Genomic DNA, 56153 nt, shown 5'->3' on the forward strand with positions numbered 1-56153 from the left:
AGCCCACGAGGACCGGGCGCGTGATTGAGCGATGGGGGGCTCCCCGGTAGGTGACGACTCGCCGACACGCGCCGGTCGCGTCCGCTCGCTCTGCCCGTGGGAGGCGGGGCGGGGATCCGTCGGCCGCATCCATCGCCCCGCCCGGGAAAGGCGACGCGGCCGCATCCGTCACCGCGTCCGGGGAAGGCGGACGGGATGGGAGAGATCCGGGTGGGAACCTGCTCGTGGACGGACAAGGCGCTGGTGTCCAGCGGCTGGTATCCGAAGGGACAGCGCGACGCGGAAGGCAGACTGCGCCACTACGCGGCGCAGTTCCCCGTGGCGGAAGTGGACTCCACCTATTACGGGCTGCCCAGCACCCGCAACAGCCTTCTGTGGGTCGACCGCACCCCTGAGGGTTTCCGGTTCGACGTGAAGGCGTTCTCACTGCTCACCGGGCATCCCACGCGGCCCGAAGCGCTGCCCGCCGACCTGCGCCCGGCTCTCGCACAGCAGCGTGCAGGCGTCGACCCCGGGCTGCTCGACGAGGTGTGGGACCGGTACAGCGCCGCCCTCGAACCCCTGCGTGCCGCCGGGCGCCTGGGGACACTGCTCTTCCAGTTCCCGCACCGCTTCGTGCCGGGGCGGCCGGCGGTGGAGTTCCTGCGCCGGTGCCGTGAGCGTGCGGCGGGGTGGCCGATGGCGGTGGAGTTCCGGCACCCCGGCTGGTGGCGCAAGGAGCACGCCGATGCGACGACCGGCCTGCTGGCGGAGCTGGACACGGCCGCCGTGGCCGTGGACATGGTGCAGACGCTCCCCACCTCCGTGCCACCGGTCGTGCGGGTCACCACGCCGGAGCTCGCCCTGGTGCGCTTCCACGGGCGCAACGACGCGTGGGGCACTGGCAGCAAAGAGGAGCGGTTCCGCCACGGGTACACACCGGAGGAGCTTGCCGAGTGGGTGCCACGCATTCGCACGATGGCCGACCAGGCCCGGGAAGTGCACGTCCTGTTCAACAACTGCTGTGGTGACGCCGCTGTGCGGGCCGCCCAGTCGATGCGGCACCTGCTGGGCTCTCGTAGGGTCGTCCCATGCGACTGAGCACTGTGATTCTGCCGATCGACCGCTGGCACGACGGGGGACGCGACACCTGGCTGCGTGCCGAGGAGCTGGGCTTCCACACGGCGTACACCTATGACCATCTGTCCTGGCGGACCTTCCGCGACGGCCCGTGGTTCGGCGCGGTCCCCACGCTCACCGCCGCCGCTGCGGTCACCACCCGGATGCGGCTCGGCACGCTCGTCACCTCGCCGAACTTCCGTCACCCGGTGACGCTCGCCAAGGACCTGCTCACCCTCGACGACGTGTCCGGCGGCCGGCTCACCCTCGGGGTCGGCGCGGGCGGCAACGGCTTCGACGCCACCGTCCTGGGACAGGAGGCGTGGACGCCGCGCGAACGGGCCGACCGCTTCGGCGAGTTCGTGCCGCTGCTCGACCGGCTGCTCACCGAGGATTCGGTGACGTACGACGGCACCTTCTACTCGGCGGTCGAGGCGCGCAACATCCCCGGCTGTGTTCAGCGGCCCCGGATCCCCTTCGCGGTGGCCGCGACCGGCCCGCGCGGTCTCAAGCTGGCCGCGCGGCACGGACAGGCGTGGGTGACCACGGGTGACCCGAAGCTGTTCGAGACCGGCACGCCCGAGCAGTCCCTGGAGGCGATCGCCGGTCAGATCAAGAAGCTGGGCGCGGCCTGCGAGGAGATCGGCCGGGACGTGGACGAGCTGGACAAGATCCTGCTCACGGGCTTCACCCCGCAGCCGGGGCGGGAGCTCTCATCCCTCGACGCGTTCGTGGACTTCGCGGGCCGGCACTTCGAGCTCGGCATCACCGAGATCGTCCTGCACACGCCGATCCCGGACTCCGACTTCGCCGCCGACCAGCAGGTCTTCGAGCGGATCGCGACCGAGGGGCTCGCGCAGCTGGGGGGTCGCGGCTAGGGGGTGTCTGGTGGATCAGGGTCGGTCAGGGCGCGGCGTCTGGTGCGGTGCATCGCAAGGCGCCGGAACGGCTTGATAGCGGAGCTATCGGAGCGTTTCGGCAACGCCGCGAGGTGCCGTGCCAGACGCCGCGCCCCCGGCCATGGTCCACCAGACACCCCCTAGCCCTTCCCGTTCCGGACACGCGCGCTCATCCACGGGGTGAGCGCGCCCAGCAGGACCAGTTCCTTGTAGGTCTCGTCGCCGGGCAGGGGCACGACCAGCCACCACCCGGGCGGGAAACGACGGCCCTTGACGTGGGCGAGCCCGCCGTAGAGGGAGCGCAGGAATGCGGGCACGTGGTCCCGTGGAACATCGTCGAACTGCACGCCGTCGACGGTGATTTGGGCGTCGTCCTCCGAATGGACCCGTACGGCCACGGACGGGGATCCGCCGAGTTCGACGTATGCCTCGTGCGGCAGCGATCCGTCCGGGTCGAGCACCGTGCCCACCCCGGCGGAGGTGCGCCGTGAGGTGCGGTCGGCGCCGATGTCGTGGGTGACCTCGACCTCCAGCCGGTGTTCGTCGGCGATCGCGCGGATCGCGCCGACCACGGACTCGGTACTGGGCAGATGCGGATGGATCATGATGCCGATCATGTCAAGCGCGGGCTCACGCCGGTAGGCGCAGGTACCGCGGGGGAACGGCACCGGTGAGCCAGACTCCGTTGGCGCTGACATGGAAGACGTGGCCCGCCCGGTGCATGGCCCCGGCATCCACACTCAGCACGATGGGCCGGCCCCGGCGGGCGCCGACTGTGGTGGCGGTCTCCCGGTCGGGCGAGAGGTGGACGTGGTTCCGGTCCATGGGGCGCAGGCCCTCGGCCCGGATCGCCTCCAGGGCGCGGGCCACCGTGCCGTGATAGAGGTACGCGGGTGGTTCGGCGGGCGGCAGCGCCAGGTCGACGGAGACGGTGTGGCCCTGGCTGGCCCGGATCCGGCCGCCCTCCACGGCGAACCGTTGTTTGTCGCTGGTGGCCACCACTTGGTCGAGCTCGGCGCGGGTGAGCGGGAAGCGGTGGGCGGCCGCGGCCCGCAGCAGGACGTCGATGTCCACCCAGCCGTTCGCGTCGATTGTGAGACCGATCCGCTCGGGCTGATGGCGCAGATGCTTCGAAAGGTACTTGGACACCTTCACGGCGCGTCTGCCGTCCGCGAGGACATCGTCCGAGGAGATTTCCACCGGGTCCGGCAGGACGTCGTCCGGGAGGGGGAGCGCGCCGTCGCGCGGCGGCTCCTGCGGGGTGTGTGTCATGGCGCCAGGGTGCCGGTACGGGCGGGGTCCCGGCACCTCCATTTCCTTGCCTGCGCCGTCCGTCAGGGCGCGAGCTGCTCCGCGGCCCACCGGGCCCACTCCTCGTGCATGGCGCTCAGCCGCTTGCCGTACTCCAGGGCGAGGCGGCCGTGTGTCGAGATCCGGTCGTCCCCCCAGTCGATGGCCGCTTCCGCCTCCTTGAGGCCCGTGAGTTGGCGGGCCGAGCGCTCGGCCTCGGTCAGCAGATAGGTTTGCGCCTCGACGCGCGTGAGCTCGCCGAGGAAGAAGACCCGCAGCAGGGAGTCGCTGCGACGGGTGCGGACCGGCTCGACCTCGATGAGCCAACGGTGCAGCTCGGCCCGGCCCGACTCCGTGATCGCGTATTCCTTGCGGCCGCGCGGGCCTTCGGCGGACACCTCCACCAGCGCGGCATCGGCGAGTTTGCCCAGCTCTCCGTAGACCTGGCTCTGCGTCGCCGACCAGACGTGGACGAGCGAGGTCTCGAACAGCTTCATCAGGTCGTAGCCGCTTGCTGGACGGTCGGAGAGCAGACCCAGGACTGCGTGGCGGAGACTCATGCACCCCAGCCTACATTCCACCCTTGACACGTCAACTCAGGAACCTCTAGATTCGACATGTCGAAGTTGGAATGTGGAGCGGGGCGGAAAGCCCGGACAGAGGGGGACTCCCATGAACTACCTGCGCGGTTTCATCCCATGGATCGTTTTCGCCGCCATCGGCAGTGCGCATTGGCAGTGGGGTGCGCTCGCCGCCCTCGCCGTTGCCGCGTATCTCTTCGCCATGGACCGCAAGCGCGGGGTGTCCGCCGACTCCCTGATCCTGGAGCAGTCCACCATCGTCTTCTTCGCGGTGCTGGGCGTCATAGCGTTCGCCGCCACGGACAGCGGCCTTCGTGCATACGGCGGCGCGCTGGCCACCGGCTGGCTCGCGCTCACCGCCTGGGCCACTCTGGCCCTGCGCAAGCCCTTCACCACCGGGATCGCGAAGCGCCAGGCGCCCCGTGAGGTGTGGACCAACCCGGTGTTCATCCGGATCAACATCGTGCTGACCGCCGTCTGGGCCCTCGGCTTCACGCTGACCGCCATCGCGCTCGCCGTCATCGACGCGGAGTCGTTGGGCAGCACCGCTTCGATCGTCGTCCAGGTCGCCGGCTTCGCCGTCCCGGCCGTCTTCACCGCGCAGTACCCCGAGCGCGCCCGCCGCGCCGCCGTCCAGAAGGGCGCCTGACCCATGGCCGCCGCCTCCCCCGCCATCCCGCCGGCCAAGCATCTCGCGGGCAACTTCGCCCCGGTCACCGAAGAGCTGACCAGCTACGAGCCACCCGTCACCGGCGCCATACCGCCCGAGCTGTCCGGCTGGTACGTACGCAACGGGCCCAACCCGCAGGACGCCTCGTCCCCCCACTGGTTCTTCGGGGACGGGATGGTCCACGGCGTCCGCCTCGAAGGGGGTAAGGCTCGCGCCTACCGCAACCGCTGGGTGCGCACCTCGACCCTCACCGACGGGGCGCGGACCCACGACCGCGAGGGCACCACCGACCTGACCGCCGGGGTGGCCAACACCCATGTGGTGCGGCATGCCGGCCGCACCCTGGCCCTGGTGGAGACGTCCTTCCCCTACGAACTGGACTTCCGGCCGGGCCGCGAGCTGGAGACGGTGGGGCCCTACGACTTCGACGGCCGTCTCACCACCGCGATGACGGCTCATCCCAGGACCTGCCCGGCCACCGGGGAGCTGCACTTCTTCGGGTACGGAATGGTCGACCGGCCCTACCTCACCTACCACCGCGCCGACCCCGAGGGCACGTTGGTGGTGAGCCGGCCGGTCGAGGTGCCGGCGGCCACGATGATGCACGACTTCCACCTCACCGCATCGCACGTGGTCTTCATGGACCTCCCCGCCGTCTTCGACCTGGAGACGGCGATGCGCCCCGGCGGCGGAATGCCCTTCCGCTGGGACGCGGCGTACGAGGCGCGCCTGGGCGTGCTGCGCAGGGACGATCCGTACGGCGAGGTGCGATGGCTGAGGATCGACCCCTGTTACGTCTTCCACGCGCTGAACGCGTACGACGAGCCGGGCGACGGTGCCGGGCGCGGGGACCGGATCGTGCTGCACGTCGTGCGGTACGAGCATCTGGGCGCCAAGGGGCCGACCCTGTGGAAGTGGACGCTGGACCTGGCTTCGGGGACGGTATGCGAAGAGCAGGTCGACGACCAGGCGTGTGAGTTCCCCCGGGTCGACGACCGGCTGGCCGGCCTGGAGGCCCGGTTCGGGCACGTCACGGTGGCGCAGACGCCGTCATCGGGACCCATACCGGGGGCGCTGCTCCGCTACGACCTGCGGACGGGGGCTGTCGTGCGGCACGAGTTCGGGGTGGGGCGCACCCCGGCCGAGGCGGCGTTCGCCCCCGCGGACGACCGGCCGGGCGGGCCGGGCTGGCTGCTCAGCTATGTGTACGACGCGGCCAGGGACGCCAGCGATCTGGTCATCCTGGACGTGGAGAACCTTGCGGCTCCCCCCGTCGCGACGGTCCACCTTCCGCAGCGCGTGCCGTTCGGCTTCCACGGCAACTGGCTCGCCGACGGCCGACCACTCACTGTGTGACGCCAATCACCCTATGGAGAGCGGAAGTTGGGTTTGTTCCACAGTGAACCCGCGTTATCCACAGCCGATTTGGCAGTGCTGTGGACAACTGGCGCCCCAGTTCAGGGCATTTGATCAACATAGGTCGCGTTTAGGCTAATTGTCCATATAGTGCACGGACGCTGTCCCGTGTTGGGTCGCCAGGGCGTCCAACGTACGGGCATGGACCTCGCGTTCGGCGGCGGCCGCGATGAACTCGGCGACGTTGTCCTGGCCCACCAGGTCCCTGACGGCCCGGATCGTGTCTCCGGGGAGCGGCACCGGAGCCGGGTCCGAGGAGGGTGGGGCGGTGGCTGAGGTCCCCAGATGCCGCTGGAGGTGGCGTGTGGCGAACAGCCTCATGGCGCGGGCGAGTTCGGCGTCGACGGTCTGCTGTGCCAGTGGGCGCAGTCTGCGCACCAGATCGGCGGCTTCGGCGGCTTCCGAGTCGGACGGGGGGCGGTGGCCCAGGTAGCGGGCGAAGACGTGTTCCGTGGTGAAGTCGAGGAAGCGGGCCGCGATGTGCTCGACCTGGCCGCGCAGTTCGCGCAGATGTCCGGAGATGGCGTCGAGCGGCACCCCGGCGGCGTGCAACTCGGCGGCCACCGCCAGCTCTTGGGGGCTGGGGACGAGGAATTCGGCGTCGTTGTCCGGCACGCGTTCCAGAATGCCGAGCTCCACCGCGTCGGCGACGGCGTCGTCATCGGGGTTGCCGCCGAAGGTCTCGTCGAGATCGGCGCGCGAAATCCGGGCGGCCTCCTCGTCGGTCCAGGGCCCGTTGACCTCGGCGACCAGGCCGAGCACGCCGCCGAGGCCCCGGCCCGCGTCCCAGGCCTCCAGAAGCTCCTTGATGGAGGCCAGGGTGTAGCCGCGGTCGAGCAGGTCGGCGATCTGGTGCAGCCGGGCCAGGTGGGTGTCGCCGTACACGTTGGACCGGCCGCGCCGTTCGGGCCGGGGCAGCAGGCCCCGGTCCTGGTAGGCGCGGATCGTGCGGACCGTGGCGCCGCTGGCATGCGCCAGGTCCTCGATGCGGTACTCGGCCGATGCCGATGCCGGCGCCGATGGGGGCCTCGGCCCCGGTACCGGTCCCGACGTCGATGCCGGGACCGTCGCCTGCGGCGCCGCCTGCCGATGTGCTGATTGCCCGGACAAGCCCACTCCCTCTACCCCAGGGCGGCGCGGCCCACCGCACCCGCCGCCGCTCGGGCCGCCGGCGAGGTCGCCAGGTATTCGACGGCCTTGCGCAGGGAGCCCTCCTGCGAGGGATGGTACGACCGGCGGAAGTATCGGGGTATCGCCGAGCCCAGCTCCTTCCACGCGGGCAGCAGACCGTGCCGTACCGCCCGGTTGTGCGCACGCAGCGAATAGCCCGTGCCGCCGGGGATTTGAGGGTCATGGCGGATCAGATAGGAGGCGCCCCACGCCCACAGCCACAGCAGCACCGGAGCGACGACGGCCATCCCCTCGACGCGCCGGGCGTACCGGGGCAGGCCCGCGCCGCCGCAGTGCTGGTACATGTCGAAGGCCACCGCCCGGTGTTCGACCTCCTCCGCGCCGTGCCAGCGCAGCAGATCGAGCATGACCGGGTCGGCGCCGGCCCGGTCAAGGCCCTCCGCGTGCAGCACCCAGTCGCCGAGCACGGCGGTGAACTGCTCGATCGCCGCGATCAGCGAGAGCCGGAAGCGCAGCCACTCCTGTGTCGGTATCGGCGCCCCGAACGGAGGATCCTCACCGAGAAGTTTCTCGAAGAGGAAGTCCACGTGGCGGGTGTAGGCGGCGGTGTCGAGGCGTCGGCGCGCCAAGTGGGCCAGGACAGCGGAGTGTTGGACGCTGTGGGTCGCCTCCTGCCCCATGAAGCCCTTGACGTCCTTGAGCAGCACGGGGTCGGTGACCAGGGGCAGCGCCTCCTTGAACACCTTCACGAACCAGCGCTCGCCCGCCGGGAGCAGCAGGTGCAGCACATTGATGACATGGGTGGCGGTGGGCTCGTCCGGTATCCAGTGCAGCGGTGTCCCGTCCCAGTCGAAGGAGACCCGGCGCGGGGTTATCCGGTAGTGCTCCTCGCCCGGTGTGCCGTCTCGGCGCTCCGTACTCACAGCGGCGGCTCCAATCGGGCGATCGCGCGCAGGGCTTTCGGCGCGAAGCGGGACATGAGGTGGGCGCCGCGCGCCTCGGGCGTGACCGGCACCACGGCCTGGTTCTTGACCACGGCGCGCAGGATCGCCGACGCGACCTTCTCCGGCGGAAAGTTGCGCAGTCCGTACAGGCGGGAGGACTTCTTCTGGAGGCGCTTCTCCTCCTTGGCGTCGGCCCCCGCGAAGTGCGTGGTCGAGGTGATGTTGGTGTTGACGAAGCCGGGGCAGATGGCGGAGACGCCGATGCCCTGCCCGGCGAGTTCGGCCCGCAGGCACTCGCTGAGCATCAGGACCGCGGCCTTCGACGTGCTGTAGGCGGGCAGCGCGCGGGAGGGCTGGTAGGCGGCGGCCGATGCGGTGTTGACGATGTGGCCGCCCTGGCCGCGCTCGGCCATCTGCCTGCCGAAGACGCGGCAGCCGTGGATGACGCCCCACAGATTGACGTCGAGGACCTTCTTCCAGTCCTCGGCGGTCGTGTCGAAGAAGGAGCCCGAAAGGCCGATCCCGGCGTTGTTGACCAGGACGTCGACGACGCCGTATGCATGGGCGACCTTCTCGGCCAGCTTCTCCATGGCCTGCTCGTCACTGACGTCGACGCTCTCGCCCCATGCCTCGGGCGCGCCGATCAGCCGGGACATCTCGGCGGTCCTGATCGCCCCGTCGCCGTCCCGGTCCACGGCGACGATCCGGGCGCCCGCCTCGGCGAACGCGAAGGCGGTGGCCCGGCCGATGCCGCTGGCGGCCCCGGTCACCAGGACCAGCTGGCCGCCGAACCGGTCGGCGTGCGGGCCGGTCGCGCGGGTGTCCTGCGCCGGCACGCCGTCCTCGTTGGCCCGGACGAACCCCGTGATCCAGAAAGCGAGTTGATCGGGCCGGGTGCGCGGCACCCAGTGCTTGGCGGGCAGGGTGCGCCGCACCAGGCGGGGCGCCCAGTGTTCGAGCTCGGCGGAGAGCTTCGGCGAGAGGAACGCGTCGTCGAGCGGAGTGATCAGCTGCACGGGCACATGGGCGTAGGCGTCGGGCCGTGGGCGGCGCAGCCTGGCCCGGACGTTGTCGCGGTAGAGCCACGCACCGTGCGCCGCGTCCTGCGGCAGGGAGGCCGTGGGATAGCCGTCGGCGGGCACCTTCTCCACCCGCTGGAGGATCTTCGGCCACTGCTTGCCCAGCGGGCCGCGCCAGGCGAGCTCGGGAAGGACCGGCGTGTGCAGCATGTACACGTACCAGGACTTGGCGCCCTGGCCGAGCAGTTGGGCCGCCGCGCGCGGGGTCGGCCGGCTCATCCGTTTCTTGATCCAGTGCCCGAAGTGGTCGAGTGAGGGACCCGACATCGAGGTGAAGGAGGCGATCCGGCCCTCGGTGCGCTTGACCGTGGCGAACTCCCAGCCCTGCACCGACCCCCAGTCGTGACCGACCAGGTGCACCGGCGAGTCCGGGCTGACCGCGTCGGCGACCGCCAGGAAGTCGTCCGTCAGCTTCGCCAGGGTGAACCCGCCGCGCAGCGGCGCCGGCGCCGTGGAACGGCCGTGCCCGCGGACGTCATAGAGGACCACATGGAAGTGCTCGGCCAGCCGCTGGGCGACCTCGGACCACACCTCCTTGCTGTCGGGGTAGCCGTGCACAAGGACCACGGTCGGCTGGGAGGCTTCGCCCAGTTCGGCGACGCACAGCTCGATGCCGCCGGTGCGCACCCAGCGCTCGCGCGCCCCTTCGATGTTCCCGCTCGTCACGCTCACGCCGCCTTCTCCTCGGCCCAGCGCCGCACATGCGGCAGGTCGTCGTCCAGCCAGAACGCGCTCTGCTCGGGATCCCTTGAGTCGGTGACGACCAGGATCTCCTCGAACTTCGCGCCCGTACCCCGGAATCCGAGGTGCGGCTCGACCGCCCAGAGCCCCGGGTGGGGCGGGTGGTCGGAGAACGAGTACGGGGACCACAGCGGGGACCAGCCGTCCCGGTGGCCGTGCAGCGCGTCGCTCGCCAGACCTCTCAGCGCCTGGGTGCCGAACCCGAAAATGTTCGGCGACCAGCGGCGCTCCTTCACCTGGTCGATCTTGTGGGCGATCACGCCGAACGGATAGGCGCGGTGCCGGTTGGCATAGCCCTGTCGGACCATGAGCCGGTCCACGCTCTCGTAGATCTCGCGCAGGGGCCGTTTCTCGCGCACCTCGCGCAGGATCAGCTCGCGGTGCGCCTCCAGGTCGGCGAGCAGCCGGTTGTGCACCGGGTTCAGACCGAGGCAGCCCGCATACCCGATGTCCGCGGTGAAGCCCCTGTGGACCGGGGCCATGTCGAGGATGAAGGGCATCCCCGCCTCCAGGCGCCGGTTGGTGGGGAAGAACTGGAGCGGCACGCGGAAGTTCACGAACGCGGTGCGGTCGCCGAACCAGGCGAACGGCAGATGGAACCAGTCCCGCACGCCACGCTCGCGCAGCCAGTCCCGCTGCATGCGGGCGGCCTCCCGCTCGGTCACCCCGGGCTTGAGCTGGGCGGCGACCGCCTCCGCGCACTCGTACGCGAGGCGCTGTACGTCTCTGAACCCGCGCAGCCGCCTGTCGGGTTCAGCCTTCACTGCCGTCGGCATCCGTCCACCCCTGTCGCCCTACGCGTGCGTAACTTGACACTGATGAATGTGACAATGCCCGGCGGCTGCGTCAAGGGCCCTGCGCCGGCCTGTGGACAACGGCCTGTTTGTGGACAACCCCGTCCCTCGCGGCAGTGACCCCATCAGCCTCACGTACGGGGTCCCCTACGGGCCTGTACCTCTGGAGTCGGACATGGATCCAGTCGTCTGGGCTGACGATTCATGTGGCCTGCGCCACTACCGTCGATGACGTGACTGTGATCGTGACGGAAAGCCTGAGCAAGCGGTTCCCCCGGGTGACCGCGCTTGACCGGCTCTCGTTGGACATCGGCCCCGGTGTGACCGGGCTGGTGGGCGCCAACGGAGCCGGCAAGTCCACGTTGATCAAGATTCTTCTTGGTCTCTCGCCCGCCACGGAGGGCACCGCCGCCGTGCTCGGCCTCGACGTGGCCACCAGTGGCAGCACCATCCGCGAGCGGGTGGGCTACATGCCGGAGCACGACTGCCTGCCGCCCGATGTCTCGGCCACCGAGTTCGTCGTCCACATGGCGCGCATGTCGGGCCTGCCGGCCACCGCGGCGCGCGAGCGCACCGCCGACACACTGCGCCACGTGGGCCTCTACGAGGAGCGGTACCGCCCCATCGGCGGCTATTCGACCGGCATGAAGCAGCGGGTCAAGCTCGCCCAGGCACTCGTCCACGACCCCCAGCTGGTCCTCCTGGACGAGCCGACCAACGGGCTCGACCCGGTCGGCCGCGACGAGATGCTGGGCCTGATCCGCCGCATCCACACCGACTTCGGCATCTCGGTCCTGGTCACCTCGCACCTCCTGGGCGAGCTGGAGCGCACCTGCGACCACGTCGTCGTCATCGACGGCGGCCAGTTGCTGCGCTCCAGCTCCACCAGCGACTTCACTCAGACCACCACCACCCTCGCGGTCGAGGTCACCGACTCCGACACCCACCGCGACGGCACGGAAGCGGTCCGCAAGGAGCTCGCCGCGGCCGGCCTCACCCTGCACGAGGGGATCGAGGACGGCCTTCCGGGCGCAGGCCACATCCTCCTGGTCGAGGCCACCGGCGAGGACATCTACGACACGGTCCGCGACACCGTGGCCCGCCTCGGCCTCGGACTCGTACGGATGGAACAGCGCCGTCACCACATCGCCGAGGTGTTCCAGACCCCGGCGCGCGAGCCGGTCCCCGAACGCGCCGCCGCGTGGGCAGCCACCGCGGCCGGCGCCGAGCAGAAGGGAGGCGGCCACGATGGCAACTGACAGCGCCCCGACCCAGATCCACAACATCGGCTACCGCACCTACGACGGGCCGCGCCTGGGCCGGGCCTACGCCCGCCGCTCGCTCTTCTCGCAGTCACTGCGCGGTGCCTACGGCCTCGGCCGCAGCGCCAAGTCCAAGGTCCTGCCGATGGTGCTGTTCGCGGTGATGTGTGTGCCGGCGGCCATCATGGTCGCGGTCGCCGTCGTCACGAAGGCCAACGACCTGCCGGTGCAGTACACCCGGTACGCGATCTTCCTCCAGGCCGTCATCGGCCTGTTCATCGCGGCCCAGGCCCCTCAGACCGTGTCGCGCGACCTGCGCTTCAAGACGGTGCCGCTGTACTTCTCGCGGCCGATCGAGCGCGCCGACTACGTGCTGGCCAAGTTCGGCGCCATGGCGTCGGCCCTGTTCATCATCACGGGCGCGCCGCTGGTGATCCTCTACATCGGCGCTCTGCTCGCCAAACTCGACTTCGCGGACCAGACCAAGGGGTTCGCCCAGGGGCTGGTATCGGTGCTCTTGCTCTCGCTTCTCTTCGCCGGTCTCGGCCTGGTCATCGCGGCTCTGACGCCGCGCCGCGGTTTCGGCGTCGCGGCTGTCATCGCCGTCCTGATGGTCTCCTACGGAGCGGTCTCCGCGGTTCAGGCCATCGCCTTCAACCAGGGCTCTCCCGGCGCGGTCCAATGGCTCGGCCTGTTCTCCCCCATCACGCTCATCAGCGGTGTGCAGAACGCGTTCCTCGGCGCCGGCTCCGACTTCCCCGGCAGGAGCGGCCCGGGATCCGGTGCCGGGGCGGTCTACCTGCTCGTCGTCCTCGCGCTGATCTCCGGCTCGTACGCCGTGCTGATGCGCCGCTACCGGAAGGTCGGGCTGTGACCACCATCGACATCGACCACACCTCACGCTGGTTCGGCAACGTGGTGGCGGTCAACGACGTCACCATGACGATCGGTCCCGGCGTGACCGGGCTGCTCGGCCCCAACGGGGCCGGAAAGTCCACCCTCATCAACATGATGGGCGGTTTCCTCGCCCCCTCCACGGGAACGGTCACGCTCGACGGCGAGCAGATCTGGCGCAACGAGTCCGTCTACAAGAAGATCGGCATCGTCCCCGAGCGGGAAGCCATGTACGACTTCCTCACGGGGCGCGAATTCGTCGTCGCCAACGCCGAGTTGCACGGCCTGGGCGCCCGCGAGGCCGGCCAGGTCCTGGCCACGGTCGAGATGGAGTACGCACAGGACCGCAAGATCCAGACGTACAGCAAGGGCATGCGCCAGCGCGTCAAGATGGCGTCCGCCCTCGTCCACAACCCGTCGGTGCTGCTGCTCGACGAGCCGTTCAACGGCATGGACCCGCGCCAGCGCATGCAACTCATGGACCTGCTGCGGCGGATGGGAGCCGAGGGCCGCACGGTCCTGTTCTCCTCGCACATCCTCGAAGAGGTCGAGCAGCTGGCCTCGCACATCGAGGTCATCGTCGCCGGACGGCACGCGGCGAGCGGGGACTTCCGCAAGATCCGCCGCCTCATGACGGACCGCCCGCACCGCTATCTCATCCGTTCGAGCGACGACCGCGCGCTGGCGGCGGCACTGATCGCCGACCCCTCGACCGCCGGGATCGAGGTCGACCTCAAGGAAGGCGCGCTGCGTGTCCAGGCCGTCGACTTCGGCCGGTTCACGACGCTGCTCCCGCAGGTCGCCAAGGCGCACGACATCCGTCTGCTGACGGTCTCGCCCTCGGACGAGTCCCTCGAATCCGTCTTCTCCTACCTCGTAGCGGCCTGAGCGCCAGAAAGGAGCGGACGTTCCCATGTACAACCCGACCGTTGCCCGGCTCACCTACCGGGCCCTGCTCGGCCGCCGCCGGGCCGCCATCCTCTTCGTCCTGCCCGCCCTGCTGATCGTGATCTCCGTCGCCGTACGGTCCTTCAGCGGAGCCGACGACCAGGTCACCGCCGACCTCCTCGGCAATTTCGCGCTGGCCACGATGGTGCCGCTGATCGGCGTCATCGCGGGCACGGGCGCGATCGGCCCGGAGATCGACGACGGCTCGATCGTGTATCTGCTCGCCAAGCCGGTGAAGCGCTCGACGATCATCTTCACCAAGCTGATCGTCGCGATCGCGGTGACGATGGCGTTCTCCGCGATCCCCACGCTGATCGCGGGCTTCATCCTCAACGGCAACGGCCAGCAGATCGCCATCGCCTACATGGTGGCGGCGCTGGTCGCCTCGATCGCGTACGCCGCGGTCTTCCTGCTCCTGGGCACCGTCACCCGGCATGCCGTGGTCTTCGGGCTCGTGTACGCGCTGGTCTGGGAGTCGCTGTTCGGCAGCCTGGTGCCGGGCGCGCGCACGCTGAGCGTGCAGCAGTGGTCGCTGGCCCTCGCCCAGCGGATCGGCGAGAACGGCATGATCTCCTCCGATGTGGGCCTGCCGCTCGCGGTGATCCTGCTGGTGGGCGTGACCGCCGTCGCCACCTGGTACGCGGGTCGGAAGCTGCGCACCTTGAAGCTGGCCGGGGAGGAGTGACGGGGCCCTCCCGGACAGGGGCGGCGCCCGGCGACAACGTGTCGCCGGGCGCCGCCTGTTGTCGACCGGGGGCCGGTCACTTCCGGTCGGCCGGTAACCGGTTACTTTCGGTCGGCGGGGGCCGGTCACCTCCGGTTGGCGGGGAGCCGGTCACTGCGGCCGGTTCGGGCCGATCGCCACCGGCCGGTCGGTGCTACCTCCGGCGCCTGCGGCGCGGGTTCGGCGGGTGGGGGAGGCGCCGCTGGATGTCGGCGACGTCCGAGGTGAGATCGGTGAGCCGGACGCTCATCGCCCCGACCACGCGGTTGGTGGCGTCGAGACGACGGTCAACGGATTCGACCCGCCGGTCGACGGCTTCCAGGCGCCGGTCCATCGCCTCCATGCGGTGGTCCATCACCTCCATCCGCCGGTCCAGTGAGTCGAGCCGCACCGACATCCGGCTCAGCACCGGGCCGAGCTCCCGGAGCGCGGGACCGATCTGCGCCATGGAGCCCTCCAGGGCAGTGACCCGAAGGTCAAGACCGTCGTAGCGGGGGTCGCTCGCGACGACGGTTCGCGGGGTCTCCTCGGCGTCCAGGAGATAGGTGCGCACCTGGCGTGCGACTTCGCTGTCGCGAAGGAGCATGGCCAGGTTGAGGACGGCTCGGCGGGTGAAGACTCGGAGGTGCGAGCGTCCCTGTGGATAACTTTCCGGGTTGATGTCGGATGACGTGGTCGTTTTGACCACGTCATCGACGCACAGGTCATCGCCGCTTAGAGTGATCATCCCGTTGATGGTCAACTCGTCACGGTGGCGCCGGACGACGCTGTGCACAGCCTCTTTGTGGACAGCGAAGTACTGGGCGACTCCCTCGGTGGTCACATGCAGACCGCCAGGTAGCACCTGCAACGCCTTGACCTTCTCCAGGACGTCGACGCGCCCCAGATGGTCGGCGCGCAGGCTGCGCGATTCGAGCAGGGCGATTTCGGATGGCATGGTCGGCCTTCCGTTCATGGTCGTTGGTGCATGACATGGACGCCCTGTCCCCGGGCCGCAGGGGTGGAGGTCCGCTCATCTACGCCACTGACTCAATGACCGGTCTGTTCTGCGACCGGCAATCCCCGAATTCACGAAAGGTACGACGCCACTAACCCCAGTTGCCTCCACGCACAGGGAGAACGAGCGGACTTTCGTACAAGTCACGCATCCGGGGAACATGTGTTGGGAACAAACGTTTCGCCGGGGTGATCGAGACGCTGCTCGATCACCCCGACGAAAGTTCTGCGCGCCCTGCGCCCTGCGCCTACCGACCCGCCCGCTAGACCGTCCGGTCCCGGGCCGCGAAGAGGCCCACGGTCAGGGCCGCCGCGCAGACGCCGAGTACGAGGGCGATCGGTACGGTCCAGCCGCCCGTCGCCTGGTGGACCGCGCCCGCGGCGATGGGCCCGGCGGCCGCCAGCAGGTAGCCGACCGTCTGCGCCATGCCGGACAGCCGAGCCGCCGTCCGGGCGTCGCCCGAGCGCAGCACGATCAGCGTGAGGGCCAGGCCCACCGCGCCGCCCTGCCCGATGCCGAGGACCCCCGACCACAGCCAGGCACCGCTCACGGGGGCGATCATCAAGCCCGCGTATCCGGCGGCGACCAGCGAGGTGACCAGCACGATCAGCGGTCGCTGGCTGCGCATCCGGCCCGCGAGGAGCGGCACGGCGAACGCGCCGGCCACCTGGATCAGGTTGTTGAACGCGAAGATCACGCCCGCCGTTGAACGGCTCATCCCATGGTCCGTGAAGATCGTCGGCATCCAGGCGATCAGGACGTACGACCAGAGCGACTGGAGGCCCATGAAGAGGGTGACCTGCCAGGCGAGCGCCGAGCGCCACACGCTCTTGCCGGCGCCGCCGGAAACCGAGCCCGCCGAACCCGCCCCCACCCGTACCTCGTGCCCCGTACGCCCCCGCGCGATCAGCACCTGCGGCAGCCAGGCCACCGCCGCCAGGACCGCCAGGAGCGACCACACCGCCAAGGAGGCCTCCCAGCTGCCTCCGAACGCCTTCTCCAGCGGCACCGACGACGCGGCGACCAGCGTCGCGCCCGCGATCATGGCGCCGGTGTAGACCGACGTCATCGACGCCGCCCGGTCCGGGAAGTCACGCTTGATCAGCCCGGGCATCAGCACGTTGAGCAGGGCTATCGCCGTGCCGACCAGCACTCCGCCGCCGTACAGCGCCACCGCCGACGGAGCCACCCGCACCACGATGCCCACGGCCAGGAGCAGCAGCGCGAACAGCAGCACCGGCTCGCTGCCGAAGCGGCGGGCCAGCCACGGCGCCACCAGGGCGCCGAGGCCCAGGAAGAGCACCGGCACGGAGGTCACCAGGCTGCTCGCGGTCGAGGAGAGGCCGAACGAGTCGCTGATCTCGCCCACCAGCGGCGACACGCTGGCCAGCGCCGCCCGCATGTTGACGGACGCCAGCACGATGCCGACCAGCAGGACGACCGGATGCGCGAGCAGCGCCCGCCGTGCGGCGGCGCCCTGGGGCGAGGGCCGTACATCGGCCTCGGCATCGGGCAGGAGCAGGCGATCAACATCCGGGCGTGACAAGACAAGCACCTTTCTCATGGAAGAACGTGGATGGAACGTCGGCCGTTCCTGGCACCGCGGCTCGGGGCTGGGCTCGGTACTGGGCCGGGTTTGGGCCGGTACTGGGCCGGGATTCAGTCGGAACTGGTGGATCGCGTATGGCGGCGCCGGGCCGCCACCGCCCGCACCGCCTCCAGCGGCTTGCTCAGCAGCTCGCGCACCACGCGCTCCGCTGCCGCCGGGTCGCCGCTCTCGATCGCGTCGACCAACGCCTCGTGCGTGTCGAGGTCGATCGGGGGCATCTCCTCGTCGCGCAGCGAGGTGATCAGGCTCTCGTGCACCTGCACCGAGAAGAACCGGTAGACCTCGATGAACGCCGGGTTGTGCGTGGCCTGGACCACGCCCATGTGGAACGCCATGTCGGCGTCGGCGGCCCGGTCACCGTGTTCGCGCAGGGTCCGCAGCACACCGCGCAGGGCCACGATGTCGGCGCTCTCCCGGCGCTCGGCGGCGAGCCGGGCGGCCTCGGCCTCCAAAGCGACGCGGAGCTCAAGCACGTCAAGGGTGTCGGCGGCGCGGATTCCCCGCAGGACCGCGGAAGGGTCGGCCGTGGAGCGTACGAAGGTGCCGTTGCCCTGGCGGGATTCGAGCAGCCCGGCGTGCACGAGGACGCGTACCGCCTCGCGGACGGTGTTGCGGCCCACCCCCAGCTGCTCGGCGAGCTCGTGCTCGGTCGGGATGCGGTCGTCGACCGCCCAGTCGCCGCCGGTCAGCTGGGCCCGCAGCTGATCGACCACGGTGTCCACCAGGGACTGCCGCCCCGCCGCACGAAGAGCCACGCCGTACTCCATTCACATTCACCCGGTTGCCCAGTCATCCTACAACTGGTCATCCTACAACTGCCCCGGCATGGCGTCTCATCCCTTCCTCAGCGTCACACGTCATCATCGAGGGATGACGTCCCTGCTCCACCGCGACGCCGAGCCCTCGCGGCCTGTCCGCGCCTGGGTGCGCTCCACACCCGGTACGCACATCTGGCTGCTGACCATCGCCGTCACCAGTCTCGTCATCCAGCTTTCCACGCGGGAGTTCGAGCGGTTCCTGTTCCATCGCAACAGCAGCAACATCCACGAGCTGACCAAGCATCCCGTGCAGTCCCTCTTCACCAGTGCGTTCTGGATCGAGAACCCGTCCTCGCTCCTGCTCTACCTGGTGCTTTTCGAGATCGTCCACGGCACGGTCGAGCGCTGGCTCGGTACGTTGCGCTGGCTGTGCACGGTCGTGGTCGGGCATGTGGTGGCGACCCTGATCAGCCAGGAGTACGTCCTGTGGTCGATCCAGAACCAGCATCTGCCCCGGCGTCTCGCCCACGCCATGTCCCATGTGGTGGACATCGGGGTCAGCTACGGGCTCGCCGCGTCGGCGGGCATCCTCGTCTACCGGCTGCCCCGCCCCTGGTGCTGGCTCTACCTCGCGGGGGTGCTCGGGTTCTTCGGCATCCCGCTTGCCACGGGGGGCACGTTCACCGACCTCGGCCATGTGACCGCGCTGTTCATCGGATTCGCCTGCTGGCCGCTGACCCGGGGCGCGGCCGAGCGAAAAGCAGTGGCGGCCAACGACCGTGCCCGGCACAGTGGTTGACGCAGCCAGACACGAAGGACGCCGCCCGCAGCACGGGGGAGGAGCGCGACGCCGACCGCATGGACGGGTCGTCGCGTTCCTGATGGGGGCGGCGTGAGGCAGGCACCGGAGCGGCACGCCGAATCCGAGATGCCCCCGTGCGCGGCTGCACAGGGGCGGCCGCTTCGAGCGCGCGGGTTCGCGCGAGGCCGCCCCTGCTCTGCTCGACGTGCGAGACCATCCCTGATCTGCGCGATATGCGGGCCCGCCCGGCGTACGGGCCTGCCCGGCGTACGGGCCTGCCCGGCGTACGGGCCTGCCCGCCCCCGGCACGAGGGCAGGCACCCCCCGGCGCGAGGGCAGGCGCCCCCGGCGGGGGCAGGACCGCTCGGCGCAGGGGCAGACGCGCCCAGAAGCTAACGCTCCAGCAACTGCTCAAGCACCACGGCGATGCCGTCGTCGTTGTTCGAGGCCGTGATCTCGTGGGCCACGGCCTTCAGCTCGTCATGGGCGTTGGCCATCGCCACCCCGTGCTCGGCCCAGCCGAACATCGGGATGTCGTTCGGCATGTCGCCGAACGCGATGGTGTCCGCCGACTTGCGGCCCAGCCGGCGCGCGGCCAGCGAGAGCCCCGTCGCCTTGCTGAGGCCGAGCGGCAGCAGCTCCACGACGCCCGCGCCCGCCATGACCACGCCCACCAGGCTGCCGACCACCTGCCGCGTGATCTGCGCCAGCGCGTCGTCGTCGTACCCGGGATGCTGGATGTAGACCTTGTTCAGCGGAGCCGCCCACATCTCGGCGACGTCGTCGAAGGGGCGCGCCCTGAGCAACCCCTCCTTGACCTGGTAGCCGGGGCCGACCAGGACCTCGCCGTCGATGCCGTCGCGGCTCGCGGCGAGCGCGAGGGGGCCGATCTCCGCCTCGACCTTGGACAGGGCGAGGCCCGCGAGCTGGCGGTCGAGCGTCACCGACGTCAGGAGCCGCTGCTCACCCGCGTGGTAGACCTGCGCGCCCTGCCCGCACACCGCGAGTCCGTCGTACCCGAGGTCGTCCAGGATGTGACGGGTCCACGGCACGGCACGCCCGGTCACCACGATGTGCGCGGCGCCCCTCGCGGTGGCGGCGGCCAGCGCGTCGCGGGTGCGCTGTGAGACCGACCCGTCGGAGCGCAGCAGCGTCCCGTCCAGGTCGGTCGCGATCAGCTTGTACGGGAACGGGCGCTCAGCGGCGGTGCTCCCGTGGAGATCGGCTTCAGGCTGCATTTACTTCGGTTCCAGGAGGGCGCGCCCACCCAGGTAGGGCCTCAGCACGGCCGGCACGTGCACCGAACCGTCGGCCTGCTGGTGGTTCTCCAGGATCGCCACGATGGTGCGCGGCACCGCGCACAGCGTGCCGTTCAGGGTGGAGAGGGGGGTGACCTTGCTCTTGCCGTCGACGGTGTCGCGCATGCGGACCGACAGGCGGCGGGCCTGGAAGCCGTCGCAGTTGGAGGCCGAGGTCAGCTCGCGGTACTTGCCCTGGGTCGGGATCCACGCCTCGCAGTCGAACTTGCGCGAGGCCGACGCGCCGAGGTCGCCGGTGGCCACGTCGATGACCTGGAAGGGCAGTTCGAGGGCGGTCAGCCACTGCTTCTCCCAGTCCAGGAGGCGCTTGTGCTCGTTCTCCGCGTCGTCCGGGTGGACGTAGGAGAACATCTCGACCTTGTCGAACTGGTGGACCCGGAAGATGCCCCGGGTGTCCTTGCCGTACGTACCGGCCTCGCGGCGGAAGCACGGCGAGAAGCCGGCGTAGCGCATCGGCAGCTTGTCGGCGTCCAGGATCTCGTCCATGTGGTACGCCGCGAGCGGGACCTCGGAGGTGCCGACCAGGTAGTAGTCGTCCTTCTCCAGGTGGTACACGTTCTCGGCGGCCTGGCCGAGGAAACCGGTGCCCTCCATGGCGCGCGGGCGCACCAGCGCCGGCGTCAGCATGGGGATGAAGCCGGCCTCGGTGGCCTGCGCGATCGCGGCGTTGACCAGGGCGAGCTCAAGGAGCGCGCCGACACCGGTCAGGTAGTAGAAGCGCGAGCCCGACACCTTGGCGCCGCGCTCGACGTCGATGGCGCCCAGCGCCTCGCCGAGCTCCAGGTGGTCCTTGGGCTCGAAGCCCTCGGCGCCGAAGTCGCGGATGGTGCCGTGCGTCTCCAGGACGACGAAGTCCTCCTCGCCGCCGACCGGTACGTCCGTGTGGACGATGTTGCCGAGCTGGAGGAGCAGCTGCTTGGCCTGCTCGTCGGCCTCGTTCTGCGCGGCCTCTGCGGCCTTGACGTCGGTCTTGAGCTGCTCGGCCTTCTTCAGGAGCTCGGCGCGCTCGTCCGGCGTGGCCTTGGGGATGAGCTTGCCGAGCGACTTCTGCTCGGAGCGCAGCTCGTCGAAGCGGAGGCCCGAGGACCTGCGCAGCTCGTCGGCGGAGAGCAGGGCGTCGACGAGGGCGACGTCCTCTCCACGGGCGCGCTGGGAGGCGCGAACACGGTCGGGGTCCTCACGGAGCAGGCGAAGGTCAATCACCCCTCCAGGCTACCGGTGCGGACTCCTGCCACCCCACCCGATATCCCGGGTGCGCCGCACCCGCGTGTCGCTTTGTCCGAATTGACCGAATTAGGAATTGTGGCCATGCAATTCGTGAGCGGGTGTCAAGGAAAGCGACGCTATTCCCTGGAAAGGGGCGGTTTCCGGACCACCGTTGACCGACTCCCTTGCCCCGCACCGGACTTGTCCACAGAGATGTGCGCATCCGGAAACTTATCCACAGGCTGTGTGGGAAATCTGTGGACTGCGGAAGGGGTCGTTCCGGGACCCGCATGCAAGGCCCGTGATTCCCCTCCCAAACCCGCTCCACCCACTCATTCGGGTGGGAATTACTCGCTCTAAAGAGTTGATCAAGGGAATTGGGGTGACAGAAGATGCCCTGGCGCCCTGTGGACCGATGTGTCGTCACTAGAGGGATTTGTCGACTGTGTCCGATTGTGTTGTCGACTTACCCACAGGTCGAGAAGCGGGGCTGTGGATAACTTTGTGGACAGCGACAATCAGCAGGTAGGACAGGCAGCCGGGCCAGAACAGGCAGCCGGGCCAGGACAGGCAGCCGAGCCCAGTACGAGCCCAGTACGCGCCCGGTACGAGCCAGTACGGGACGGAAGAGGGCCCGGCCGCGGCCCTATGCGCGGCCGTCCTGGCAACGGGCCAGCCAGTCCGCCGCCTTGACGAACTCCGTGTCCGAGGTCCCCGTCCGCGGCGGCCGTACGTCGTCGAGCGTCACTTCGGCCCGCGGGTACGAGCCGAGGAAGCGGATCTCGGGGCAGATCCGCCGCAGCCCCATCAGCGCCTCCCCCACCCGGCGCTCCGAGATGTGGCCCTCGGCGTCGATGGCGAAGCAGTAGTTGCCGATGCCCTCACCGGTCGGCCGGGACTGGAGCAGCATCAGGTTGACCCCGCGCACCGCGAACTCCTGGAGCAGTTCGAGCAGCGCGCCCGGGTGGTCCTCGCGCTGCCACACGACCACCGAGGTCTTGTCGGCGCCGGTCGGCGCCGCCGGGCGGGCCGGGCGGCCGACCAGCACGAAGCGGGTCTGCGCGTTGACCGCGTCATGGATGTCGGTGATCAGCGGTTCGAGGCCGTACGTCGCCGCGGCGAACTCGCCCGCGAACGCCGCGTCGTAGCGGCCCTCCTGGACGAGGCGCGCGCCGTCGGCGTTGGAGGCGGACGACTCCCAGAGCGCGTCCGGCAGATGGGCCTGGAGCCACTTGCGCACCTGGGGCTGGGCGGCCGGGTGCGCGGTGACCGACTTGATGTCCGCGAGCGTGGTCCCCGGGCGTACGAGCAGCGCGAACTTGATGGAGAGCAGCACCTCGCGGTAGATCATCAACGGCTCGCCCGAGACCAGCTGGTCGAGCGTGGTGGTGATGCCGCCCTCCACCGAGTTCTCGATGGGGACCAGCGCGGCGGCCGCCTCTCCGTTGCGCACCGCGTCCAGGGCGGCCGGCACGGAGACCATCGGGACCAGTTCGCGGGTCGCGGCCTCCGGGAGGGTGCGCAGGGCGGCCTCGGTGAACGTGCCCTCGGGACCCAGATACGTGTATCGCGTGGCGGACATGCGGTTCACACTAATGGCCCGTCGTCACCGGAACCCACCGCTTCGGGCGGCCGTCCCACCAGGCGGGCGTGCTCTCGCGCAAGGCGCCCCCGGCTCGCGCCCCCGGCTCGCGCCTCCGGGCGCGCAACGCGCCCCAGATCCCCGTGGGGAAGGCCCCGGCTCACCCCTCCAGGAGCCGCTGGCCCACGTACTCCCCGGCCCGCGGGCCGCCCGGCACCGCGAACAGGCCGCTCGCCTCGTGCCGTACGAACGCCGACAGCGCGTCGCCCCGGTCCAGCTTGCGCTGCACCGGCACGAATCCCCTGATCGGATCGGCCTGCCAGCAGACGAAGAGCAGCCCCGCGTCCGGGGCGCCGTCCGCGGCGACGCCGTCGTGGTAGGAGAAGGCGCGCCGGAGCATGGCCGCGCCGCCGTTCTGCTCCGGGGCGGCGATACGGGCATGGGCGTTCGCCGGGATAAGCAGCTTGCCGTCCGGGCCGAACGCGTCGAGCCGCATCTCCGTCGTCTCCGTACCCCCCGAAAGAGGGGCGCCGTTCGCCTTCTTGCGGCCGATCACCTGCTCCTGCTCGGTGAGCGGCAGCTTCTCCCAGGTGTCCAGGAGCATCCGGATCCGGCGTACGACCGCGTAGGAGCCACCCGCCATCCACGCCGGCTGTCCGGTGTCCGGCACGAAGATGCGCTGCTCGAAGTCGGTGTCCGAGACCTTGGGGTTGCCGGTGCCGTCGATCTGGCCCATCAGATTGCGGGCGGTCATCGGCTTCCTGGTGGCGCCCGGGGTGCGGTTGAAGCCGTTCATCTGCCAGCGCACCTTCGCCGCGGAGCCGGCGTCCTGCTGGATCGCGCGCAGCGCGTGGAAGGCGACGAGGGCGTCGTCCGCGCCGATCTGCACCCACAGATCGCCGTTCGAGCGCTTGGGGTCGAGCTGGTCGGAGGAGAAGTCGGGCAGCGGGTCCAGCTGGGTGGGGCGCCGGTCGGTCAGCTGCGTACGGTCGAAGAAGCTGTGGCCGAAGCCGAAGGTGACGGTCAGAGAGGAGGGGCCGGCGTCCAGGGCGACCCCCGTGTCACCGCTGCTCGCGGGCTCGCCGGTCATCAGCGCGGCGGCCGTGGCCGACCAGCGCCGCAGGAGGGCGGCCGCCTCCTTGCGGCCGGCGCCGGGGGCGAGGTCGAAGGCGATGAGATGGCCGGTGGACTGAAGCGGAGTGCTGATCCCCGCTTGATGTTTCCCGTGAAACATCACCTCCGTGGAACCGACCGACGTCAACGGGCTGGTGTCGTCCGGAGTCGCGACGGCCGCGTAGGCGCCGGCGCCGCCCGCCGCGCCCAGGGCCAGACCCGCCGCGCCCACCGCGCCCACGGTGCCGAGCAGCCTGCGCCGGGAGATGTCGAGGGCGGGCTCGGCGGGGGCGGCCGGGGTCCGCTTGTCGTGCCCGGCCTGCTCGGAGTGCCCGGCCTGCTCGGCGTTCTTGGTGTCGCTCATGTCAGTTCAACTCAGCCGATCTTGACGTTCTTGTCCACGGTGGTCTCATCGATCTCGGAGGTGCGTACGGTCACCGAGACCTGCCAGTCGCCCGCCATCGGGATCTGCACGCCGCTCGCGCTCCAGTGTCCGGCGCTCACGCGGTCGGGCACGACGGGCAGCGGGCCGACGGACTTCGCGGCCAGCGTGAAGGCGACCTTCACCTCGGGGACGTCCTTCGGCTTGCCCGCCGGGTCCTCCAGATTGACGCGCAGGTCGTTGGCGCCGGTGCGGCCCGGGTCGAGGGTGAGCTGGACGGTGCCCTTGCCGTTCTGGCCGCCGGTGTCGAACGGCAGCCGGATGTCCACGGGCCGGTCCGCGACGGCGACCTGGGACCCGGCCTTCAGGCGGTCCACGGCCTCCTGGGTACGGGCCGGCTCGGTCGAGGTGAGCACGGTCGTCACGCCGAGCAGCACCACGGCGACCCCGGCCTCGGCCAGGACCGTGCGGCGCAGCCCGCTGCGGCCGGGGTCGGCGTCGCGCGCCCGCTTCTCGCGTGCGGTGCTCATCGCGGCCCGCTGGCGCGCGAGTTGGGCCGCCCGCTTGGCGTCCTTGCCGTCGTCGGGGACGGTGACGGGCTCCGGTTCGCCGGCCCGCTGCTCGACGAGCGCGGCGGTCTCGGCCTGCGGCGCCGGGCGCTCCGACAGGCGCGCGGTCCACCGCTTGGACACCGAAGCGGTCCCGACCAGGACGCCCACCAGGGCGACCTTGACGAGCAGCAGCTGCCCGTACGTGGTGTCGACGAGCGCCGACCAGGTGCCGACCTGGCGCCAGGACTGGTAGAGGCCGGTCGCCGCGAGGACGCTCACACTGGTGAACGCCACGCGTGAGAACCGCCTGACCGCCGCGCGCTCGATGTCCGGGACGCGGTGGAGTGCGACGAGCAGCGTGGCGAGTCCGCCGAGCCAGGCCGCCACGGCCAGCAGATGCAGCACGTCGACGGGCATGGCGATGCCGGGCTGGAGGCCGGTGGAGGCGTGTTCGGCCAGGGCCCATGTCGCGGCGAGCCCGGCGGCGACCACGGCGCCGCCGATGGCAAGGCCGAAGGTGAGGTCCTGCTTCTCGTCCTGCTCGCTCTCCTCGTCCCGCCTGGCGTACGCGCCGAACAGCACGGACACGAACAGGGCGGCGGCGCCGAGCAGCAGCAGCCGCGACACGAGCGCCGCGCCCGGTTTGGTCTCCAGGACGGCCCGAAGCCCGCCCAGGTCGAAGGCGTCCGAGAGCTTGCCGGAGCCGGTGTAGGGGGTGCGGAGCAGCAGCATCGCGAGGGTGGCGGCGGTCATCGTGAGCCAGCCGCCGACGACGACGCGCTGCACCGGGCCGACGCTCGCGCCCCGGCGCCAGCAGGCCAGCACGAAGGCCGCGCCGCCGACGAGGAGCACGAAGCCGGCGTACGCCGCGTAGCGCGCGATGCCGTACAGGACGCCGACGAGGCCGCCGCCCGCCTCCTGGCTGGGCAGCACAGCGGCAGTCGCGGACGGGGCGCCGATGGAGAAGGTGAAGGCGCCGGAGACCGGGTGGCTGTCGGCGGAGATGGCCTGCCAGGCCACGGTGTAGGTGCCGTTGGGGATGCCGGTGCGCAGCCGGACGCCGTACTTGACGACGTCGCCGCTGCACAGGTTGACCAGTTCGGCGGTGTCGGAGCGCTTGCCCGTGGGATCAAGGACGCGGATGGAGTTGGCGTCGAGGGCGACGCCCTCGGAGAACGTGAGGGCGACTTGGGCGGGGGCGGTCGCGACCACCGCCCCTTCCTTCGGGTCGCTGCCGGTCAGTGCGGCGTGCGCGGACGCGGGTGCGGCGCCCGCGAACAGCGCGCCGAGCAGCGCCACCGTGACGAGCACCAGCCGCGCCAGGGGCCGGCTCGTGGTGGTTCGAAGGGGCGGGGCGGTGGCCGTCATGTCAGTCCCTCACGTCCCTCTGGGCCTCAGTGGTGCTTCGGGTTGTAGGTGGCTTCCTTCACGGGAAGGTCGACCTTGACCGTGCCTGCCTTCTCGAAGTGCAGCTCGATGGCGACCTTCTCGCCCTGCGTCGGCTTCTTCTTGAGACCCATGAACATGATGTGGCTGCCACCGCGTTCGAGGTCCAGTTCGCCGTTCGCGGGGATGTCGAAGGACTTCACCTCCTGCATCTTCTGGTTCTTCGTCTCGTGGATCGTGATGTCGTCGGAGAGGTCGCTGGTGACCTTGGTGAGCTTGTCGGCGGTCTTGCTGTCGTTCTTGACGACCAGGAAACCGCCGGCCATGTCGCTGGTCGGCGCCGGCATGAACGCGTCGCTCACCTGGAGCTTCGGCGTGGCCTCCGCGCTGTCGGAGCAACCCGCGAGTACGAGGCCCGCGGACAGGGCTATGACGGCGGCGACGGTCGAGCGGGTGGTGCGGCGGTTCACGGGTTCTCCCCCTTGATGATCTTCGGCAGGTCCTTGGTGTAGTCGGCGATGGTGGCGTCCTCGCCGTACAGGACGTAGCCCTGGTCGGTCTTGGGGGAGAAGGCGATGACCTGGGCCCCGTGCATCGAGACGACCTTGCCGTCCTTGTCCTTGGTGGCCGGGTCGATGCCGATGCCGATCGCGCGCGCACCCTTCTGGATGGTGGCGAAGTCGCCGGTCAGGCCGATGAAGGACGGGTCCTGGCCCTTGAGCCACGTGCCGAGCGAGGCGGGGGTGTCACGCTCGGGGTCGGTGGTCACGAAGACGACCTGGAGCTTGTCCTGGTCGGCCTTGGGCAGCGACTTCTTGGCGACGGCGATGTTGCCCATGGTGAGCGGGCAGACGTCCGGGCAGTGGGTGTAGCCGAAGTAGATGAGCGTCGGCTTGCCCTTGGTTTCGGCTCGGAAGTCGAACTTCTTGCCGTTGGTGTCCGTGAGGACGAAGTCGGGCTTGGCGAACGGCCGGTCGAGCAGGGTCGCGGCCTGGGTCTTCGGGGGGACGGAGACATCGGCGACGGGGCTGTCGGAGCCGCCGTCACCGCTGCTGCCGCACGCGGTCAGGGTGAGCGCCGCTGCCACCGCGAGGGCGGCGGCAGTCAGCGCGGTCTTGGTGCGCATGAGGTGATGTTCCGGTCTCTGGCGATCGAAGGGGTGCAGGGGGCGGGTCAGGCGGAGCGGCGTCGGCCGGCGAACACGCCGAAGGCCACACCTGCGGCGCCCACGACGATGCCCACGACCGCCAGGATGCGGGCCGTGGTGTCGGTGTCCGAGGAGGACGACGCCGAGGCCTTCTGGCCGGCCGCGCTCTTGGCGTCGGCGGGCGCCGCGCCGCCGTTGTCCGCGGCGGCGGCCGTCAGCTTGAGCGTGGGCGCCGGGTTCGCGGGCTCGGCGGCGCCCTGCTTCGGCTCCTCGATCCAGCGCACGACCTCGTTGTTGGAGTACGTCTGGAGGGCCTTGAAGACGAGCTGGTCGGTGTCGGTGGGCAGCGAGCCGATGGACAGCGGGAACTTCTGGAACTGGCCGGCTTCGATGGTGCCGCCGCTCCACGTCACCTTGGTGACGGCTTCGTTGATCTGCTTGCCGTGCACGGTCAGTGGCTTGTCGAGCTTGGACTTGGTGACCTCGACGTTCCAGCCCGGTACCGGCTCCGGCATGACGGAGGCCAGCGGGTGGTCGGTCGGGAAGTTGACCTCGACCTTCACCGTCTTGGCGTTGTCGCGTTCGTTGGGCACCTTGAAGTCGACGACGGCGTAACCGCCCTTGGCGGCTGCTCCCTCGGGCTGCACGGTGACGTGGGCGAAGGCCGTTCCCGAGAGCAGCAGGACGGAGCCGGCGGCGACGGAGCCGACGAGGGCGATACGGGTGCGCGTACGGGCAGCGTTCATGGCGAAGACACTCCAATGAGCAGGAAGGGTGGGGACGTCCACCGCGCACGGGTGCGCGGGGATCCGCGACACCACTCCTGCGGTACGTGAGAGGAGTGGGCCGCGTTCAGGCCGTGAGGGCGTACGCCGCGGGCGGCCCGCGCCTGATCACCGAGTGCTGAAGTGCCGCCCCGGACGGGGCAGGCGTCCCGCGGGGGTCCGCGAGGGGGACGCGGGGGCCCTGTCCGGCCGCCGCGAGGAGGCCGGCGCACAGTGCGGCGGCGAAGGACAGGGCGCGGCGCAGACAGCGTACGAAGGTGTCCTGCGCCGCGACCGTGACGGACTCGGCGGCCAGCCGTACCGCGCCGAACAGGGCGGCCTCGCCGCGCCGCAGCAGCCACCCCGTGGCGAGCGCGGCCAGCAGGTGGCAGAGCAGCATGGGCAGGGTGGGCAACAGCGAGGCGGCGAGCGAGGCCGAGTGCGCGGAGGCCGGCCCTGTCCCTGTCATGCCCGGCATCAGGTCGGCCATCTGGGCCATGCCGGGCCCGGCGGCGTGGCCGGAGGCGGTGATCCTTGACGGGTCGATGCCCGCGTTGCTCACGATGCGCTGGGCGTCCGCCGCGCTGAGCGGGGCCGCACCGGCGCCGCAGAGAAGATGCCCGGCGAACCGGATCAGCGGGAGGTCGCCGGTGGATCCGTCGCCGGAGGCGGCCGCCGTGTGCTGGCCGACGCCGAACAGGGTGTGCAGGCCGAGCTGTCCGATCGCGAGTGCGCCCGCGATGGAGGGCAGCGAGCGCTCCCGCCCGGCGAGCGGGGCCACGACCGCGAACAGGCCGAGGAAGCCGGCGAGCAGCGTCCACCAGGGGACGGTCGCACAGGCCGCCATGACGTGCCCCATCGCGGACAGCACGACGCAGACCGCGGCGAACACCGCGGCTCTGAGCAGCCGGAGACCGGCGCCTGCTGGAGCGTGGAGGGAAGACATGGCGGGGCCATCATCGCACTGGGCTTACCCGCTCCCTACGGCAGGTCCAAAAGGTCGCCTTTGGTTCAGGTGACCGGTTCCGGGCGTGGCGGACGAGGGGGTTCCAGGGGGCTTTACACCGGCGTGAGGGGCGCGTACATCCGCCGAACGGGCGCCATCACGTCAAGAGGGCGCTTACGGGCGAGTAGTTGCGGCAATACTGCGCCCGTAGAGAGAAGGACTATGTCGAGCCACAGCGCCGCAGCCAGGAGGCTGGAGCATGAGCATCTGGTGGTCCCTCCACTTGCGGCGTGAGGCCGCGAGCGTGCCGCTCGCCCGTCGTCTTCTGCTCGGCACCATGGAGACCGCCGGGGTCGACCCCGACATCTCCTACGACCTGTCGGTCGCGCTCAGCGAAGCCTGTGCGAACGCGGTCGAACACGGCGGGGACACGGTGTCGGGGGGCGCGTCGGCGGCGTACCGGGTGACGGCCTACCTCGACGGCGAGAAGTGCCGCATCGAGGTCGCCGACTCGGGCCCGGGCTTCCCCGCACGGCGTGCCCGGCGCACCGCGGTGCCGTCCAGAACCGGCTGTCTGCCCGAACACGGCAGGGGCCTCGGCCTGATCGAACAGCTCGCCGACCATGTGCACTTCAGGAACCGGCCGGGCCGGGGCGCGGTGGTCAGCTTCGACAAGATCCTCAAATGGCGCGAGGGCGCGCTGCTCAAGGTGTCCTGAGCGGCGCGCCCCCGTGACGCACGCGACGGCGGGCCGGCGGCCGGCCCCGCCGGGTGGCGGAAGCCGGTGGATCAGGCCTGCTTGACCTGCGCCATCCACGCCTCGACCTCGTCCGCGCGGCGCGGCAGCGCGGCGGACAGGTTCACATGGCCGTCCTCGGTGACCAGGATGTCGTCCTCGATCCGCACGCCGATGCCGCGGTACTCCTCGGGCACGGTCAGGTCGTCCGCCTGGAAGTACAGACCCGGCTCGACCGTGAGGCACATGCCCGGCTCCAGGTCGCCGCCGACGTACGTCTCGGTGCGCGCGGCCGCGCAGTCGTGGACGTCCATGCCGAGCATGTGGCCGGTGCCGTGCAGCGTCCAGCGGCGCTGGAGGCCGAGCTCCAGGACCTTCTCGACGTCCAGGTCGCCGCACAGCCCCCACGCGACCAGCTTCTCCGCGAGCACGCGCTGGGCTGCGTCGTGGAAGTCGCGGTAGGCGGCGCCCGGCTTGACGGCCGCGATACCGGCCTCCTGGGCCTCGTACACCGCGTCGTAGATCTTGCGCTGGAGCGGCGAGAAGGTGCCGTTGATCGGCAGGGTGCGGGTGATGTCGGCGGTGTAGAGCTCGTTGGTCTCCACGCCGGCGTCGAGCAGCAGCAGGTCGCCGGAGCGGACCTCGCCGTTGTTGCGCACCCAGTGCAGGGTGGTGGCGTGCGGGCCCGCGGCGCAGATCGAGCCGTAGCCGATGTCGTTGCCCTCGACGCGGGCGCGCAGGAAGAACGTTCCTTCGATGTAGCGCTCGCTGGTCGCCTCGGCCTTGTCGAGCACCTTCACGACGTCCTCGAAGCCGCGCGCGGTCGAGTCGCACGCCTTTTGCAGCTCCGCGATCTCAAACGCGTCCTTCACCAGGCGCGCCTCGGACAGGTACACCCGCAGCTCTTCGTCGCGCTCGGCGGTGACCTTGTCGGTGAGCGCGGCCTCGATGGACGCGTCATGACCGCGTACGCACCGGACCGGGCCCGTGGCCTCGGTCAGGGCGGCGGCCAGCTCGCGGACGTCCTTGGCGGGCAGCCCGAGCAGCTGCTCGGCCTCGGCCAGCGAGTGGCGCCTGCCGACCCACAGCTCGCCCGTGCCGGACAGCCAGAACTCACCGTTCTCGCGGTTGGAGCGGGGCAGCAGGTAGAGCGTCGCCTCGTGCCCGTCGCCGGCCGGCTCCAGGACGAGCACGCCGTCCTCGGTCTGGTCGCCGGTCAGGTACGCGTACTCGGTCGAGGCGCGGAAGCTGTACTCGGTGTCGTTCGAGCGGGTCTTCAGGTTGCCCGCGGGGATCACCAGACGCTCGCCCGGGAAGCGCCGGGAGAGCGCGGCGCGGCGGTCGGCGGTGTGGCCGGCCTGCGCGATCGGCTCCAGGCCGTGCAGCTCGGTGTCGGCCCAGCCGGACTTCATGTTCTCGGCCAGCTCGTCGGACACGCCCGGGTACAGGCCGTTCTTCCGCTGCTGGATCGGCTGCTCGTCCGCTTCTTCCGGGATCTCCGGGGTCTCCGGGGTGAGCTGGTCGGCCACGGTCTGCCTCCACTAGTACGACGTCGGACTCCCCCGGGGCTGGGAAGAGATCACGGGGAACCATCACCCATCGTACGGGCGTGCGGAAAAGGGTCCAGGGCCGTAGTGCCTGTTACTTCGGGCGGCGCCACTAGGGGGTGTCTGGTGGACCATGGCCGGGGGCGCGGCGTCTGGCACGGCACCTCGCGGCGTTGCCGAAACGCCCCGATAGCTCCGCTATCAAGCCGTTCCGGCGCCTTGCGATGCACCGCACCAGACGCCGCGCCCTGACCGACCCTGATCCACCAGACACCCCCTAGGCGAAGCGGGCGGCCAGCATCACCACGTCCTCGGCGTCGTCCCGCTCGTCGAGACCGTCGGGCAGCACGGTGCGCAGCACGTGGTCGAGCACGGCGTCCGGGTCGTCGCGCACCGTCTTGGGGACGCTCGCCGCGGCCGCGTGCAGCCGGGCGAAGGCCCGGTCCATGGGGTCGCCGGTGCGGCGCAGCAGGCCGTCCGTGTACAGCAGCACCGTTTCTCCTGGGCCGGGAGCGACCTCCACGCTCGGCGCCTCCCAGCAGGCCAGCATGCCCAGCGGCGCCGAGAGGGAGGTCTCGATGAACTCGGTGCGCCGCTCCCCGATGATCAGGGGCGGGGCATGCCCGGCCCCGGCGAGCACGATGGTGCGCCGGGCGGGCTCGCAGTAGGCGAACAGGGCGGTGGCCGAGCGGGCGGGCTCGGTCAGGCGCAGCAGCAGTTCGAGGTCGGAGAGGACCGCGACGGGGTCCTCGCCCTCCATGACGGCGTACGCCCGAAGGCTCGCGCGCAGCCGGCCCATCGCGGCCACGGCGCTCGGGCCCGACCCGGTGACGGAGCCGACCGCGAGGCCGAGCGCGCCCTCGGGCAGCGGCAGCGCGTCGTACCAGTCGCCGCCGCCCCGCGGCCCGGTGCGGTGCCGGGCGGCGAGCTGGACGCGGGCGACGCGGGGCAGCCGGCTGGGCAGCAGCTCCTCGGCGACGGTCGCCATGTGGGTGCGGGCGCGTTCGAGCTCGACGAGGCGGGCCACGTGTTCGGCGGCGTAGCGGATGTAGAGGCCGACCAGGTGCTGTTGGCGCTCGACGGGCTCCGCGCTCTCGTCGTAGAACCAGACGGCGGCGCCGAGCCGGCCCGCGCCTTCGGTGGTGAGGGGCAGCGCGTAGCTGGCGGCGTAGCCGAGGCGGGCGGCGACCTCGCGGTGGCGGGGGTCGAGGCCGTCCGGGTCCGTCATGAGGTCGGGCCCGCCGTCGGCACCGGGCAGCCCGTCCAGGATCCGGCCGTACGCGGTGGCGCTGCGCGGCACGGTCTCGATGTGGCCGAGGTCGGCGTGGGCGAGCCCGAGGCCGGTGGTGACGGCGGGGCCGAGCCCGTCCGCGGGTTCCATGACGACCAGGCCGCGCCGCGCGCCGACCAGGGCGGCGCCCGCCTTGAGGAGTTCGTCGAGGGCGGCGTCGAGCGCGGTGGTGCGGGCCAGCCGTTCGGTGAGTTCGTGCAGCGTGGTGAGGTCGGAGACCCAGCCGGCGAGCCGGTCCTGGAGCATCGCACCGGGTGGGGTCTGGGCGACGGGTGAGGGCAGGGGCGCGTGAGTGTGCGCCGGAGGCGGAACAGCTGGATTGATTCCAGCCACTTTCGGCAGGTGTGGGGCGCTCATGGCTGCCGGCTTTCCGACTGGTCGATTTTGCGCAATAGCATCGCAAACCCCCATGTCATTCTGCGCCGCTATCAATGCATCCACATGTACACGCACAAGTGAGGGGATGTCCAGCATTGTCATAGCGGGACTATTGGTGTCCGTGGGGCGTCCAACTTGGCCAAAAAATGACCCTGGTGGCCCAGCCTTGGGGTCGACTGACAACGTTCAACTGTGCGTCGTTTCAACCGCGTTGGGTACGTAATCGGTGTGGTCCGGGGCAGTTGAGGATGCCGCGGAACCTTGCGGTCGGCCTGGGCGTCTTAAGTGCCGACCGGCCCGCCTCATCCCCGAGCGGCGGGGTTTTTGCCCGCAGGACGGCAAGCGCCATGCACGCGCCACCCTTCGCCATGCTTTAAATGGTTACGGGCAGTGGCCGTCGCCACCCGAGGTGATGGCCCATGATCCATCTCGGCGGGCACCCCCACCGCCTGCTCACGGAGCAAGTACGCGCAGACAAATTGTGCACACACGGTGTGATGTGGACTCGGCGTTCAACGGAAAGGAACGAGCGCCCATGCGCGAGATCCTCGGAAGGCGACGCAGGTTCCGGTTTTGGCGCAGTGAGAGGGCTGCTCAGCTCGGCGCCGCGCTGACCTGTGCGACCCGATGCAAATGGCCCGTGCTCCCCGGTGTGGGACTGGCCGGGGACGGCCGCGGCTGTGCCTGCCCCGACCCTGAATGTGTGGTGCCGGGGGCGCACCCCTTCGACCCCGTGCTGCTCGCGGCGACCACCGACGAGCGCATGATCCGCTGGTGGTGGACGAACCGGCCGACCGCGCCGGTCCTGCTCGCCACCGGCGCCGGCGCACCCTGCGCCATCAGCCTCCCGGCCGACGCCGGGGCCCGGGCGCTCGCCGCCCTGGACGCCATGGGCGTGCGGCTCGGCCCGGTCGTGGCGAGCCCCACCCGGTGGTCGCTCCTGGTGGCGCCGTACTCGATGGAACGCCTGGGCGAGCTCCTGTACTCCAAGGACTGGGTGCCCAGTTCGCTGCGCTTCCACAGCGAGGGCGGATATCTGGTGCTGCCGCCTTCGGGGACCGGCACGGGGCAGGTCCGCTGGGAGCGGCCCCCGCTGGGCTCCACCGGGCCCTGGCTGCCGGACGTGGAGGCGGTGGTGGACGCGCTGGTGGAGGCCAGCACCAGTGCACCGGACGGCGGGAGCCGGCTGGCGTACTGACGGCGGGAGCCGGCCGGAGCCCTGACGGCGGGAGCCGACAGGCGTACGGAGGGCATGGCGACGGGTGCGGGGCGGGTCCGTGGCACATGCGGGCCCGGGCCTGCCCAATGAGCGAGAAGGCGGTTCGGTTCCCGAGCCGCCTTCACTCTTTCGGGTGCGAGCGGGCCCTGGTTGTACGGGAATTGGGCGCGCGCACCGCAGGGCGCCCGGTTTCCCTGGATATCTTCGGCCCACCATCCGGAATTCCAGGGCAAGTGGGTCCCCCATGAATCTCCAGCACCTCCGCGTGGCCGGACTCGCGGCCGTCGTGGTGGGCACCGTGCTGCTGCCACTGGCCGCCTCGGCGGGGCCCGCGGGAGGGCCCGAGAAAGGAGGCGCGGCGGATGACGCAAAAAGCCCCCTCGCTCACGTCCTCGCGCGGGTGAACAGGCCACTGCCGAAGTCCCCGCAGGACACGGCGTCGCGGTGCGGGCCCGAACTGGTCTCTCCCGAAGGAGTCGAGGCGCAGACCTGTGTACTGAGCCAGGGGCGCGAGACCTGGGCGCGTACCTACTACCGCAACGCCACCGGCGAGGAGCTGAGCTCCGTGCTCACACTGATGGGCCCGGACGGCCGGACGCTGGAGACGAACTGCGAGGTCGCGGCCGACGACCAGCCGAATTCCTGCGAAACCCCGCACCAGAGCGGCCCCGCACGGACAGCAGGGACGGGAGCGTATGCGGCGGTGGCGGAGTTCGCGGAGGAGGGGGAGGACTCACCGCTCCTGTTGCGTTCCGGCAGCAACTCCACAGAACCCGCGGCTCGTTGAACGAGCCCGCACATGGAAGGGCCCGATCGCTGGCGACGGGGGATGCACCAGCGACCGGGCTCTTAGAACCGTAACAAGAGATCGGTCGTTCGCAAATTCGATCTCGGTAATTCAGACACCGATTCACCTCTGGGAACGGGGAGTTGTGACAGGGGTCACCTGTCCACGGCCCGTCGGTGCCCCGGTCGTCACTCTCAGCTGAGCGTCACTTGGCGGTTGGTGAGGCCGCCCCTGGCGCGGCGCTCCTCGGCGGTCAGCGGCTCCTCGTTCGTGAGCGCCCCGGCAAGCCGCTCGGCGAACGCGGCGGCCGGCTTCTCGCACTCCTCGGCCGTCATCCCGGACGGCAGGTCCCAGACCGGCACGGTCAGGCCGTGCGCCCGGAAGGAGCCGACGAGCCGGGTCCCCTCGCCGAGCGAGGACGTGCCGGCCGCGTGCAGCCGGGCCAGCGCGTCGAGCAGCTTCTCCTCGGGGTGCGGCATGACCCACCGCAGGTGGTTCTTCTCGGGCGCCTCGCACCAGTACGAGGAGTCGACCGAGGTCAGCCGTACGGTCGGGATCGCGGCGGCGTTGGCCCGCTCCAGGGAGGCCGCGACCTCGGCGGCGGCGTTCTCGGCGTCCGGCACCCAGAACTCGAAGCCCGTGTACACCTCCGGCTCGAACGCGGCGTCCGGGTCGAGCAGGTCCTGGAGGCGGGGTCCGTCCGGCTCGGCGCGCTGCGCGGCGACCGGCGAGCCGGGCTCGGCCACCAGGGCGCGGCGCAGCGTGTCGGCGAGGTCGCGGCTCAGGTCGCCGGAGGGCGTGTCGTTCTGGAGGCCGAGCAGCACCGACCCGTCCTCGCGGCGCAGCGCGGGCCACGCCATGGGCAGCACGGTCGCGAGCGTCACGGACGGCACGCCGTCGGGCAGCTCGTCCTTCAGCGTCAGCGGCACGGTGGCGGCGGGGACCAGCTCGCGCAGCGCGACCCAGTCGCACTCGCCGGCCAGGCCCTCGAAGGGACGCTGGACCAGCTCGGTCACGGCGTGCGACGCGGCGCGTCCGTGGCACGCCTTGTAACGGCGGCCGGAGCCGCAGGGGCAGGGCTCGCGGGCCCCGACGACCGGAATCTCCCCGTCGCTGATCTGCGGCTTGCCGGCCTTCGTCTGCGGACGCTTCTTGGCCATGGTGTGGCTCTCTCCCGACTGCGGTGGTGCGGTGTCGCTGTGTCGGGCGCGAGCCTAGCCGTAGGAACCGCCGGGAGGCGGCGGCGTCGGCCACCCGCCCCGGCGGTGCGGCCATTCACCTTGGGCCAGTGTTGGTCACCGTCCTGCCGGTGCGGCCATCCACCCCGGGCCGGTGTCGGTCACCCGCCCCGGGCCGGTGTCGGTCACCCGCCCCGGGCCGGTGTCGGTCACCCGCCCCGGGCCGGTGTCGGCCATCCGTCCCGCCGGAGCCGGCCACCCGCCCCACCGGAGCCGATCGGGCGCCCCGGCCGGGCGGCCTCCGTTCCGGGCGGGCCGCTCTCAGTCCAGGTCGTCGAAGGCGTCCGCGAACTCAAGGCCCGCCACCGTCGCCGGTCCTGCGACGCGCGTAGCGAAATCGTCGTGACGGTGCGCCGCCGTGATGATCACCCACACCGTGACCTCGCCGGACGCGCTGTCCCGCACACCCCAGTCCTGGGCGAGAGCGCTGATGATGTTCAGCCCCCGGCCGCCGCGCGCGGTCACCGACGGAGTGGCCGGGACGGGCCGTGTCGGGCCGCCTCCGTCCGTGACCTCGACGGTCAGCCGCCCCGCCGTGTCGATGTGCCAGGCCGCCTTGATGTCGCCCTCACCTATGTCGGCCCGCCCCAGCGGTCTGCCGTGCCGGCAGGCGTTGCTGAGCAGTTCGGAAAGGATCAGAACGGCATCGTCGACGACCGGCTCGGACACTCCGTTGCCGAGCAGCTGCTCGCGCATCCGGTGTCGTGCCTTGCCCACGCCCGCAGGGCCATGGGATACGGCCATGCTCGACGACGTGGGCACCTCCTGTGCCACCACCAACGCCACCCCCGAGACCTCCTTCGCCCCACGCCACGGTGTGGATGCCCCAATGGACTGGACCGGAAACCGGCCAACCGGCGCCGGGCGACGCATTCGTCACGGTCGCCCACGGAGCGAACGCGCCGGTGCACACCCTGTAAGGGGCGTTACATCCGGCCCAGTTGGGACAAGACCTGTTTCGGGCGGTTGGTGATGATTGCCTCCACTCCGAGGCTTACGCACAGGTCCACGTCCTCGGGTTCGTTCACCGTCCAGACGTGCACCCGGTGCCCCGCGCGGTGCAACCGCTCGATGTAGGCGGGGTGGTTGCGCACGATCCGCATGCCCGGGCCGGCGATCCGGGCGCCCGCCGGCAGCCGTCCGTCGCGCAGCCGCGGCGACAGGAACTGCATCAGGTAGACGGTCGGGATGTCGGGCGCGGCCGCCGCCACCCGGTGCAGGGAGCGCGCGGAGAAACTCATGATGCGGACCGGGGAGGTTTCATCGGCCGGCGGCGGCTGAGTGAGGCCGAACCTCTTGAGGAGGTGCAGCAGCCGCTCCTCGACCTGGCCGGCCCAGCGGGTGGGGTGCTTGGTCTCGATGGCCAGCTCGACCCGGCGACCGGCGTCCGCGACGAGTTCGAGCAGCTGCTCCAGGGTCAGGACGGAGGTGAACTCGCGGTCCCCCCAGTCCGGGCTCTCCTCGCTGTCCTTCCAGGAGCCGAAGTCGAGCGCGGCGAGTTCGGAGAGCTCCAGGGTGGACACGGCGCCACGGCCGTTGGAGGTGCGGTTGACACGCCGGTCGTGGACGCAGACGAGGTGGCCGTCGGCGGTGAGGCGGACATCGCATTCCAGGGCGTCGGCCCCGTCCTCGATCGCCTTCATGTACGCGGCGAGCGTGTGCTCGGGGGCGTCCTCGGAGGCTCCTCGGTGGGCGACCACCTGGACGCGGGCGGGGTCGGGGGTGTGCGGGCTGTGCTGCCGTGCTTGGGTCACCGCGTCATCGTGCCACCGCCGGGTCACAGGTTGGCGCACGAATACACAGCTCCTGCTTACAGTGGCCTGACGTGCGGTGGGAAAAGCTGAGCGGAGTCATCCGCACGGTGCGGGGTCCGATGTCGGACCCTTGGCGCACCATGGTCGTTGCCGGGCTCCACGCCGGCGCACGGCAGCGACACCGAGCACCACACCCAGCGCCGCACCAGGCGCAACCGCACCGACGCTCAGCCAGCCCGTCAGACCGTCCCCAAGACCGAGTGGAAAACCGAGGAGAGCAAGCTGTGAGCACCGAGAACGAGGGCACCGCGGTCCCGGCCGTCCCGCCTGCCCCGTCGTCTGCACCTGCTGCACCTCCCGAGCCCGCCGCAGCTCCCGCCGCCCCCGCCCCCTCGGGCGCCGCGCCCGCCGATGCGGAGAGCACGCTCGTCCACGAACCCGTGGCGCCGTCGGCCGGGGCGACCCCGTCGTCCGCCCCGGACCCGGCCACCACGCCGATGCCCGCGACTCCGGACGCGCCGGCGCAGCAGGCGCACACGGCGCACGAGTCGGCGCCCCCGCAGCAGGGTGGCGCCGGGTGGCCGCCGCCCCCTCCCACGCTGCCCTCCTACGGAGGCGGAGGCGCCGGCAACCCGGGCGAGCCCTGGGGCGCCCCGCAGCCGCCTGCTCCGCGCAGGCGCGGTGGCGGTCTGATCGCCGCGGTCGTGGCGGCAGCCTTGGTGGCCGGCGGCATCGGCGGGGCCATCGGCTACTTCGCCGCGGACCGCGACAACGGAGGATCGGGCTCCACCACGGTGGCGTCGTCCGACACCCCCAAGGACTTCAAGCGCGACCCGGGCACGGTCGCCGGAGTCGCCGCCGCTTCGCTGCCCAGCGTGGTGACCATCGACGCCCAGGGCAGCGACGGCGAAGGCGGCACAGGCACCGGCTTCATCTACGACAAGGAAGGCCACATCCTCACGAACAACCACGTGGTGGCCTCCGCCGCGAGCGGCGGCAAGCTGTCGGCGACGTTCTCCGACGGCAAGAAGTACGACGCCGAAGTGGTGGGCCGCGCACAGGGCTACGACGTGGCCGTCATCAAGTTGAAGAACGCCCCGGCGAACCTGAAGCCGCTGTCCCTCGGCAACTCGGACAAGGTCGCGGTCGGCGACTCGACGATCGCCATCGGCGCGCCCTTCGGGCTCTCCAACACCGTCACCACCGGCATCATCAGCGCCAAGAACCGCCCGGTGGCCTCCAGCGACGGGCAGAACTCCAAGGCCTCCTACATGAGCGCCCTCCAGACCGACGCCTCCATCAACCCGGGCAACTCGGGCGGCCCGCTGATCAACTCGGCCGGCGCGGTCATCGGCATCAACTCGGCGATCCAGTCGGCGGGCACCGGCGGCATGGGCGGCCAGTCGCAGGCGGGCTCGATCGGCCTCGGTTTCGCCATCCCCATCAACCAGGCCAAGAACGTCGCGGAGCAGCTCATCAAGACCGGGCAGCCGGTCTACCCGGTGATCGGCGCGTCCGTCGGCATCCAGCAGGGCACCGGCATGGCCCCGGGCGGCGGCACCGACGGCGCCCAGATCTCCCCGCAGGGCAGCGGGAGCCAGCAGCCGATCACCCCGGGCGGCCCGGCGGACAAGGCGGGCCTGAAGGCGGGCGACGTCATCACCAAGTTCGGCGACATGCCGATCGACAGCGGGCCGACGCTCATCAGCGAGATCTGGACGCACAAGCCGGGTGACGAGGTCCAGGTGACGTACAAGCGCGACGGCAAGGAGTCCACGGTCACCATCACCCTGGGCGAACGCAAGGGCGACAGCAACTGACCTGCCGTCGCCGAGCCGCCCCCGCTCCCCGCCGCCGACCGCGCGGGGAGCGGGGGCGGCCTCTTTGTCGGCCACCTCTTTTCGGCGGCCTCTTCGGCTCTTCCCCGAGGCCGCCCTCAGGGGAATCGACACGTGGGAGCGGTCCGGCGGCGAGCGCCCCGTCAGTCCGCCCTCGGCCTCCAGACGCCGGCTTCCCGCAGCGCCGCGGTGCGCGCGGCCAGCACGGTCGTGACGGCGAGCGCCGTGGTGAGCAGCAGGAACATCAGGCAGAGCGTTCCCGACAGGTCGGCTCCCTCGGGGCCGCCGCTGACGGGCTGGGCCAGCACGACGTACGCAGCGATCCCGGCGGCGCCGGCCGCGAGCGTCGGCAGGCCGAGCGCCCAGCGCGCGGTCGCGCCGAATACGTGACCGTGGCCGGTGAGCACGGCCACGGGTGCCAGGTCGCGCGAGAAGCGCAAAAACTCCGAGAGCGCCGAGAACGTCATGGCCAGGGCGATGACGAGGGTGCCGGCGGTGCCGAGGAAGGGCAGCCAGCGGGCCTGGTGGCCCAGGGTGTAGGACTGGTTTCCCTCGGCCAGCGACCGGACCACGGCATCGGTGCTCAGGGACAGCCGGGCCACGCGTTTGAGCTCCGGGATGTCCAGGGGATCCGCCCGATCGGTGAAGACGAGGAGCCAGAGGTCCTGCGGTTCCAGGCGCGTGGCCTCACCGGTGCGGACGATGGCGGGCGCGTCGCCGAAGTCGCTGTACGTACTCGTCGTCAACCGCCGGTCGAGCGAACCGAAGCCGACCTCGGCGGTGGCACCGGGCGCGGGGCAGGGCAGGCGGAGCGCGGCGAGGTCGGGGCACGGCGCCTGGATCGTCCTCGCGCTGCTCGGGCCGCCCGACGGAGCGTTCACGTGCCCGAGCGAAATGACGCGGATGCCGGGAGGCAGCGCGGCACGGAACTCCCCGCTGGGGCGGGCGCGTTCGGTGGCATGCACCGTTGCCATGCTGCGGCCCTCCGTCGAGTCGAGTACGCGGGTGTCGCCCGAGCGGTTGTCGAGCATGCTGGTGATCAGCTGGGTCTGGCCGATGACACCGATGGCGACGACCAGCGTGGAGACGAGGCGCACGACCACCCCCGGGCGTGCGGCCAGCGACCGCGCGGCGATCAACTGCCCGGCGCTGCCCCCGCGCCGCGCCGCGTTGGCCAGGCGCGGGGCCGCGCGGGCGATGAGTACGGCGATCACCGACGGCAGGGTGGCGAGTGCGCCCAGCACGGCGATGACGTAGAGGATCGGGGACTGGTTGCTGTGGCGCATCAGGCCCGACAGCACCGACAGGGCGAAGAAGCAGGGGCAGGCGACCAGAGCCACCGTGCGCAGGAGACCGCCGGACGGGTGCGGAGCCCGGCGCGCCCTCGTGCGGCGACGGGTGGCGGGCTGGAGCAGCAGGGAGGTGGCGAGCACCGCGAGCCCCGCGCCGATGACCACGCCCAGGAGCGGCCCGGCCGCCCGCCGCAGGTCCGCGGCCGCCAGGGTGTAGTCGATCCAGGGCAGGGTGATGTCCGTCAGCAGGGCGGGAATGAGGAGCAGCGCCGCGAGCGCGGTGCCGAGCGCGACGGGGAGCGCGCAGGCGCCCAGGTCCATCCAGAAGCGGCGCCGTCTGCCCGCCCCCAGGCAGTCGAGCAGCCGGGCACGCCGGTCATGGCCGTGGGCCCCCAGCCGTGCGGCGGCGACGGCCAGGACGACCGAGGGCAGTCCCAGCAGCAGCGCCATGATCATGGCGAGCCCCTTCTCCTTGCCCTCTCCGATGTCCTTTACGTCACCGAACGCGGGGCCGACGGACGATCCGAACCCGCTGATCCGCTCACGTGGGGCGGTGTTCAGCAGGCCGGCGCTCGGGCGGGTGTAGACGAGGCGTTCGCCGGGCGTGGCAAGTCCGCTCCCGCCGATGCGGCCCACCACCTTCCCGTAGCGGCCCGCGTAGTTCTCCGAGCCCGGCCCTTCTGCCAGCGCCGGGGACAAGTACGCCTGGCCGGGGGCGGGCCAGCGGTCGAGGCCGGGGGGCAGCGGGGCGTCGTCGGTGAGCGGCGCGATCACGATCACGCTGTACTCGCGGCCGTGTTCGCTCTCCCCGTAACTGCTCCAGAGCGCCTTCGCCTGCCGGCCCCCCTCGGCCATGACCGGGGTGCGCGCCCGTGCCCGCGACTCACGCCCGTCGAACGTCGCGCTCGAAGCGACGAAAGCGGCGGCGGACAGGCCGGCGACGAGCGTGGCAAGGATCAACGCGATGAAGCGGGTCCGCCCGCTCTCGGCACGGTGGGCGGCGGAGCGCCCCATGCGGACGAGCTGCCACCACAGGGGCGCCCCCGAAACGCCCTTCACGCGCCACCGCACGCGGCATCGTCGTGCTGGGCCGCACCGCGCTGGGCGGCACCGTGTCCGTCGGCACCCTGTCCGTCGGCACCCTGTCCGTCGGCGCCCTGTCCGGCGGCGTCGGTCAAGCGGCCCTGGGTCAGGTGCAGCACACGGTCGGCGCGCCGGGCGACGGCCGGGTCGTGCGTGACCACGAGCAGCCCGCAGCCGGTGTCCTTGGGGACTCGGAAGAGTACGTCGGCGACCTGGTCCCGGGCCTGTTCGTCCAGGGCGCCCGTGGGCTCGTCCGCCAGGATCAGGGACGGCTTGCCCATCAACGCCCGCGCTACCGCCGCGCGTTGACGCTCGCCACCGGACAGGTCGCTGGTCGCGACGCCGTCCGCGGGTACGCCGAGTCCGGTCAACAGGTCGTGCGCCCGGGCGAAGGCGTCCGCGCGGTTGCCTCCGGAGAGCAGGGCGGGCAGCGCGACGTTCTCGACCGGGGTGAGTTCCGGCAGCAGCTCCCCGAACTGGAAGACCATGCCGAGGTGGCGCCGTCTCCATTGGGCCAGCCTGCGGCCCTTGAGTAAGCCCATGTCCGTACCGGCCACGTCCAAGCACCCCGCGTCGGCCCGGGCCAGACCGAGGATCAACGACAGGAGCGAGCTCTTGCCCGAACCCGAAGGCCCCATCACCGCCACCGACTGCCCGGCCCCCACCATCAGATCGAGACCGAGCATCAACGTCCGCCCGCCAACCGTGTAGTTGAGCCCACGCACATCCAACGCCACCTCAGCCACAGCCACCCCGCCCACCCCTGTTTCGTCTCACGACCGACCAAGCCACCGAGCAGGACGCGCCGACCCCGCCCCGCCGTTGCCCGCGCGACCCGGCGCCCCGCGTTGCCCGCGCGACCCGGCGCCCCGCGTTGCCCGCGCGACCCGGCGAGGGCGCGTACCCGTGCGGCGTGGCCCGGCGCCCGCGTTGCCCGCACGGCCCGGCGAGGGCGCGCACCCGTGCTGCGTGGCCCGGCGGGCGGCGGCTCGCACCGGCCCGTGGCCCACGAAGCACACGGCGGCCGGTAGGCTGTTGGTCGCTCCGCGCCTGGTGAGGCGGAGCGTGGGTGGGTTGCCCGAGCGGCCTAAGGGAACGGTCTTGAAAACCGTCGTGGCAGCGATGTCACCGTGGGTTCAAATCCCACACCCACCGCCAGGTCAGAGAACGCTGATCAGAAGGGGTGTCCCAATCAAGGGGCACCCCTTCGTCATGGGGCCTGTCTCACCCTGAACCGCCTGTGTGCCGCTTTGGATCTTCGTGTGTGGACCAGGCGTGGACCAGGTCCACCGAGTTGCAAGCCGCTGAGCTGAACGTACGCAGTGCTGGGAAGGCCTGCGGCACGTCGGATCTGAGTGGTCAGCCGGCCACTGGGCGCGCGGCTACCGCGCTTCGTGCGGCTTCGATGAGTGCATCATGAACGTGGCCAAGCTGCTCGCGGAGTCGCTCCTCATCAGCTTGCCCAGCGGCCGCTCTCTGGCCGTTCATGGCCACGAACGCATCTAGCCAGCGCCCCAGACATTCGTTGTGGTCTTCTACTTGGAGCCGCAGACTTCGGGCGTGCAGAAGGACTTCCTCAGGTACCAGCAGCCGGACATGGAAGTAGGCATTCCTGACGTCGGAGACCGCCTGTCCAAGGGCTAGTCCCATCTCAACTGAAGCCTGGGTCTCGCCCTCCAAGGCCCGGCTGACGTTCGACGCGGCGATCGCGTACTTGTCGTACGCGGCGAGTAAGGCACGGCATGACTCCAAGCGTTGTCCACGAAGCCAATGCTCGTGATTGATCGATCCTTGATCGTGTACTTGCTTGGCGGTGGCCCGTGCCGTCGTCTCGGCCCCGAGGCGTGCGCCTCTCGCCGCAGCAAGGCCACCGATGGCGGCACCGCTGATCGCGCCCACTAGCCCCACCCCTGCGGCGATAAGTGCTACAAGTCCTTGGTCCATGAACGCAGGATGCAGGCAGGCACCGCTGAGTGTGTACGGCTTCCAGAAAGTCAGAAAGGGGCGCCCCGCATGGGGCGCCCCTTGATTGATTGGTTGGACTACTGGTCGTCGGCCTCCGCGAGGGCCCCGGACCCGGCCTGGGTCGCCTACTTCGACGAGCCGAAGCTGATCGTGGACACCGGCATCGCGCACGGCCGCCTGGGCGAAGCCGCCCTCGCCGAACCCCTCATCGCGCGGACGCCCTCCGCCGAGAACACCAGTCGAACCACCGAGGCCGCGCCTTCCACGCCTTCTGGCTCGCCCGCACCCAGCTTCAGCGCGGCGAACTCGACGAGGCGTGCCACACGGCCATGGATGCCCTGGCCCCGGCGGCGGCCGTCAGCTCGCAACGAGTCGCCGGCCACCTGCGGGAGTTCTACGAGCAGCTGAAGCCCTTCCGTCGGGAACCGGCTGCGGTGGCGTTCGAGGCCCGACTCCGGGAAGTGCTACCCCGCCAGATCAGCGGATCGCCTCGTCCATGAGCACGTAGAGCAGCCCGACCAGGGAGCCGCTGCTGACGATCTCGCGGCGGTCGATCATGCCCCGCACGTCGGCCAGCGGGATCCACTCGATCCGGTCCGACTCGTTCTTCTCGGTCGGCGGACCCTCGTACGTCGCTCCGTCAGCCCGGAAGACGTGGTGCTGGGAGTCGGTGATGCCGTTGGCCGGCTCGGCATAGATCAGCGACTTGATCGGGCCGGGCCGCCAGCCGGTCTCCTCCAGCACCTCACGGGCTGCCGCTTCAGCCGGGCTCTCACCTTCCTCGACCAAGCCCATGGGCAGTTCCCACGCCCAGGCGTTGGTGATGAAGCGGTGCCGCCACATCATCAGCACCTCGCGCCGTTCGTTGACGACGGCAGCCACGGCCAAGTGCCGGAGCTTTACGACGTGGTGCTCCCAGCGGTTTCCGTCCGGCGTCTCGACGTCCGTGAGCCACAGGTTCACCCAGCTGTTCTCGTAGATCGGACGTTCCCCGTGGATCTTCCACTGCATCGCTGTGGCCCCTCTCGATCGGCCTCCAGCATCGCAGAGCTACAGCCACAGACTGCCAGGTTCAATCAAATTCACGTCATAGTGACGAATAGGTGGCCAGCCTGAGGGGGCGCGGATGGTGGTGATTGGCCCTCGCCCAAGACCATGAGCGGGGGCCAATCTGTTGTCAGCCAGTTACGAAGCCAGGGCTAGCTGTTGTTGCCTTCCTGACGACCGCGGCGACGCCACCGTGTGAGTGCACTTCGGCCGGCGAGTACACCGATCGTCGTGACAGTGCTTGCCGCCAGATTGGCGAGGATGTCGATGAGAAAGCCCTGCATGTGCTCTCCATGGGCAGCTTGAAGCTACCCACCAGATGAGCGGGCTTGCAGCGAACGTCACGTACGTAACTGGAAAGTGACCCCGTCCACGCCCAGGGACTGCCCTAGCCATGCGGCAGCAGATTCATGGTAGCGACGAGACGTCCAACTCGGTGAAGCCCGCAGCTCGCATCCCGTCTACGAGGTGCCACCACCTTGTCGCTTCAACCTGGGGCGTGCGCGGGCATGCTGGGCACCTGAAGACGTATGAACTGCGACCCATCATGGACCCAGGCTCGGCGTCCCGCATTGGTGACGCGAAGTATCTGAAGGCATGGGTCATCCCATGGCTGCCATCAGCTTCGCGTCGAGCCATCGTCAGACGGACTCGCGCGTGCTGGCCCCTATCGGTGCATACGATCCCGACTCGGTACTCCTTGGCCATACTGACAGTCTCCTGTAACTCTTAAACCGTATGCGCACGTAACCTTCGGCAGCGATGATCGAGAGTTCCATCGCTGCAGTCGGAGTGTTGATATGCCCAATCAGGAGCAGGTCCTCTCGTACGCTCGCTCACTGGCCCAGACGTTGCAAGAAGGTCTGGTGTGGAAGCCTGGTCGGAACGAGGACGGTCGGGGCTGGTGGCAGATATCGGACCATCAGGAGCTTCCTGCCCTGATGGCGAACGCGTTCGCGGGCATGGAGTTTCTGCGCCAGTACGCCGGTGAGGACAGCTTCTGGACCTCCCGTGCTGCTGAGGTGTACCAAAGCAAGGGAGATAACCAGTCCACTGAGTCGGGAGCTCGCGCCGTCGGTGATGTCCTGCTTACCTGGGTTCGCCAGGTGGAAGCGGGCGTCAGCGAAATCGTGGGTGCTCGCGCTTGGTCGGAGATCGGCCTGATCAGCACGGACATGATGGGCCAGGTACGGCGGCTACTGAGTGACAAGCAGACCCATCCTGCTGCGGCCATCGTGCTGTGCGGTGCAGCATTGGAGAGCGCACTACGGGCGCTGATTGAGGCCCGCGGGCTGGAACTGCCCGAGCGCCCCTCGCTCAGCACGTACTCGCAGCTTCTCCGTCGGGAGGAGCTGATCACCAAGCAGGAAGCGAAGGATCTTGAGCAAGTTGGGGGACTCCGGAATGCGGCGGCTCATGGTCAGTTTGAGGAGCTGAGTCGAGAACGCGCCGGCCTCATGGAACAGCAGACCAACCTCTTGCTCAGCAGGATCTCTGAGCTTCACCTGTAGGACTGCTGGGGGGCGGTGCGATCGCGCCCGCGCCGGTCGCAGTGGACCCGGCGTGGACCGCGTGGCTCCACGGCGGCTGGTGGTGGGGTCGAGTATGCAGGTCAGGCGCGTGCGAAAGGCTTCCCGCAGTACCCTCTTGGAAACCGTCGTGGCAGCGATGTCACCGTGGGTTCAAATCCCACACCCACCGCAGCAGGTCACAGGCTTGCAGGTCAGAAGGGGCGCGGCTCTCCGGAGCGGCGCCCCTTCTGCGTGCCCGTGCCTCACCCTGGTCCGGCGGCGTCCCATCCCGCATTGTCAGTGGGGCGTGGCAGACTCCGGCGGCATGGATGAGCGGGTGTGCTTGAGAGATGTCGCTCCGGCGGATCTGGAGGAGTTCTTCCGGCAGGAGCACGATCCGGAGGCGGCACGGCGGTCGAAGTTCCCACCCCGGGAACGGGAGGCCTTCATGACCCACTGGACGACGAAGGTTCTCGGCGACCCCACCGTTTTCGTGCAGGCCATCACGGTCGATGGCGAGCTTGCGGGCAACCTGGTGGCGTGGTGGGACGAGGGGCGGCGCTTCCTCGGGTACTGGCTGGGCCGGCGGTACTGGGCCCGTGGCATCGGCACACGCGCACTGGCGCAGTTCCTCGAACTGGAAAGGGCGCGGCCCCTGCACGCCGACCCCTTCGCCGGGAACACCGGCTCGGTGCGGCTCTTGGAGAAACACGGCTTCCGTCATGCCGGGACCGTTTGGTACGGCGAGAACGAGCACAGCCTGTTGATCCTCGACGGGGATTCCGGCCCGGACGTGAGCGATCGGGGGGCGCAGCCCGGCAGCTCCTGAGGGAGCCGAGCGGGCGCGCCCGGCGCAGGAGCGAGTGGGCGCGCCCGGCGCAGGAGAGGGCTGCCGCGCCCGGCGCAGGGGAGGCTGCCGTGCCTGGCGTCGGAGAGGGCTGCCGCTTCGGCGTCGGGGAGGGGTGCCTCGGGAGGATTACGACGATGCGGCCCGCCCAGGGCCGATTCCGTCCCGCGCCCCCTTGCTCACCGCGCCCACCCGTTCACCACGCCCCACCCCACCCCACCCGCTCACCGCGCCGTACTCATCCGCGCCGCCGAGGCAATCGTCGCGGAGGCCTCGCGGGCGGTGAGGCCGGTGCGGACGGCGGCCGAGGTGAGCGCCGCCGTGAGCTCTTCGCCGATGCCGTTCTCGTACGCGCGGCAGGCCGCCCAGAACAGCCGGGTGTTGCGCTGCCCCTCGTGGGCGGCCAGGACGAACTGGACCAGCCCGTGCCCGTGGTGGCCACCGGGCCGCTGGGGTTGGTGGGGCCGCGCGGGCGCGATGATCAGGTCGAGCAGGGCGGTGGGGCAGGGGGCCGGGCCGAGGTGGGCGGTGCCGGGTGCGAGGCGGTACACGCCCCTGCCGCTGAGCGATCCGGGCCCGACCAGGTAGCCGCCGGCGCCCCGGATGTCGATGCCGGGTGCGAGGCGGCTCGCCGAGTTCGGCACCACCGCGTCGGGCGGCCCGGTCAGCCAGATGTGACGGCCCCCGCTCGGCGTGATCACCACCACGGTCTCGGGGATGGTGAACAGGTGGCGCAGCGCCAGGTGCTGGAGCGAGGCCGTGGCGTCGGCGCCCGGCGGCTTGGTGTCGAGGTCGATCCCGATGAGGTGGTGCGGGGGCCGGCCGCAGGCGATGCCGTAGCCGGTGGCCCAGGGCGCGGCCGCGAACAGCGCGCGCACTCCGGCCGGGTCGGCGGTGGCGTCGTGCACCCCGTGCCCGGGGAGCCCGCACTCGCCCCGGCAGAGCCCCGGACGGGGATCCTCCCGGTGCGGCGAGGGGAGCGCGGGGAGCTTGGTGCGGGACAGCGGGATGACGGGCAGACCGCGCTCGGCGGCAGACAGGGCGTGGGCGAGGGCCAGGGTGGCGGCCTGCCGGTCGATGGTGGCCATGGCTCCATGTTCGTACGAATGTTCGAGAAAGGGAATCCCTTTCGCGTGTGACCCGGCGCGCGCTCCGGCCCGGGAACGGGGGCGAGCGCCGGGCGCGGCGAACCCCCGTCGCCCCGCCCCGGCGCCGCCCCCGGCCCCGTCCTCGACCCCATCCGCGCCGTGCGACGACCCGGTGGCGTACCGGCGTCCCCTGGGTGAAGTACCGGTGACAGCAAAGGTTGGCCGAATCGGAGCGGAAACGGTTCTTCCCTTGGGAGGGCGCGCTTCAGGGGGCTGAGGTCGGCGTCGACCAGGGGCTGATCAGTGGCTTGGGGGTACATGGGGGGTTTATCGACATGTCCTCACGCTTGCGGGCGAAAGGTGCCCCATTGCCGGGTTCGCCGGGGATTCGGTGGGCAACTCTGATCTCGCGACGTCGTCACACAACGTCCAGGGCTGTCGGCCAACTGCCTTGGAACAGGCCGTACTTGCTGCATGGAGGAACGGCCCGAAACGAGCCGAACCACCTGAAGCACTTGAAGCACCCGTACTACTCATACTTCCGGTTCCTGGAGGAATTGACATGGCAAGCATCCGTACCGCCCGCGTTCTCGCCGCCGTTGCCGCGCTGCCCCTCGCCGCCGCCCTCCTCTCGGGCGTGGCCACTGCCGACAACGGCGCCCTCTCGGGTCACGGATCGAACGCGGCGGTGGCCACCATCAGCGGCAGCGGGGTCGGGCACGACAACCGGGGGAACTCGTCCACCTCGCAGCAGCAGGCCGTCGGCTCCGGTGCCTCCAACCAGAACAACACCGCCCAAGTGAACGGCTCGGCGTTCACAGCGATCAATCAGGGCAACGAAAATGTCGCCGTGCACTTCACCCGCCTGTGGTGAGCCCGGCTCCCTGAGGGGGTCCGCCCTGGGGGGTGAGAACGACAGGGGGGTGAGAACGACAGGGGGGTGAGGACGGCCAGGGGGTGAGGACGGTCGGGGGGAGGACGGCCAGGGGGTGAGGACTGCCGGGGGGAAGGCGGTCGGGGGGTGAGAACGGTCGGGGGGTGAGGGCGGCCCGGGTGGCAGTGCTGCGGCACGGTCACCCGGGCCGTTCGCGTGCGGCCGGGGCCTCTTGCCTGCCTGGGGCATTGACAGCGACGCCATAACTGACGGACAGTCAGAAACTGATTCGCGGGCCTGTCAGTACGCCTCAGGTAGTACGTCTCAGTACGTCTCAGTACGTCTCAGTACGTCTCAGTACGTCTCAGTACGCCTCCAGGCGTCGGGACAGGCGCGCGAACCGGCCTGTGAGCGCCGTAGCCGCCGGTACCGGCCACATTCGCCTGCCACATTCATACGCACGGGAGGCCGCCGTCGTGCACCTCGCCCCGACCGAGCGCCAGCAACACCTGCGCGCCGAACTCCGCACGTACTTCGCCCGGTTGATGCCGGGCGGCCCGCCGTCCGGGGCGGATCCGGAGGGGCAGCGGGCGCTCCTGCGACGGATCGGCGCCGACGGGCTGCTCGGCCTGGGCTGGCCCGTGGAGTACGGGGGGCAGGGGCGCGGTCCCGACGAGCAGTTCGTGTTCTTCGACGAGGCCTACCGGGCCGGTGCGCCCGTCTCGATGGTCACCCTGAACACGGTCGGCCCGACCCTCATGAAGTACGGGACCGCCGAGCAGAAGGCCTACTTCCTGCCCAGGATCCTCTGCGGCGACCTGGTCTTCGCGATCGGCTACAGCGAGCCCGAGGCCGGCACCGACCTCGCCGCCCTGCGCACCCGAGCCGTACGGGACACGCACCCGGCAGAGCGGGACGAGTGGTCCTGGGTGATCGACGGGCAGAAGATCTTCACCTCCAACGCCCAGAACGCCGACTGGATCTGGCTCGCCTGCCGTACGGACCCCAACGCGCCCAAGCACCGGGGCATTTCGATCATCCTGGTGCCCACCGACGCGCCAGGCTTCTCGTGGACCCCGATCGAGACGGTCGGCGGTCTGACCACCACGGCGACGTACTACGACGGCGTCCGGGTGCCGCTGGGGAACCTGGTCGGCGAGGAGAACGCGGGATGGGGGCTCATCACCAACCAGCTCAACCACGAGCGCGTCGCCCTCGCCGCGATCGGCATGCAGGCCGAGGACTTCTACGAGGCCGCGCTGACCGCGGCCTGTACACCCGATCCGGTGACTTCCGAGCGCCGGGTTGACCACGAATGGGTGAAGGCGAAGCTGGCCACCGTGCACGCGAAGCTGGCGGTGAATCGCCTGCTCAGCTGGCGTTTGGTGGGCGATGTGGGGGACGGAAATCTGGCTCCGGGGGACGCCAGCGGCGTGAAGTTCATGGGAACGGAGTCCGCCGTCGAAACGTATCGAATGTGTCGGGAAATCGTGGGGGACGCGGGCCTGATACGGGGTGATTCGCCCGGCGCCTTCGGGGACGGGGAGCTGGAGCGGATGAACAGGGCGGCACAGATCAACACGTTCGGGGGCGGGGTGAGCGAAGTGCAGCGGGAGATCGTCGCGACGATGCGGCTCGGGATGAAGCGGGGGAAGCGGTGACGGGGGAGGCGAGGGCGGGGCGTGGCCCGACGAGGGAGGGCGGGACGGGGGAAGCGAGGGCGGGGGAGGGGGATTTCCTGGGGCGTCTGAAGAAGTTCGAAGGGCAGTCCGCAGTGCGTGCCGGGGTCGGCAAGGACCTGGTCAACGAGCCGATGATCAGGCACTGGTGCGAGGCGATGGGCGACACCAACCCCGCTTACGTGGGGCCGGAGGCCATAGCGCCGCCGACGATGCTCCAGGCGTGGACGATGGGCGGTCTCTCCGGGCACGGCGACGGCACGGGCCGCGCCTTGGCCTACGACGAGCTGTTCGATCTGCTCGACAGTGCCGGATACGCGGCGGTGGTGGCGACGGACTGCGAGCAGGAGTACGTCCATGACCTGCGGCCGGGCGATCGGATCACGTATGACGCGGTGATAGAGACGGTGTCGGAGCGCAAGACCACCAAGCTGGGAACCGGGCACTTCATCACCACACGCATGGACGTCCGGGCCGGCGGACGGCTCGCGGGCACGCACCGCTTCCGCATCCTCAAATATGCTCCAACACAACGGAGTTCACCGACGCGGACGCCGGCTCCGGGGGTGGCGCCGGCGGCACAGACACAGGCACTGCCATCGGCACCAGCGCAGGAGACGGCACCGGCACCGGCATCGGCACCGGAGCAGCGGGCGGCATCGACGGAGCCGGCATCGACGGAGCCGCCATCGGCGGAGACGGCCCGGGTTCGGGCTGCGCGTCCCCGGCCCGTCGTCAACCGGGACAACGCCGGATTCTGGGCGGGAGTCGCCGAGCACCGGCTGCTGATACAGCGCTGCGGCGCCTGTGCCGAGCTGAGGTTTCCGTGGCTGCCGGGGTGCCACGCTTGCGGTTCGGCGCGATGGGACACGGTGGAGGCGAGCGGCGCTGGGACGGTGTTCTCGTGCGTGGTGATGCACCACCCGCCCTTCCCTGCCTTCGACCCGCCCTACGCGGTGGGCCTGATCGAGCTTGCGGAGGGGGTGCGGATGATCAGCAATGTGGTCGGAGTGGCGCCGCACGAGGTGCGGATCGGGATGCCGGTACGCCTCGAATTCCAGCGGGTGGACCACGAGTTGGTGCTTCCCCTGTTCCGGGCGGAGGTGGCCTGATGGACTTCACGCCCACCGATGAGCAGTCCGCGCTCCGTGAGCTGGCGGCGCAGATCTTCGGGGACCTCTCGACGCACGATCGGCTCACGGCGGCGGGCACGGGCACGGATGCCGAGCTGTGGAAGGCACTGTGCGGGGCCGGGCTGCTCGCGGCGGTCGAGGAGGTCGGCCTGCTGGGTCTGGTGCTCGCCCTTGAGGAGCAGGGCAGAACCACGGCACAGGTTCCGTTCGCGGCAGGGTGTGTGTACGGCGTCCTCGCGCTCGCCGCGCACGGCACGGCCGAGCAGCGCGAGCGTCTGCTCCCCGCCGTGCGCGCCGGCGTGGCCGTGGTGACCGGGGCATTTCCAGCCCCGGCCGCACGCGGCGGCGTACGGGCGGCGTCCGGAGGGGCGCTGACCGGGGTGGTGCCGCTCGTGCCCTGGCTGCGGGATGCCACCCATGTACTGGTTCCCGACGAAGGACGTCGCCTGTGGCTGGTGCGGGTTGCCGACGCGGTGACCGAGCCGGTGGAGACGACCGCACCCTGGTCGGCCGGGCGCCTCACGCTCGACTGCGTCCAGGCCGAGCGGGTGGGCGGTGCGGGGGCGTACGAAGACGTGCTGGCCACCGCCCGCACCGCCTTCGCCGGGCTTCAGGCCGGCGTGTGCGCGGGTTCGCTGGCCAGGGCGGTCCAGCACACCACGACCCGGGAGCAGTTCGGGCGTCCGCTCTCCACCAACCAGGCGGTGCTGCTGCGGGCCGCCGACGCGTACATGGACACCGAGGCGATACGGGTTACGTCGTACGAGGCGGCCTGGCGCCGGGACGAGGGGCTGAGCTACGGCACGCACGCACTGACGGCGGCCTGGTGGGCGTCCGAGGCGGGCACCCGCGTCGTGCACGCGGGCCAGCACCTGCACGGCGGCCTCGGCGCGGACCTCCAGCACCCCGTGCACCGCCACTTCCTGTGGGGTCGCCAGCTGGACGCGTACCTGGGGTGCGGCGCCGAACTCCTGTCGGAGCTGGGTGGGTTGATCGTGCACGAGGCGAGGGACCGGCCCGCGGCGGGTCCGGTGGAGACGGCGGGTCCGGTGGAGACGGCGGGTCCGGTGGAGACGGCGGGTCCGGTGGAGACGGCGGGGCCGATGGAGACGGCGGGTCCGGTGGAGACGGCGGGGCCGATGGAGGCGGCGGAGGGGGTGGGGGCGTGAAGGCAGGAGACGCGCTGCCACCGTTGGAGATCGCGATCACCCGGACACTGATCGTGGCCGGCGCGGTGGCGTCCCGCGACTACCAGGACGTGCATCACGACGCGGTGCTTGCTCGGGAGAAGGGGTCCCCTGACATTTTCATGAACATCCTGACCACCAACGGCCTGGTCGGCCGGTACATCACGGATTGCTTCGGTCCTGCGGCCCGGCTGCGCGCGGTGAAGATACGGCTCGGCGCTCCCAACTACCCGGGCGACACGATGACGTTGACGGGCACGGTCACGGATGTGGTCGGGGAGATCGCGGAGGTGCGGGTCACGGGGGTCAACGGCCTCGGTCACCATGTCACCGGCACCGTGAGAGTGTCCGTACCCACGTCGGCGGGTGAAATGGCGCCGCGCGACGGCCAGTTGGAGTCGAGCGCTCCATCCGGCGGTGGCCCAGCCGGTGGCCTCGGCGGTGGCCCCGCCGGTGGCCCCGGCGGGGGTTCGGCCGGTGGCCTCGGCGGGGGTTCGGCGGGGCGGGGGGCGGAGTCGTGAGCGTGCGCGGGGCCGACTCGCTCGGCGGGAGGGCGGCCGTCGTCGGGATCGGGGCGACCGAGTTCTCCAAGGACTCCGGGCGCAGCGAGCTGAAGCTGGCGGTGGAGGCGGTCCACGCGGCGCTCGACGACGCCGGGCTCTCGCCATCGGACGTCGACGGCCTGGTCACCTTCACCATGGACACGAGTCCCGAGATCTCCGTCGCGCAGGCGACCGGCATGGGTGAGCTGTCCTTCTTCTCGCGCGTGCACTACGGGGGCGGCGCGGCCTGCGCCACTGTGCAGCAGGCGGCGCTGGCCGTCGCGACCGGCGTGGCCGAAGTGGTGGTCTGCTACCGGGCGTTCAACGAGCGTTCGGGCCGGCGCTTCGGCTCCGGGGTGCAGCAACGCGAGCCATCGGCGGAGGGAGCTGCGCTCGGCTGGGCGCTCCCGTTCGGGCTCCTGACGCCCGCGTCCTGGGTCGCCATGGCGGCGCAGCGCTATCTGCACACCTACCGGCTGACACCCGAGGCGTTCGGCCACGTGGCCGTCACCGACCGCCGCCATGCCGCGAACAATCCTGCGGCGTACTTCCACGGAAAGCCGATCACCCTGGCCGACCACGCGGCGTCGCGGTGGATCGTCGAACCGCTGCGGCTCCTGGACTGCTGCCAGGAGACCGACGGCGGTCAGGCCCTCGTCGTGACCACCACGGAGCGGGCCAGGGGCCTGCGGCAGCGGCCCGCCGTGATCACGGCGGCGGCGCAGGGGGCCGGCCGCCGGCAGGAGGCGATGACCAGTTTCTACCGGGACGGGATGACCGGACTGCCGGAGATGGGGGTGGTCGCACGCCAATTGTGGCGGACCTCCGGGCTCACCCCGGCGGAGATCGACGTGGCGATCCTGTACGACCACTTCACGCCCTTCGTGCTGATGCAGCTGGAGGAGTTCGGCTTCTGCGCGCCGGGTGAGGCGGCCAATTTCGTGGCGGCCGACGGAGTGCCGCTCAACACGCACGGGGGGCAGCTGGGGGAGGCGTACCTGCACGGCATGAACGGCATAGCGGAAGCGGTCCGCCAGCTCCGGGGCACTTCGGTCAACCAGATACCCGGCGCGGCCCGCGTCCTGGTCACGGCGGGCACAGGCGTCCCCACCTCGGGCCTGGTCCTGGGGACGGACGGCTGAGAGGACGTCAGAGGGGCGGCGCGGCCCGGCGTGCGTCCGGGCCGAGGTCGGCGCGGGTGCCCGTGCGGGCGCCTGCTCGGGTGTCCGTGCCGAGGTCTACGCGGGGCTCCGTGCGGGCGGTCGTGCATGCGTCCGTGTCGAGGTCTACGCGCGGCTCCGTGCAGGCGTCCGTGCCGACATATACGGGGCGTCGCTGCGGACATCCGTGCGCGGAGAACACTGAGGCGGACGGCTGATCCTCCGCACGGACGGCCGAGGCGGCGGGCTCAGCGGTGGCCGGGCGGGGCGGGCGACCGTTCACTCGGGCCATGCGCCGCCTCAAGCTGACCCTCGCCCGTTCCGCCACCACGCTGATCGCCGCCCTGGCCACGCTGCTCACCCCGGCGACGACCGCATCAGCAACCGCATCAGCAACTGCACCAGCAGCCGCAACGCTCACCACATCAGTCCGCCCGACTGCATCGGGTTCCACATCCGCCTCCGTACCCACCGCCGCATCCACCTCCAGCTCCAGCTCCAGCTCCACCTCTACCTCTACCTCCGTCTCCACCTCCACCTCCGCGTTCCCGACCCCTCCGGGCCCGGCTGACGCCTTCCCCGATGAGGAGGAGGAGGACATCGAGCGGGGGGCGGAGGCGGCCATGACGCATTTCACGGGCGGCGCCTTCGACACCTGCAACACACCGTCGCTGGCCGTGATGAAGGCCTGGCGGAGTTCGCCGTACGGCGCGGTCGGCGTCTATTACGGCGGTCGCGGCCGCCACTGCCAGGTCCAGCACAACCTGAGCAGGAGCTGGGTGACCCAGGTGCACCAGATGGGGTGGCAGGTGCTGCCCGTGTTCGTGGGCTCGCAGGCCCCGTGCGTGTACGCCGCGAACAAGAAGGGAGTGCGGATCGGCAACCGGCCCACCGAGCAGGGCAGGTCCGAGGCCGACGAGGCCG

The 56153-nt window shown here is 70.8% G+C and carries 51 protein-coding genes, 1 tRNA gene and 1 pseudogene (1 of these 53 only partly in view); 24 read left to right on the forward strand and 29 right to left on the reverse strand.

All coding sequences use genetic code 11. The features are described 5' to 3' along the window. Window positions 1-195: 195 nt before the first annotated feature. Window positions 196-1080, forward strand: coding sequence for a DUF72 domain-containing protein (locus tag ACGFW5_RS10505; protein ID WP_393833793.1), 885 nt, complete (start codon window positions 196-198; stop codon window positions 1078-1080). Further along, window positions 1071-1976 (forward strand): LLM class flavin-dependent oxidoreductase, encoded by a 906-nt coding sequence (locus tag ACGFW5_RS10510; RefSeq protein WP_393833794.1) that lies wholly within the window; start codon window positions 1071-1073, stop codon window positions 1974-1976. Before ACGFW5_RS10505 ends, ACGFW5_RS10510 begins: the two co-directional genes overlap by 10 nt. 161 nt (window positions 1977-2137) lie before the next feature. On the opposite strand, the gene ACGFW5_RS10515 is transcribed toward ACGFW5_RS10510, so the two are convergent. The 3 genes from ACGFW5_RS10515 to ACGFW5_RS10525 form a co-directional block, all read right to left on the reverse strand. After that, complete coding sequence (locus ACGFW5_RS10515; RefSeq protein ID WP_393833795.1) at window positions 2138-2602, reverse strand: hypothetical protein; 465 nt, start codon at window positions 2600-2602, stop codon at window positions 2138-2140. 25 nt (window positions 2603-2627) lie between these two features. Beyond that, window positions 2628-3269, reverse strand: coding sequence for an RNA 2'-phosphotransferase (locus tag ACGFW5_RS10520; protein WP_393833796.1), 642 nt, complete (start codon window positions 3267-3269; stop codon window positions 2628-2630). 62 nt (window positions 3270-3331) lie between these two features. Then, window positions 3332-3847, reverse strand: coding sequence for a PadR family transcriptional regulator (locus ACGFW5_RS10525; RefSeq protein ID WP_393833797.1), 516 nt, complete (start codon window positions 3845-3847; stop codon window positions 3332-3334). A 112-nt stretch (window positions 3848-3959) separates the two neighbouring features. Between ACGFW5_RS10525 and ACGFW5_RS10530 the strand changes: the two genes are divergently transcribed. Both ACGFW5_RS10530 and ACGFW5_RS10535 read left to right on the forward strand, forming a co-directional pair. Then, entirely contained in the window at window positions 3960-4517 is a 558-nt protein-coding gene (locus ACGFW5_RS10530; RefSeq protein ID WP_393833798.1) for a hypothetical protein, read from the forward strand. A gap of 3 nt (window positions 4518-4520) precedes the next feature. Beyond that, window positions 4521-5894 carry a carotenoid oxygenase family protein gene (locus ACGFW5_RS10535; protein ID WP_393833799.1) on the forward strand — a complete coding sequence of 458 codons (1374 nt, stop codon included), beginning with the start codon at window positions 4521-4523 and terminating at the stop codon, window positions 5892-5894. A gap of 135 nt (window positions 5895-6029) precedes the next feature. Here the strand turns inward: ACGFW5_RS10535 and ACGFW5_RS10540 are convergent, their stop codons facing one another. The 4 genes from ACGFW5_RS10540 to ACGFW5_RS10555 form a co-directional block, all read right to left on the reverse strand. Continuing rightward, the gene (locus ACGFW5_RS10540; protein ID WP_393833964.1) at window positions 6030-6941 is read right to left on the reverse strand and encodes a MerR family transcriptional regulator; all 912 of its coding nucleotides are present in this window, start codon (window positions 6939-6941) and stop codon (window positions 6030-6032) included. Between the two features lie 134 nt (window positions 6942-7075). Beyond that, entirely contained in the window at window positions 7076-8008 is a 933-nt protein-coding gene (locus ACGFW5_RS10545; protein WP_393833800.1) for a metal-dependent hydrolase, read from the reverse strand. After that, window positions 8005-9780, reverse strand: coding sequence for an SDR family oxidoreductase (locus tag ACGFW5_RS10550; protein WP_393833801.1), 1776 nt, complete (start codon window positions 9778-9780; stop codon window positions 8005-8007). The genes ACGFW5_RS10545 and ACGFW5_RS10550 overlap by 4 nt, the downstream gene beginning before the upstream one ends. Then, entirely contained in the window at window positions 9777-10625 is an 849-nt protein-coding gene (locus tag ACGFW5_RS10555; RefSeq protein WP_393833802.1) for a M24 family metallopeptidase, read from the reverse strand. The genes ACGFW5_RS10550 and ACGFW5_RS10555 overlap by 4 nt, the downstream gene beginning before the upstream one ends. Window positions 10626-10849: 224 nt before the next feature. Here ACGFW5_RS10555 and ACGFW5_RS10560 point away from each other — a divergent pair, with 224 nt between their 5' ends. The 4 genes from ACGFW5_RS10560 to ACGFW5_RS10575 are packed head-to-tail and all read left to right on the forward strand — an operon-like array spanning window position 10850 to window position 14432. Continuing rightward, the gene (locus tag ACGFW5_RS10560) at window positions 10850-11902 is read left to right on the forward strand and encodes an ABC transporter ATP-binding protein (protein ID WP_393833803.1); all 1053 of its coding nucleotides are present in this window, start codon (window positions 10850-10852) and stop codon (window positions 11900-11902) included. After that, entirely contained in the window at window positions 11892-12779 is an 888-nt protein-coding gene (locus tag ACGFW5_RS10565; protein ID WP_393833804.1) for an ABC transporter permease subunit, read from the forward strand. The genes ACGFW5_RS10560 and ACGFW5_RS10565 overlap by 11 nt, the downstream gene beginning before the upstream one ends. Beyond that, complete coding sequence (locus ACGFW5_RS10570; RefSeq protein WP_393833805.1) at window positions 12776-13687, forward strand: ABC transporter ATP-binding protein; 912 nt, start codon at window positions 12776-12778, stop codon at window positions 13685-13687. The genes ACGFW5_RS10565 and ACGFW5_RS10570 overlap by 4 nt, the downstream gene beginning before the upstream one ends. Before the next feature lie 25 nt (window positions 13688-13712). Then, window positions 13713-14432, forward strand: a complete 720-nt coding sequence (locus ACGFW5_RS10575; protein ID WP_393833806.1) for an ABC transporter permease — start codon at window positions 13713-13715, stop codon at window positions 14430-14432. 193 nt (window positions 14433-14625) lie between these two features. On the opposite strand, the gene ACGFW5_RS10580 is transcribed toward ACGFW5_RS10575, so the two are convergent. From ACGFW5_RS10580 to ACGFW5_RS10590, 3 genes are all read right to left on the reverse strand, one after another. Beyond that, window positions 14626-15408 (reverse strand): hypothetical protein, encoded by a 783-nt coding sequence (locus tag ACGFW5_RS10580; protein WP_393833807.1) that lies wholly within the window; start codon window positions 15406-15408, stop codon window positions 14626-14628. 322 nt (window positions 15409-15730) lie between these two features. Then, window positions 15731-17032, reverse strand: coding sequence for a CynX/NimT family MFS transporter (locus ACGFW5_RS10585; RefSeq protein WP_393833808.1), 1302 nt, complete (start codon window positions 17030-17032; stop codon window positions 15731-15733). 95 nt (window positions 17033-17127) lie between these two features. Then, entirely contained in the window at window positions 17128-17832 is a 705-nt protein-coding gene (locus ACGFW5_RS10590) for a FadR/GntR family transcriptional regulator (RefSeq protein WP_393833809.1), read from the reverse strand. A gap of 115 nt (window positions 17833-17947) precedes the next feature. Here ACGFW5_RS10590 and ACGFW5_RS10595 point away from each other — a divergent pair, with 115 nt between their 5' ends. After that, window positions 17948-18634, forward strand: coding sequence for a rhomboid-like protein (locus ACGFW5_RS10595; RefSeq protein ID WP_393833810.1), 687 nt, complete (start codon window positions 17948-17950; stop codon window positions 18632-18634). Between the two features lie 395 nt (window positions 18635-19029). Here the strand turns inward: ACGFW5_RS10595 and ACGFW5_RS10600 are convergent, their stop codons facing one another. From ACGFW5_RS10600 to ACGFW5_RS10640, 9 genes are all read right to left on the reverse strand, one after another. Continuing rightward, window positions 19030-19875 carry an HAD family hydrolase gene (locus tag ACGFW5_RS10600; protein WP_393833811.1) on the reverse strand — a complete coding sequence of 282 codons (846 nt, stop codon included), beginning with the start codon at window positions 19873-19875 and terminating at the stop codon, window positions 19030-19032. Next, window positions 19876-21159: a serine--tRNA ligase gene (gene serS / locus ACGFW5_RS10605; RefSeq protein ID WP_393833812.1), complete on the reverse strand. Its 1284-nt coding sequence runs from the start codon at window positions 21157-21159 to the stop codon at window positions 19876-19878. It abuts the gene before it with no gap. A 649-nt stretch (window positions 21160-21808) separates the two neighbouring features. After that, a complete protein-coding gene (gene pheA, locus ACGFW5_RS10610; protein WP_393833813.1) occupies window positions 21809-22744 on the reverse strand; it encodes a prephenate dehydratase in 936 nt (311 codons plus the stop codon). Window positions 22745-22904: 160 nt separating this feature from the next. Further along, window positions 22905-24221, reverse strand: a complete 1317-nt coding sequence (gene efeB / locus ACGFW5_RS10615) for an iron uptake transporter deferrochelatase/peroxidase subunit (protein WP_393833814.1) — start codon at window positions 24219-24221, stop codon at window positions 22905-22907. An 11-nt stretch (window positions 24222-24232) separates the two neighbouring features. Continuing rightward, window positions 24233-26158 carry a copper resistance CopC/CopD family protein gene (locus ACGFW5_RS10620; RefSeq protein WP_393833815.1) on the reverse strand — a complete coding sequence of 642 codons (1926 nt, stop codon included), beginning with the start codon at window positions 26156-26158 and terminating at the stop codon, window positions 24233-24235. 26 nt (window positions 26159-26184) lie between these two features. Next, entirely contained in the window at window positions 26185-26646 is a 462-nt protein-coding gene (locus ACGFW5_RS10625) for a copper chaperone PCu(A)C (RefSeq protein ID WP_393833816.1), read from the reverse strand. Next, window positions 26643-27302, reverse strand: a complete 660-nt coding sequence (locus ACGFW5_RS10630; RefSeq protein WP_393833817.1) for an SCO family protein — start codon at window positions 27300-27302, stop codon at window positions 26643-26645. Before ACGFW5_RS10630 ends, ACGFW5_RS10625 begins: the two co-directional genes overlap by 4 nt. Before the next feature lie 47 nt (window positions 27303-27349). Then, window positions 27350-28069, reverse strand: coding sequence for a YcnI family protein (locus ACGFW5_RS10635; protein WP_393833818.1), 720 nt, complete (start codon window positions 28067-28069; stop codon window positions 27350-27352). Window positions 28070-28175: 106 nt separating this feature from the next. Further along, the gene (locus ACGFW5_RS10640) at window positions 28176-29033 is read right to left on the reverse strand and encodes a hypothetical protein (RefSeq protein WP_393833819.1); all 858 of its coding nucleotides are present in this window, start codon (window positions 29031-29033) and stop codon (window positions 28176-28178) included. A 259-nt stretch (window positions 29034-29292) separates the two neighbouring features. Between ACGFW5_RS10640 and ACGFW5_RS10645 the strand changes: the two genes are divergently transcribed. After that, the gene (locus ACGFW5_RS10645) at window positions 29293-29751 is read left to right on the forward strand and encodes an ATP-binding protein (protein ID WP_393833820.1); all 459 of its coding nucleotides are present in this window, start codon (window positions 29293-29295) and stop codon (window positions 29749-29751) included. Window positions 29752-29822: 71 nt separating this feature from the next. Here ACGFW5_RS10645 and ACGFW5_RS10650 read toward each other — a convergent pair whose 3' ends face one another. Both ACGFW5_RS10650 and ACGFW5_RS10655 read right to left on the reverse strand, forming a co-directional pair. After that, window positions 29823-31298, reverse strand: a complete 1476-nt coding sequence (locus tag ACGFW5_RS10650; protein WP_393833821.1) for an aminopeptidase P family protein — start codon at window positions 31296-31298, stop codon at window positions 29823-29825. A gap of 295 nt (window positions 31299-31593) precedes the next feature. Next, a complete protein-coding gene (locus ACGFW5_RS10655; protein WP_393833965.1) occupies window positions 31594-33081 on the reverse strand; it encodes a PP2C family protein-serine/threonine phosphatase in 1488 nt (495 codons plus the stop codon). Between the two features lie 439 nt (window positions 33082-33520). On the opposite strand from ACGFW5_RS10655, the gene ACGFW5_RS10660 reads away from it, so the two are divergent. Then, entirely contained in the window at window positions 33521-34183 is a 663-nt protein-coding gene (locus ACGFW5_RS10660; protein ID WP_393833822.1) for a bifunctional DNA primase/polymerase, read from the forward strand. Window positions 34184-34448: 265 nt separating this feature from the next. Beyond that, on the forward strand, window positions 34449-34991 hold the full coding sequence (locus ACGFW5_RS10665; protein ID WP_393833823.1) for a hypothetical protein: 543 nt from the start codon (window positions 34449-34451) through the stop codon (window positions 34989-34991). 194 nt (window positions 34992-35185) lie between these two features. On the opposite strand, the gene ACGFW5_RS10670 is transcribed toward ACGFW5_RS10665, so the two are convergent. The 3 genes from ACGFW5_RS10670 to ACGFW5_RS10680 all read right to left on the reverse strand — a co-directional run bounded on the left by ACGFW5_RS10670 (window position 35186) and on the right by ACGFW5_RS10680 (window position 37983). After that, window positions 35186-36151, reverse strand: coding sequence for a DUF5926 family protein (locus ACGFW5_RS10670; protein ID WP_393833824.1), 966 nt, complete (start codon window positions 36149-36151; stop codon window positions 35186-35188). 339 nt (window positions 36152-36490) lie between these two features. Beyond that, complete coding sequence (locus ACGFW5_RS10675; protein ID WP_393833825.1) at window positions 36491-37102, reverse strand: ATP-binding protein; 612 nt, start codon at window positions 37100-37102, stop codon at window positions 36491-36493. 53 nt (window positions 37103-37155) lie between these two features. After that, on the reverse strand, window positions 37156-37983 hold the full coding sequence (locus ACGFW5_RS10680; RefSeq protein ID WP_393833826.1) for a glycerophosphodiester phosphodiesterase: 828 nt from the start codon (window positions 37981-37983) through the stop codon (window positions 37156-37158). 284 nt (window positions 37984-38267) lie between these two features. Between ACGFW5_RS10680 and ACGFW5_RS10685 the strand changes: the two genes are divergently transcribed. After that, on the forward strand, window positions 38268-39803 hold the full coding sequence (locus tag ACGFW5_RS10685; protein ID WP_393833827.1) for a trypsin-like peptidase domain-containing protein: 1536 nt from the start codon (window positions 38268-38270) through the stop codon (window positions 39801-39803). A 161-nt stretch (window positions 39804-39964) separates the two neighbouring features. Here the strand turns inward: ACGFW5_RS10685 and ACGFW5_RS10690 are convergent, their stop codons facing one another. Continuing rightward, window positions 39965-42172 (reverse strand): hypothetical protein, encoded by a 2208-nt coding sequence (locus tag ACGFW5_RS10690; RefSeq protein WP_393833828.1) that lies wholly within the window; start codon window positions 42170-42172, stop codon window positions 39965-39967. After that, window positions 42169-42948 carry an ABC transporter ATP-binding protein gene (locus tag ACGFW5_RS10695; protein WP_393833829.1) on the reverse strand — a complete coding sequence of 260 codons (780 nt, stop codon included), beginning with the start codon at window positions 42946-42948 and terminating at the stop codon, window positions 42169-42171. Before ACGFW5_RS10695 ends, ACGFW5_RS10690 begins: the two co-directional genes overlap by 4 nt. Before the next feature lie 316 nt (window positions 42949-43264). Here ACGFW5_RS10695 and ACGFW5_RS10700 point away from each other — a divergent pair. Then, window positions 43265-43354: transfer RNA gene (locus tag ACGFW5_RS10700), tRNA-Ser, on the forward strand. Between the two features lie 201 nt (window positions 43355-43555). Here ACGFW5_RS10700 and ACGFW5_RS10705 read toward each other — a convergent pair. Then, the gene (locus ACGFW5_RS10705; RefSeq protein ID WP_393833830.1) at window positions 43556-44140 is read right to left on the reverse strand and encodes a hypothetical protein; all 585 of its coding nucleotides are present in this window, start codon (window positions 44138-44140) and stop codon (window positions 43556-43558) included. Window positions 44141-44266: 126 nt separating this feature from the next. Here ACGFW5_RS10705 and ACGFW5_RS10710 point away from each other — a divergent pair. Next, window positions 44267-44661: pseudogene (locus tag ACGFW5_RS10710) on the forward strand (hypothetical protein); the annotation flags it as partial. On the opposite strand, the gene ACGFW5_RS10715 reads toward ACGFW5_RS10710, so the two are convergent. Further along, on the reverse strand, window positions 44639-45172 hold the full coding sequence (locus ACGFW5_RS10715) for an NUDIX hydrolase (protein WP_358759639.1): 534 nt from the start codon (window positions 45170-45172) through the stop codon (window positions 44639-44641). The pseudogene ACGFW5_RS10710 and the gene ACGFW5_RS10715 overlap by 23 nt on opposite strands. Window positions 45173-46008: 836 nt before the next feature. On the opposite strand from ACGFW5_RS10715, the gene ACGFW5_RS10720 reads away from it, so the two are divergent. Together ACGFW5_RS10720 and ACGFW5_RS10725 are read left to right on the forward strand one after the other, a co-directional pair. Continuing rightward, window positions 46009-46719: a DUF4145 domain-containing protein gene (locus tag ACGFW5_RS10720; RefSeq protein WP_393833831.1), complete on the forward strand. Its 711-nt coding sequence runs from the start codon at window positions 46009-46011 to the stop codon at window positions 46717-46719. Between the two features lie 325 nt (window positions 46720-47044). Continuing rightward, on the forward strand, window positions 47045-47548 hold the full coding sequence (locus ACGFW5_RS10725; RefSeq protein WP_393833832.1) for a GNAT family N-acetyltransferase: 504 nt from the start codon (window positions 47045-47047) through the stop codon (window positions 47546-47548). A 242-nt stretch (window positions 47549-47790) separates the two neighbouring features. Here ACGFW5_RS10725 and ACGFW5_RS10730 read toward each other — a convergent pair whose 3' ends face one another. Continuing rightward, the gene (locus ACGFW5_RS10730) at window positions 47791-48654 is read right to left on the reverse strand and encodes a bifunctional DNA primase/polymerase (protein WP_393833833.1); all 864 of its coding nucleotides are present in this window, start codon (window positions 48652-48654) and stop codon (window positions 47791-47793) included. Window positions 48655-49216: 562 nt separating this feature from the next. Here ACGFW5_RS10730 and ACGFW5_RS10735 point away from each other — a divergent pair. The 7 genes from ACGFW5_RS10735 to ACGFW5_RS10765 form a co-directional block, all read left to right on the forward strand. Beyond that, complete coding sequence (locus ACGFW5_RS10735; RefSeq protein WP_393833834.1) at window positions 49217-49528, forward strand: hypothetical protein; 312 nt, start codon at window positions 49217-49219, stop codon at window positions 49526-49528. A gap of 476 nt (window positions 49529-50004) precedes the next feature. Continuing rightward, complete coding sequence (locus ACGFW5_RS10740; protein WP_393833835.1) at window positions 50005-51189, forward strand: acyl-CoA dehydrogenase family protein; 1185 nt, start codon at window positions 50005-50007, stop codon at window positions 51187-51189. Between the two features lie 113 nt (window positions 51190-51302). Next, window positions 51303-52319: an OB-fold domain-containing protein gene (locus ACGFW5_RS10745; protein WP_393833836.1), complete on the forward strand. Its 1017-nt coding sequence runs from the start codon at window positions 51303-51305 to the stop codon at window positions 52317-52319. Beyond that, complete coding sequence (locus ACGFW5_RS10750; RefSeq protein ID WP_393833837.1) at window positions 52319-53509, forward strand: acyl-CoA dehydrogenase family protein; 1191 nt, start codon at window positions 52319-52321, stop codon at window positions 53507-53509. The genes ACGFW5_RS10745 and ACGFW5_RS10750 overlap by 1 nt, the downstream gene beginning before the upstream one ends. Further along, window positions 53506-54048 (forward strand): MaoC family dehydratase, encoded by a 543-nt coding sequence (locus ACGFW5_RS10755; protein WP_393833838.1) that lies wholly within the window; start codon window positions 53506-53508, stop codon window positions 54046-54048. The genes ACGFW5_RS10750 and ACGFW5_RS10755 overlap by 4 nt, the downstream gene beginning before the upstream one ends. Further along, entirely contained in the window at window positions 54045-55211 is a 1167-nt protein-coding gene (locus ACGFW5_RS10760; RefSeq protein ID WP_393833839.1) for a lipid-transfer protein, read from the forward strand. Before ACGFW5_RS10755 ends, ACGFW5_RS10760 begins: the two co-directional genes overlap by 4 nt. 308 nt (window positions 55212-55519) lie before the next feature. Further along, window positions 55520-56153, forward strand: the 5' portion of a protein-coding gene (locus tag ACGFW5_RS10765) for a DUF1906 domain-containing protein (protein ID WP_393833840.1). Its footprint extends 413 nt past the window's final position; 634 of the gene's 1047 nt are visible here — the first part of the coding sequence; it begins with the start codon at window positions 55520-55522; its stop codon lies off the right edge, out of view.

The organism is Streptomyces sp. NPDC048416 (assembly GCF_043200435.1).
Taxonomy (GTDB): domain Bacteria; phylum Actinomycetota; class Actinomycetes; order Streptomycetales; family Streptomycetaceae; genus Streptomyces.

Excerpts from the sequence above, each read along its gene's own strand:
- ACGFW5_RS10730 (WP_393833833.1), bottom strand. The coding sequence starts at position 48,654 with ATGGCCACCATCGACCGGCAGGCCGCCACCCTGGCCCTCGCCCACGCC.
- ACGFW5_RS10505 (WP_393833793.1), top strand. The coding sequence starts at position 196 with ATGGGAGAGATCCGGGTGGGAACCTGCTCGTGGACGGACAAGGCGCTG.
- ACGFW5_RS10595 (WP_393833810.1), top strand. The coding sequence starts at position 17,948 with ATGACGTCCCTGCTCCACCGCGACGCCGAGCCCTCGCGGCCTGTCCGC.
- ACGFW5_RS10580 (WP_393833807.1), bottom strand. The coding sequence starts at position 15,408 with ATGCCATCCGAAATCGCCCTGCTCGAATCGCGCAGCCTGCGCGCCGAC.
- ACGFW5_RS10715 (WP_358759639.1), bottom strand. The coding sequence starts at position 45,172 with ATGCAGTGGAAGATCCACGGGGAACGTCCGATCTACGAGAACAGCTGG.
- ACGFW5_RS10655 (WP_393833965.1), bottom strand. The coding sequence starts at position 33,081 with ATGCTGGACATCCCCTCACTTGTGCGTGTACATGTGGATGCATTGATA.
- ACGFW5_RS10565 (WP_393833804.1), top strand. The coding sequence starts at position 11,892 with ATGGCAACTGACAGCGCCCCGACCCAGATCCACAACATCGGCTACCGC.
- ACGFW5_RS10645 (WP_393833820.1), top strand. The coding sequence starts at position 29,293 with ATGAGCATCTGGTGGTCCCTCCACTTGCGGCGTGAGGCCGCGAGCGTG.
- ACGFW5_RS10635 (WP_393833818.1), bottom strand. The coding sequence starts at position 28,069 with ATGAACGCTGCCCGTACGCGCACCCGTATCGCCCTCGTCGGCTCCGTC.
- ACGFW5_RS10675 (WP_393833825.1), bottom strand. The coding sequence starts at position 37,102 with ATGCGTCGCCCGGCGCCGGTTGGCCGGTTTCCGGTCCAGTCCATTGGG.
- ACGFW5_RS10640 (WP_393833819.1), bottom strand. The coding sequence starts at position 29,033 with ATGTCTTCCCTCCACGCTCCAGCAGGCGCCGGTCTCCGGCTGCTCAGA.
- ACGFW5_RS10525 (WP_393833797.1), bottom strand. The coding sequence starts at position 3,847 with ATGAGTCTCCGCCACGCAGTCCTGGGTCTGCTCTCCGACCGTCCAGCA.
- ACGFW5_RS10750 (WP_393833837.1), top strand. The coding sequence starts at position 52,319 with ATGGACTTCACGCCCACCGATGAGCAGTCCGCGCTCCGTGAGCTGGCG.
- ACGFW5_RS10515 (WP_393833795.1), bottom strand. The coding sequence starts at position 2,602 with ATGATCCATCCGCATCTGCCCAGTACCGAGTCCGTGGTCGGCGCGATC.
- pheA (WP_393833813.1), bottom strand. The coding sequence starts at position 22,744 with ATGTCCGCCACGCGATACACGTATCTGGGTCCCGAGGGCACGTTCACC.
- ACGFW5_RS10510 (WP_393833794.1), top strand. The coding sequence starts at position 1,071 with ATGCGACTGAGCACTGTGATTCTGCCGATCGACCGCTGGCACGACGGG.
- ACGFW5_RS10665 (WP_393833823.1), top strand. The coding sequence starts at position 34,449 with ATGAATCTCCAGCACCTCCGCGTGGCCGGACTCGCGGCCGTCGTGGTG.
- ACGFW5_RS10530 (WP_393833798.1), top strand. The coding sequence starts at position 3,960 with ATGAACTACCTGCGCGGTTTCATCCCATGGATCGTTTTCGCCGCCATC.
- ACGFW5_RS10600 (WP_393833811.1), bottom strand. The coding sequence starts at position 19,875 with ATGCAGCCTGAAGCCGATCTCCACGGGAGCACCGCCGCTGAGCGCCCG.
- ACGFW5_RS10720 (WP_393833831.1), top strand. The coding sequence starts at position 46,009 with ATGCCCAATCAGGAGCAGGTCCTCTCGTACGCTCGCTCACTGGCCCAG.
- ACGFW5_RS10735 (WP_393833834.1), top strand. The coding sequence starts at position 49,217 with ATGGCAAGCATCCGTACCGCCCGCGTTCTCGCCGCCGTTGCCGCGCTG.
- ACGFW5_RS10620 (WP_393833815.1), bottom strand. The coding sequence starts at position 26,158 with ATGACGGCCACCGCCCCGCCCCTTCGAACCACCACGAGCCGGCCCCTG.
- ACGFW5_RS10575 (WP_393833806.1), top strand. The coding sequence starts at position 13,713 with ATGTACAACCCGACCGTTGCCCGGCTCACCTACCGGGCCCTGCTCGGC.
- ACGFW5_RS10585 (WP_393833808.1), bottom strand. The coding sequence starts at position 17,032 with ATGAGAAAGGTGCTTGTCTTGTCACGCCCGGATGTTGATCGCCTGCTC.
- ACGFW5_RS10555 (WP_393833802.1), bottom strand. The coding sequence starts at position 10,625 with ATGCCGACGGCAGTGAAGGCTGAACCCGACAGGCGGCTGCGCGGGTTC.
- ACGFW5_RS10535 (WP_393833799.1), top strand. The coding sequence starts at position 4,521 with ATGGCCGCCGCCTCCCCCGCCATCCCGCCGGCCAAGCATCTCGCGGGC.
- ACGFW5_RS10725 (WP_393833832.1), top strand. The coding sequence starts at position 47,045 with ATGGATGAGCGGGTGTGCTTGAGAGATGTCGCTCCGGCGGATCTGGAG.
- ACGFW5_RS10670 (WP_393833824.1), bottom strand. The coding sequence starts at position 36,151 with ATGGCCAAGAAGCGTCCGCAGACGAAGGCCGGCAAGCCGCAGATCAGC.
- ACGFW5_RS10630 (WP_393833817.1), bottom strand. The coding sequence starts at position 27,302 with ATGCGCACCAAGACCGCGCTGACTGCCGCCGCCCTCGCGGTGGCAGCG.
- ACGFW5_RS10660 (WP_393833822.1), top strand. The coding sequence starts at position 33,521 with ATGCGCGAGATCCTCGGAAGGCGACGCAGGTTCCGGTTTTGGCGCAGT.
- ACGFW5_RS10705 (WP_393833830.1), bottom strand. The coding sequence starts at position 44,140 with ATGGACCAAGGACTTGTAGCACTTATCGCCGCAGGGGTGGGGCTAGTG.
- ACGFW5_RS10520 (WP_393833796.1), bottom strand. The coding sequence starts at position 3,269 with ATGACACACACCCCGCAGGAGCCGCCGCGCGACGGCGCGCTCCCCCTC.
- efeB (WP_393833814.1), bottom strand. The coding sequence starts at position 24,221 with ATGAGCGACACCAAGAACGCCGAGCAGGCCGGGCACTCCGAGCAGGCC.